General features: G+C 50.0%; 57 protein-coding genes (2 of these 57 running past the window's edge). 28 read left to right on the forward strand and 29 right to left on the reverse strand.

The annotated features are described in order from the left end of the window. Positions 1 to 314: the 3' portion of a bacterioferritin gene (bfr, locus tag ACWHYD_RS02960; RefSeq protein WP_447964437.1), read on the forward strand. Its footprint begins 163 nt before the window's first position; 314 of the gene's 477 nt are visible here — the last part of the coding sequence; its start codon lies beyond the left edge, outside the window; it ends in the stop codon at positions 312 to 314. A 612-nt stretch (positions 315 to 926) separates the two neighbouring features. Here bfr and ACWHYD_RS02965 read toward each other — a convergent pair. The 10 genes from ACWHYD_RS02965 to ACWHYD_RS03010 form a co-directional block, all read right to left on the reverse strand. Further along, positions 927 to 1,133: a hypothetical protein gene (locus tag ACWHYD_RS02965; protein WP_447964438.1), complete on the reverse strand. Its 207-nt coding sequence runs from the start codon at positions 1,131 to 1,133 to the stop codon at positions 927 to 929. A gap of 42 nt (positions 1,134 to 1,175) precedes the next feature. Next, a complete protein-coding gene (locus ACWHYD_RS02970) occupies positions 1,176 to 1,712 on the reverse strand; it encodes a redoxin domain-containing protein (protein ID WP_447964439.1) in 537 nt (178 codons plus the stop codon). A gap of 139 nt (positions 1,713 to 1,851) precedes the next feature. Continuing rightward, positions 1,852 to 2,520, reverse strand: a complete 669-nt coding sequence (locus tag ACWHYD_RS02975) for a helix-turn-helix transcriptional regulator (protein ID WP_447964440.1) — start codon at positions 2,518 to 2,520, stop codon at positions 1,852 to 1,854. A 517-nt stretch (positions 2,521 to 3,037) separates the two neighbouring features. Continuing rightward, positions 3,038 to 3,310, reverse strand: a complete 273-nt coding sequence (locus ACWHYD_RS02980; RefSeq protein WP_447964441.1) for a hypothetical protein — start codon at positions 3,308 to 3,310, stop codon at positions 3,038 to 3,040. A gap of 342 nt (positions 3,311 to 3,652) precedes the next feature. Then, positions 3,653 to 5,491, reverse strand: a complete 1,839-nt coding sequence (locus ACWHYD_RS02985) for a hypothetical protein (protein WP_447964442.1) — start codon at positions 5,489 to 5,491, stop codon at positions 3,653 to 3,655. Positions 5,492 to 5,960: 469 nt separating this feature from the next. Beyond that, positions 5,961 to 6,272 (reverse strand): hypothetical protein, encoded by a 312-nt coding sequence (locus tag ACWHYD_RS02990; RefSeq protein WP_447964443.1) that lies wholly within the window; start codon positions 6,270 to 6,272, stop codon positions 5,961 to 5,963. A 158-nt stretch (positions 6,273 to 6,430) separates the two neighbouring features. Continuing rightward, positions 6,431 to 6,943 carry a hypothetical protein gene (locus ACWHYD_RS02995; protein WP_447964444.1) on the reverse strand — a complete coding sequence of 171 codons (513 nt, stop codon included), beginning with the start codon at positions 6,941 to 6,943 and terminating at the stop codon, positions 6,431 to 6,433. A 17-nt stretch (positions 6,944 to 6,960) separates the two neighbouring features. Continuing rightward, the gene (locus ACWHYD_RS03000; RefSeq protein WP_447964445.1) at positions 6,961 to 7,650 is read right to left on the reverse strand and encodes an FMN-binding protein; all 690 of its coding nucleotides are present in this window, start codon (positions 7,648 to 7,650) and stop codon (positions 6,961 to 6,963) included. Continuing rightward, entirely contained in the window at positions 7,632 to 8,009 is a 378-nt protein-coding gene (locus tag ACWHYD_RS03005; protein WP_447964446.1) for a hypothetical protein, read from the reverse strand. The genes ACWHYD_RS03000 and ACWHYD_RS03005 overlap by 19 nt, the downstream gene beginning before the upstream one ends. 368 nt (positions 8,010 to 8,377) lie before the next feature. After that, positions 8,378 to 9,775 (reverse strand): hypothetical protein, encoded by a 1,398-nt coding sequence (locus tag ACWHYD_RS03010; protein ID WP_447964447.1) that lies wholly within the window; start codon positions 9,773 to 9,775, stop codon positions 8,378 to 8,380. A 485-nt stretch (positions 9,776 to 10,260) separates the two neighbouring features. Between ACWHYD_RS03010 and ACWHYD_RS03015 the strand changes: the two genes are divergently transcribed. Then, on the forward strand, positions 10,261 to 10,863 hold the full coding sequence (locus ACWHYD_RS03015; protein ID WP_447964448.1) for a hypothetical protein: 603 nt from the start codon (positions 10,261 to 10,263) through the stop codon (positions 10,861 to 10,863). A 63-nt stretch (positions 10,864 to 10,926) separates the two neighbouring features. Continuing rightward, the gene (locus tag ACWHYD_RS03020) at positions 10,927 to 11,931 is read left to right on the forward strand and encodes an FAD:protein FMN transferase (protein WP_447964449.1); all 1,005 of its coding nucleotides are present in this window, start codon (positions 10,927 to 10,929) and stop codon (positions 11,929 to 11,931) included. 87 nt (positions 11,932 to 12,018) lie between these two features. Here the strand turns inward: ACWHYD_RS03020 and ACWHYD_RS03025 are convergent, their stop codons facing one another. Both ACWHYD_RS03025 and ACWHYD_RS03030 read right to left on the reverse strand, forming a co-directional pair. Further along, positions 12,019 to 12,678, reverse strand: a complete 660-nt coding sequence (locus ACWHYD_RS03025) for a Spy/CpxP family protein refolding chaperone (protein ID WP_447964450.1) — start codon at positions 12,676 to 12,678, stop codon at positions 12,019 to 12,021. A 326-nt stretch (positions 12,679 to 13,004) separates the two neighbouring features. Beyond that, positions 13,005 to 13,439, reverse strand: a complete 435-nt coding sequence (locus ACWHYD_RS03030) for a Fur family transcriptional regulator (protein ID WP_447964451.1) — start codon at positions 13,437 to 13,439, stop codon at positions 13,005 to 13,007. A gap of 110 nt (positions 13,440 to 13,549) precedes the next feature. Here ACWHYD_RS03030 and ACWHYD_RS03035 point away from each other — a divergent pair, with 110 nt between their 5' ends. Then, a complete protein-coding gene (locus ACWHYD_RS03035; protein ID WP_447964452.1) occupies positions 13,550 to 14,110 on the forward strand; it encodes a hypothetical protein in 561 nt (186 codons plus the stop codon). A gap of 124 nt (positions 14,111 to 14,234) precedes the next feature. On the opposite strand, the gene ACWHYD_RS03040 is transcribed toward ACWHYD_RS03035, so the two are convergent. Both ACWHYD_RS03040 and ACWHYD_RS03045 read right to left on the reverse strand, forming a co-directional pair. After that, positions 14,235 to 14,558 carry a ComEA family DNA-binding protein gene (locus ACWHYD_RS03040; protein WP_447964453.1) on the reverse strand — a complete coding sequence of 108 codons (324 nt, stop codon included), beginning with the start codon at positions 14,556 to 14,558 and terminating at the stop codon, positions 14,235 to 14,237. 168 nt (positions 14,559 to 14,726) lie between these two features. Beyond that, positions 14,727 to 16,289: a carboxypeptidase M32 gene (locus tag ACWHYD_RS03045; protein ID WP_447964454.1), complete on the reverse strand. Its 1,563-nt coding sequence runs from the start codon at positions 16,287 to 16,289 to the stop codon at positions 14,727 to 14,729. A 483-nt stretch (positions 16,290 to 16,772) separates the two neighbouring features. Here ACWHYD_RS03045 and ACWHYD_RS03050 point away from each other — a divergent pair, with 483 nt between their 5' ends. After that, a complete protein-coding gene (locus ACWHYD_RS03050; protein ID WP_447964455.1) occupies positions 16,773 to 17,459 on the forward strand; it encodes an O-methyltransferase in 687 nt (228 codons plus the stop codon). A gap of 91 nt (positions 17,460 to 17,550) precedes the next feature. Next, positions 17,551 to 18,171, forward strand: coding sequence for a hypothetical protein (locus ACWHYD_RS03055; RefSeq protein ID WP_447964456.1), 621 nt, complete (start codon positions 17,551 to 17,553; stop codon positions 18,169 to 18,171). A 778-nt stretch (positions 18,172 to 18,949) separates the two neighbouring features. Here ACWHYD_RS03055 and ACWHYD_RS03060 read toward each other — a convergent pair. After that, a complete protein-coding gene (locus tag ACWHYD_RS03060) occupies positions 18,950 to 19,717 on the reverse strand; it encodes a lytic transglycosylase domain-containing protein (protein ID WP_447964457.1) in 768 nt (255 codons plus the stop codon). A 488-nt stretch (positions 19,718 to 20,205) separates the two neighbouring features. Here ACWHYD_RS03060 and ACWHYD_RS03065 point away from each other — a divergent pair, with 488 nt between their 5' ends. The 5 genes from ACWHYD_RS03065 to ACWHYD_RS03085 all read left to right on the forward strand — a co-directional run bounded on the left by ACWHYD_RS03065 (position 20,206) and on the right by ACWHYD_RS03085 (position 23,988). Continuing rightward, positions 20,206 to 20,799, forward strand: a complete 594-nt coding sequence (locus tag ACWHYD_RS03065; protein WP_447965814.1) for a 7-cyano-7-deazaguanine synthase — start codon at positions 20,206 to 20,208, stop codon at positions 20,797 to 20,799. A gap of 136 nt (positions 20,800 to 20,935) precedes the next feature. Then, positions 20,936 to 21,787, forward strand: a complete 852-nt coding sequence (locus ACWHYD_RS03070; RefSeq protein WP_447964458.1) for a hypothetical protein — start codon at positions 20,936 to 20,938, stop codon at positions 21,785 to 21,787. Then, a complete protein-coding gene (locus tag ACWHYD_RS03075; RefSeq protein WP_447964459.1) occupies positions 21,787 to 22,725 on the forward strand; it encodes a CBASS oligonucleotide cyclase in 939 nt (312 codons plus the stop codon). The genes ACWHYD_RS03070 and ACWHYD_RS03075 overlap by 1 nt, the downstream gene beginning before the upstream one ends. A gap of 174 nt (positions 22,726 to 22,899) precedes the next feature. After that, positions 22,900 to 23,301 carry a hypothetical protein gene (locus ACWHYD_RS03080; RefSeq protein ID WP_447964460.1) on the forward strand — a complete coding sequence of 134 codons (402 nt, stop codon included), beginning with the start codon at positions 22,900 to 22,902 and terminating at the stop codon, positions 23,299 to 23,301. 45 nt (positions 23,302 to 23,346) lie between these two features. Next, positions 23,347 to 23,988, forward strand: coding sequence for a hypothetical protein (locus tag ACWHYD_RS03085; protein WP_447964461.1), 642 nt, complete (start codon positions 23,347 to 23,349; stop codon positions 23,986 to 23,988). Between the two features lie 160 nt (positions 23,989 to 24,148). Here the strand turns inward: ACWHYD_RS03085 and ACWHYD_RS03090 are convergent, their stop codons facing one another. From ACWHYD_RS03090 to ACWHYD_RS03105, 4 genes are all read right to left on the reverse strand, one after another. Further along, complete coding sequence (locus tag ACWHYD_RS03090; RefSeq protein ID WP_447964462.1) at positions 24,149 to 24,325, reverse strand: helix-turn-helix domain-containing transcriptional regulator; 177 nt, start codon at positions 24,323 to 24,325, stop codon at positions 24,149 to 24,151. Between the two features lie 343 nt (positions 24,326 to 24,668). After that, on the reverse strand, positions 24,669 to 24,959 hold the full coding sequence (locus tag ACWHYD_RS03095) for a CocE/NonD family hydrolase C-terminal non-catalytic domain-containing protein (protein ID WP_447965815.1): 291 nt from the start codon (positions 24,957 to 24,959) through the stop codon (positions 24,669 to 24,671). A 9-nt stretch (positions 24,960 to 24,968) separates the two neighbouring features. Continuing rightward, complete coding sequence (locus ACWHYD_RS03100; protein WP_447965816.1) at positions 24,969 to 25,232, reverse strand: addiction module antidote protein; 264 nt, start codon at positions 25,230 to 25,232, stop codon at positions 24,969 to 24,971. Between the two features lie 514 nt (positions 25,233 to 25,746). Continuing rightward, positions 25,747 to 27,465 (reverse strand): CocE/NonD family hydrolase, encoded by a 1,719-nt coding sequence (locus ACWHYD_RS03105; RefSeq protein ID WP_447964463.1) that lies wholly within the window; start codon positions 27,463 to 27,465, stop codon positions 25,747 to 25,749. 709 nt (positions 27,466 to 28,174) lie between these two features. On the opposite strand from ACWHYD_RS03105, the gene ACWHYD_RS03110 reads away from it, so the two are divergent. From ACWHYD_RS03110 to ACWHYD_RS03125, 4 genes are all read left to right on the forward strand, one after another. Then, positions 28,175 to 28,714, forward strand: a complete 540-nt coding sequence (locus tag ACWHYD_RS03110) for a metal-dependent hydrolase (protein ID WP_447964464.1) — start codon at positions 28,175 to 28,177, stop codon at positions 28,712 to 28,714. Between the two features lie 583 nt (positions 28,715 to 29,297). Continuing rightward, on the forward strand, positions 29,298 to 29,549 hold the full coding sequence (locus ACWHYD_RS03115; protein WP_447965817.1) for a helix-turn-helix transcriptional regulator: 252 nt from the start codon (positions 29,298 to 29,300) through the stop codon (positions 29,547 to 29,549). Beyond that, entirely contained in the window at positions 29,549 to 30,874 is a 1,326-nt protein-coding gene (locus ACWHYD_RS03120; RefSeq protein ID WP_447964465.1) for a type II toxin-antitoxin system HipA family toxin, read from the forward strand. The genes ACWHYD_RS03115 and ACWHYD_RS03120 overlap by 1 nt, the downstream gene beginning before the upstream one ends. Before the next feature lie 187 nt (positions 30,875 to 31,061). Continuing rightward, the gene (locus ACWHYD_RS03125) at positions 31,062 to 31,985 is read left to right on the forward strand and encodes a cation diffusion facilitator family transporter (protein WP_447964466.1); all 924 of its coding nucleotides are present in this window, start codon (positions 31,062 to 31,064) and stop codon (positions 31,983 to 31,985) included. 85 nt (positions 31,986 to 32,070) lie between these two features. Here ACWHYD_RS03125 and ACWHYD_RS03130 read toward each other — a convergent pair whose 3' ends face one another. Then, positions 32,071 to 33,384, reverse strand: a complete 1,314-nt coding sequence (locus tag ACWHYD_RS03130; protein WP_447964467.1) for an endonuclease/exonuclease/phosphatase family protein — start codon at positions 33,382 to 33,384, stop codon at positions 32,071 to 32,073. Between the two features lie 324 nt (positions 33,385 to 33,708). Here ACWHYD_RS03130 and ACWHYD_RS03135 point away from each other — a divergent pair, with 324 nt between their 5' ends. After that, positions 33,709 to 35,391 carry a formate--tetrahydrofolate ligase gene (locus ACWHYD_RS03135; protein ID WP_447964468.1) on the forward strand — a complete coding sequence of 561 codons (1,683 nt, stop codon included), beginning with the start codon at positions 33,709 to 33,711 and terminating at the stop codon, positions 35,389 to 35,391. A 48-nt stretch (positions 35,392 to 35,439) separates the two neighbouring features. On the opposite strand, the gene ACWHYD_RS03140 is transcribed toward ACWHYD_RS03135, so the two are convergent. Then, on the reverse strand, positions 35,440 to 35,880 hold the full coding sequence (locus ACWHYD_RS03140; RefSeq protein WP_447964469.1) for a hemerythrin domain-containing protein: 441 nt from the start codon (positions 35,878 to 35,880) through the stop codon (positions 35,440 to 35,442). A 244-nt stretch (positions 35,881 to 36,124) separates the two neighbouring features. Here ACWHYD_RS03140 and uvrB point away from each other — a divergent pair, with 244 nt between their 5' ends. Further along, positions 36,125 to 38,131, forward strand: coding sequence for an excinuclease ABC subunit UvrB (gene uvrB / locus ACWHYD_RS03145; protein WP_447964470.1), 2,007 nt, complete (start codon positions 36,125 to 36,127; stop codon positions 38,129 to 38,131). 228 nt (positions 38,132 to 38,359) lie between these two features. On the opposite strand, the gene ACWHYD_RS03150 is transcribed toward uvrB, so the two are convergent. Together ACWHYD_RS03150 and ACWHYD_RS03155 are read right to left on the reverse strand one after the other, a co-directional pair. Continuing rightward, positions 38,360 to 38,623, reverse strand: a complete 264-nt coding sequence (locus ACWHYD_RS03150; RefSeq protein ID WP_447964471.1) for a DUF4321 domain-containing protein — start codon at positions 38,621 to 38,623, stop codon at positions 38,360 to 38,362. Positions 38,624 to 38,832: 209 nt separating this feature from the next. Continuing rightward, positions 38,833 to 39,555 (reverse strand): hypothetical protein, encoded by a 723-nt coding sequence (locus ACWHYD_RS03155; RefSeq protein WP_447964472.1) that lies wholly within the window; start codon positions 39,553 to 39,555, stop codon positions 38,833 to 38,835. Positions 39,556 to 39,746: 191 nt separating this feature from the next. Between ACWHYD_RS03155 and ACWHYD_RS03160 the strand changes: the two genes are divergently transcribed. From ACWHYD_RS03160 to ACWHYD_RS03175, 4 genes are all read left to right on the forward strand, one after another. Further along, complete coding sequence (locus ACWHYD_RS03160) at positions 39,747 to 41,183, forward strand: SAM-dependent methyltransferase (RefSeq protein ID WP_447964473.1); 1,437 nt, start codon at positions 39,747 to 39,749, stop codon at positions 41,181 to 41,183. 280 nt (positions 41,184 to 41,463) lie between these two features. Beyond that, positions 41,464 to 41,739 (forward strand): twin-arginine translocase TatA/TatE family subunit, encoded by a 276-nt coding sequence (locus ACWHYD_RS03165; RefSeq protein ID WP_447964474.1) that lies wholly within the window; start codon positions 41,464 to 41,466, stop codon positions 41,737 to 41,739. 118 nt (positions 41,740 to 41,857) lie between these two features. Next, positions 41,858 to 42,145 (forward strand): twin-arginine translocase TatA/TatE family subunit, encoded by a 288-nt coding sequence (tatA, locus tag ACWHYD_RS03170; protein WP_447964475.1) that lies wholly within the window; start codon positions 41,858 to 41,860, stop codon positions 42,143 to 42,145. A 492-nt stretch (positions 42,146 to 42,637) separates the two neighbouring features. Then, positions 42,638 to 44,140: an alginate export family protein gene (locus tag ACWHYD_RS03175; RefSeq protein ID WP_447964476.1), complete on the forward strand. Its 1,503-nt coding sequence runs from the start codon at positions 42,638 to 42,640 to the stop codon at positions 44,138 to 44,140. 935 nt (positions 44,141 to 45,075) lie between these two features. Here ACWHYD_RS03175 and ACWHYD_RS03180 read toward each other — a convergent pair. Next, positions 45,076 to 46,191 (reverse strand): hypothetical protein, encoded by a 1,116-nt coding sequence (locus tag ACWHYD_RS03180; protein WP_447964477.1) that lies wholly within the window; start codon positions 46,189 to 46,191, stop codon positions 45,076 to 45,078. A 376-nt stretch (positions 46,192 to 46,567) separates the two neighbouring features. Here ACWHYD_RS03180 and ACWHYD_RS03185 point away from each other — a divergent pair, with 376 nt between their 5' ends. Further along, positions 46,568 to 47,335 carry a hypothetical protein gene (locus tag ACWHYD_RS03185; protein ID WP_447964478.1) on the forward strand — a complete coding sequence of 256 codons (768 nt, stop codon included), beginning with the start codon at positions 46,568 to 46,570 and terminating at the stop codon, positions 47,333 to 47,335. Next, complete coding sequence (locus ACWHYD_RS03190; protein ID WP_447964479.1) at positions 47,308 to 48,075, forward strand: hypothetical protein; 768 nt, start codon at positions 47,308 to 47,310, stop codon at positions 48,073 to 48,075. Before ACWHYD_RS03185 ends, ACWHYD_RS03190 begins: the two co-directional genes overlap by 28 nt. On the opposite strand, the gene ACWHYD_RS03195 is transcribed toward ACWHYD_RS03190, so the two are convergent. The 3 genes from ACWHYD_RS03195 to ACWHYD_RS03205 form a co-directional block, all read right to left on the reverse strand. After that, positions 48,066 to 48,563, reverse strand: a complete 498-nt coding sequence (locus tag ACWHYD_RS03195) for a YajQ family cyclic di-GMP-binding protein (RefSeq protein ID WP_447964480.1) — start codon at positions 48,561 to 48,563, stop codon at positions 48,066 to 48,068. The genes ACWHYD_RS03190 and ACWHYD_RS03195 overlap by 10 nt on opposite strands. Positions 48,564 to 48,599: 36 nt before the next feature. Next, positions 48,600 to 50,549, reverse strand: coding sequence for a carbon starvation CstA family protein (locus tag ACWHYD_RS03200; RefSeq protein WP_447964481.1), 1,950 nt, complete (start codon positions 50,547 to 50,549; stop codon positions 48,600 to 48,602). 73 nt (positions 50,550 to 50,622) lie between these two features. Further along, positions 50,623 to 51,063 carry a PGPGW domain-containing protein gene (locus ACWHYD_RS03205; RefSeq protein WP_447964482.1) on the reverse strand — a complete coding sequence of 147 codons (441 nt, stop codon included), beginning with the start codon at positions 51,061 to 51,063 and terminating at the stop codon, positions 50,623 to 50,625. Between the two features lie 159 nt (positions 51,064 to 51,222). On the opposite strand from ACWHYD_RS03205, the gene ACWHYD_RS03210 reads away from it, so the two are divergent. Next, positions 51,223 to 51,708 (forward strand): EVE domain-containing protein, encoded by a 486-nt coding sequence (locus ACWHYD_RS03210; protein ID WP_447965818.1) that lies wholly within the window; start codon positions 51,223 to 51,225, stop codon positions 51,706 to 51,708. 40 nt (positions 51,709 to 51,748) lie between these two features. Here the strand turns inward: ACWHYD_RS03210 and ACWHYD_RS03215 are convergent, their stop codons facing one another. Both ACWHYD_RS03215 and ACWHYD_RS03220 read right to left on the reverse strand, forming a co-directional pair. Then, complete coding sequence (locus tag ACWHYD_RS03215) at positions 51,749 to 52,048, reverse strand: YciI family protein (RefSeq protein WP_447964483.1); 300 nt, start codon at positions 52,046 to 52,048, stop codon at positions 51,749 to 51,751. A gap of 172 nt (positions 52,049 to 52,220) precedes the next feature. Then, entirely contained in the window at positions 52,221 to 52,637 is a 417-nt protein-coding gene (locus tag ACWHYD_RS03220; protein WP_447964484.1) for a DUF2203 domain-containing protein, read from the reverse strand. 507 nt (positions 52,638 to 53,144) lie between these two features. Between ACWHYD_RS03220 and rho the strand changes: the two genes are divergently transcribed. From rho to prmC, 4 genes are all read left to right on the forward strand, one after another. Beyond that, entirely contained in the window at positions 53,145 to 54,395 is a 1,251-nt protein-coding gene (rho, locus tag ACWHYD_RS03225) for a transcription termination factor Rho (protein ID WP_342348406.1), read from the forward strand. Between the two features lie 76 nt (positions 54,396 to 54,471). Continuing rightward, entirely contained in the window at positions 54,472 to 54,693 is a 222-nt protein-coding gene (rpmE, locus tag ACWHYD_RS03230) for a 50S ribosomal protein L31 (protein WP_447964485.1), read from the forward strand. Between the two features lie 268 nt (positions 54,694 to 54,961). Next, positions 54,962 to 56,041 (forward strand): peptide chain release factor 1, encoded by a 1,080-nt coding sequence (gene prfA / locus ACWHYD_RS03235; protein ID WP_447964486.1) that lies wholly within the window; start codon positions 54,962 to 54,964, stop codon positions 56,039 to 56,041. 69 nt (positions 56,042 to 56,110) lie between these two features. Continuing rightward, positions 56,111 to 56,667 carry the 5' portion of a peptide chain release factor N(5)-glutamine methyltransferase gene (prmC, locus tag ACWHYD_RS03240; RefSeq protein WP_447964487.1) on the forward strand. Its footprint extends 322 nt past the window's final position, so 557 of the gene's 879 nt are visible here — the first part of the coding sequence; it begins with the start codon at positions 56,111 to 56,113; its stop codon lies off the right edge, out of view.

Here is a 56,667-nt window from a genome sequence, read left to right on the forward strand (position 1 = left end):
CCGACAAAATTATTGAACATATTCTGTATCTTGAAGGCGTCCCCAATGTCCAGCGATTGGGAACGGTGAAAATCGGCGAGTCCGTGCCCGAACAACTGAAGTCGGATTTAGCGAAAGAAAAAAAGATGGTCACCCTCCTGACTGAGGCCATCCAACATTGTACAAAGGTTGGAGACTTCACGACGCGGCATCTGCTCGAAGATATGGTGGCAGATGAAGACGAACATATCGATTGGATTGAAACTCAGCAGGAAACAATTAAGCAGATTGGCCTGGAGAATTATTTGAGCGAGCAAATCAAGAATGAGGGGTAAGACGTTAATTGTTTGGCGTCAGGCGAAAGAGGAGGATGGTAGTTTTTAGTCCGTCCGCGAGCTTTCCAATATATTTTGCATAAGGCGAGGTGCCTGTATTCAACAGGCGCCTCGCGCATCAGGGAGATGAACAGGCTTTTTGCTTGTCCCATACGTAGCCTGTCATTTTAGGCTGAGAGTGATGTCCCGTTGCCTCCAAAGAGGAACCCTTCTCTCTCCCTCCGTTGTTCGTGGAAATCCGCTGTTATGATTTGTGTGAGCCTACACCTGTTCTTTTGTCACATGAAACGAGGATACATTTTTTTTCGTAATGCTTCGGGACGTTACAGAAGAGGACATAACGGCTTGAATCCAGGAGTACCTTATTATTCCTGCTGTTGCCAGGTGACAGTTCCTTTATGATCCTTCTCCTCCATCCGCGCAAGGTTGGCCGGATTCAGGGCAGTACGGAGGATCACCAATTCATGTGGCATCGTTTCGGATTTCACTGCTTAAATTGGGATCCGGCACGCTTTGGCCATGGTTTGAGATGTTCCTTTGATTCGTCAACTAGGTGAAGAGGCATGACGGATGTTTTCCATGATCATACTTGATGGATGACGAACATTTTTTTCAATGGCAATTGGAGATTGCTGCGTCAACAAGATCGGGTGCCCTTCGTAACCCAGCGGTGTTTGATACCTGAGCTGCCATTCTCGTCATTTGCATGGCATAGGCGAGGAACTCTTCTTTCTTAAAATGAAGGGTGACTGACTTATAGGTGAGATGAATTCGACTACAATCGCAGACATTCAGTTTGGGTTGTTGACTTGGTGGCATAGGTGTCTCCTGAGTGGTATGAGGTTGATTTGTTAGTGAGTGTCAGCAGAGGCTTGGATTCAGGTCCTGTTCAGCAAATATGAAATTGTCGGTGGGAGGAAAGTCGATATGTTCTTGAGTGGCCTGAGGATGAAAAACTTGGCATTGCTTCAATATGCCCAAAAGGAGGGTCATGCAATGCCAGTTGAACGAATGAGTCAGTTTGTTTCTGACTACTCCCTCTGGATCGAAGATGAAGCTCTGGCATTGGTTTAAGTGAGCTTCACTCGATAAGCCCAAGGCTCGACCTATGCGTTGTGCGGAGTCAGTCAATAAAGGGATGGAAAGGATTTTGGCTTTGGGTAGGTGGACAGCGAGAAACGGGTGAGCTGGGTGTTGGATGCCCAAAAGGGCGGCGCCCTGTTTTTGAACGGCTCTGCGAAACTGATTGAGAAACACGGCATCGCAAAATTCTAGGCGGGGCAGGCAACATAGCATGCCCCATTGTCCCTCCAGACTGGCTAGGTCCACATCGATCATATTCCCCTTCAGTAGTGCAGGAACCCGGATACGTGGAATAGTGGAATGTCCTATGGTCATGGCAATGGCCTCCATTGTGTTTGTGTGTGTCCTCCAACCGAAAAGATGGGTTGGGCGCCCGGGAGGAGGGAAAGACGCCCAACCTTTTTGAGCAGGTACTGGGTAGCTCGCCCTGGAATATAGTTTGTATTGATGGCTTTTAGCGTTCATTGGCATTTTGTGTGGGCTGGACTTCAGATACATCCTCAAACAGAGCCTGGAAACTTGAGGGAGAACAACCCACCGCATTCTTGAAAAAATGACTAAAGGCAAACTGATCGCTAAACCCAAGGGCTGTCGCAATTTCCCTGAGGTTGGCATGACCTTCTTGTAACAGAAATTTAGCTCGTTCTATTCGCAGTCTTTTGAGATGGAAACGGAACGATTCACCGATAACCGTGTGAAAGAGCTGCGAACAGTACTTTTCCGAATACCCCAAGAAGAGGGAAATGTCTTTGAGGGTAAGCCCCTGATGCAGATGTGAGATCATGAAGGTGTGAATCTGTTGAGCTGTTGAATGTGAAAATGCCCGGGTATCCTTTAACCCGGAGAGGAGGTCTTGCAGGATTTTGCAAATAAATGAAGATCGTTCTTCGACTGGATGTGTCCCGATTTTCACATGAGTCCCTTCTCGCGCCAAACAGCGTAATTCCTCTATCAGCTTTTCCAGGTGATCGTGTGAATTTTGTTGTTCTCGTTGGCATGTCATGGTGCCTCGACCGCATTGGACTTCAGTGCCTTTTATTGTATGTTTGGCAATAGGCCCCCCACCGTGGCAGGTCCAATCAGATGGTTGAGGGTTAGTTGGTTTGGATATTGTCTTCTTCATTATTTCCTATGACGTCATTGGTCTGGAGAGGAATCTTAAGAGAATTTATATTGGAAATATCCGTCGTCTCTGTAATTCGTCATTTAATGATAATGAAAATCATTTATGTTTTCAATAATAGATAAAAATAAATACTTTGCCCATGTTCAAATAACAGAAAAAGCATGTTTTTTGTCTATAACCGAAATTGAGCGATTCCCTTTCAAGCAGGAGGTTTTTCTCTGTCGAGGGGATCCCCAGGCAGCCTGAGCCATTGGCCTGGAGATGCCAAATCCTGGAAAAAATTGGTGCTTTGGCGGTGATTAACGAGCGTGAGATGGGTTCTCCTGTTGCGCCCATGATTTGGAGACGGTTTGACTGGATGGACGGGGAGTCTATAAGGCTGATGACGTTGATAGAAAGAGAGAATCGGCAAGGATCATTGACTGGTAGTGGTCACAGGCAACACCTCGACAAAAACAACTTCTTTGAAAGTTCTCGAGAGAAAAAATGGGATAAAAACAACCGGGAGGATCAATCAGTGACCGTAAGCAGATATCATCGCACATGCCCGATGCGCACCTTCATCTAATCGTTGTACCCGTTGTACCCGTTGTACCACAAGGAATTCCTTTCCCGGATCTCTTAGCGCAATCCCTTCCATGAGCCTCACGCCGAGCCTGGGGCTCGACTTGGCCATGCTACTTTTGGCGCCATAGACAGCCGAGGAGGACATATAACAACTTTCTGTCGGCAACATCTCACGCTTCTGGTCAGGGGTAAAGCCCCTCAGAATCATCTTCTCTTCCATGCCGTTCCCTCCTTCTGAGAACGACTCACTTTGTACGGCATGTTGTCTCACTATAAAAACAGGCACTCTTAATGAGGAAAATCGGTCTGAATCGGAATGGGAGGTGCAACGAACCGGGATGAACCATCCTTCGAGGAAAGTTCCTCCCGTAGTATGGCTTCAGGTGATTTCTCAAATTCGCTGCTTTCGGAATCGTGGGAGGGAAGGAACCATCTTGCAAGAAAAGGCATTCAAAAAAACAAGCCCACGGTGAAAAATTCACCGTGGGCTTAAGGAAGTTCAGTTTCTTCCAGTTGTTAGGGATACATGTGTAAGATCTTGTCTCGACGATATTTTAGCCGTTTATTCGTAGTCTTCGTTTAAGGATCGTAAAAAAGCCGTTAAGGCCGGGATATCTTCTGGGAGTAAGACGATGTTTTTGAGCTGGGACGCGCCATTGCGTAGTTTCCCGTTTCGCATTAATTCCGAATTTGTCATATATCCTCGAATTACATCCTCCAGGGTGTCGGCGATCCCAGTATGACTATAGGGAGCTGAATGCCCTAAGTCGCGGAGGCCTGGAGTTTTGAAGGCTCCAATGGCTTTTGGGAGGAGTCGATCTGGTCGACAGGCCTGGAAACCACGAAACACCCCAAAGTGTTCATTGAGGGCGTCCTCGCAGAGGATGGACCAAATAGGTAGCTGAGAGCCGGGAAAGTCGGGATTCCAGAAAATGTTCCAAATGCCCAGGTCGGTCTGTTGGGGGTTGTCCGGCGAGGGGATAGCGCGGAATGGTTCTTGAGCATAAGGATGCTTTCCCGTGGCAGGCAGGTAGGCTTCGATATTTCCATTTCGTTCATCCAATCCTGGGATTTGAATCATGGAAAACGATTCGGGACCATGAATGCGTTCATACTCTGTTTGGGCAATTCCAGTATTGTGAAATCGAAAATCGGTGAAATTGGGTGGGGTATGACATGCCACACAATTCCCAATTCCTCCCTGGGCCTGGTCACTGGGGCGAATCTGGTGACCTTTATGACGACGATGTCTGTGTCGGTTCTGTTGAGCGAAAAAGATTTTCAACCCTTTTAGTTCCTCAGGCCCAAAGGTGAATGGTTGATTATGGAACTGAAACTTGCCATCTGCCGTATGGGGATTTTTCTCCACGAATTGCAGGGTCGGGCTATCGGAAGAAGAGGGTGAGGGCCATCGGGAATAATTTTGGGAATCGTATGATTCGAGGAATTGAATCTGTTGGAGCAACCGGCGAGTATATGAATCCGGAGACTCCCATTTATCCGGTTGGCGTGGCAAATCGTTGATCTCAAGAAAGGCATCATAGGGAGAGAGATTGTAGTTCCCTTCGTCATCCTGTGAGAAGAGGAGTTGATCCGTGTAGGCGGCGATGAGTTGTGTGACGGCTTGAACCAGTTGCAGGTCGGTGGCTTGAGAGACCTCTACGCGGAAATCTTCAGGGATCAGAAATTCTTGAGGAATTGATGGATCGGTTCCGGTGAACAGGACACGATAGGATAGTCCACCAAATTCTTGCGCAAGATCTCCGGTTCCAGAGTCTTGTCGTATAATCCTGGCAATATGGGAAATGGCGGCTGCCTCTTCGTTGGGAAGCCATCCATAGTTTCTTCCGGTGAGTGTGCCTTTGACCAAATCCACCATCGTTGGGAATTCAGCATCGGTATGAAGAAAAAACATTTGTCGCGGAAGAGCGGCATTGACCAATGGGGGCGCGTTTCGAACCGATGTGTGTTTTTCATCTTCACGGGCTGGGATAGGACTTCGTCGTGCAAAATCCGAATAGGTATTCATGCCGTATTTCGGAATGTCGAGTACTTCATCGACAAAATGGCAACTTCGGCAGTTCATCGATTGGCCGGCAAACGGGCCATCGGCATATTGATCTGGCGGGAGTTGCCAATTCGCCACTTTGTCGAGAGCGGGATCGCCTTGCGTCAAGGGATCATTCACATCGCCCCCGTCATCCAGAAAAATTTTAAATAATTGAGCAAATCGGGTTTCCAGAAACAACCGTTCTCCGTTGGTGACTTCCGGTGGATCGGCTTCTTCGGCTTCCTGCGCTAACACCGCAGGTGCATTGACGAGAAAGGATAGAGTTGATGTGAGTAAGGAAATACAAAAGACCTGCGCGCAAGAGAAAATAATAACTCTACGGATGTTCATGGGGGCACCTCGCTTTAAAATGAATCCTTTTTCGGAGAAATCCTCTTTGATTTCTCTCTTATGGATGAATGGTGAATGTATCCTCACACGTCATGTGTAGAGGAGGATCAAGGCGAGGGGGACAGGAGGAGGCCAACCCCCTCACCCTCATGAGGATGAATGCACGAGTAGTCATCCTCGGAGTAAATTAAGAATCAGAACATGGCACTCTCTGACCACAAAAAAGCCCATGAGCGTAGAATGGCAGCTCATGGGCTCTGGACTCCAAAAGTCTCGGGCCGTAAGAATGTGGCGAGACGTACTTAGTCGTCAGACATTGGCATCCTCAACGCGGCCTTTTGTGACCGTATTTCATTTATGGGTACGTCAAACATCATGAAAAATCCAATGCCGAATTGAAAGATCTCCGGCCAACTGTGATGGCCAACACAGGGAGATCTGGGTAAAGAGTCAGGGCACAGATTGGAATTTATGGCTTTTGAGCCAAAAACCAGCCCTTGCTGTTCATGCATTGTGCCAAGGCATCATCGGTTAGTCCTTTGCTGAAGGGGTTAAATGAGGACTCGGAATGAGCGTCATTGATCAGGATTTCCCGACATGAGCGCAGATCCTGTTCGAATTCACCCTCGCCTGCGTCTGGTTTTGCCCAATACAACTCCGGGGAGCAGGCAGAAAGAAATACAGAAAAGAGGCTGATGCCAATCCACATTCCATAGCTATGGTGAAAAAACCCTGACCAGGCTGATGCACGATGTGGACAAAGCGTCTGTTCCTTTCTCATGAAAATTTTTCCGGCTGATTCGATTGAGTGAGAAGGTTTTTGTCGCAGCCCATCATAAAGTCCATTAGCCTTTTCAAGCCACCTGGATAGTTGAAGTGACCCGCGTGTAGGCATGGGTCCAGGTAAAGAATATTTTTCTAATCGGGGAAAGGACATAATCAGTCATCCGACTCCGGCATCATAAAGGCGGATTTTTGCCACCACATTTCGTACATGGGTATGACGAACATGATGACAAATCCAATAACCATCAGGATGTCTCCGGTCAACATGGCGATGGTAAAGATTGGGGACACATAGGCAATCAGCCACGGTGAAACCAGATCCAGGGTGACCCCGACAAAGGCCATCCATGTCGTAACCACTTTTATTGTGGGGCTGACCATCGTGAGATAGAGGACATGGACCAAAATCATGAATGTGACCGGCATGGTGAACAGATGAAAGTGGGTGGTCTCGGCCAGTTGGCCAAAGGGCATTGGTTCACCAAAGGTCGCATCAGACCCTCGATAATGTTCGGCAAGGCCTTTAAGGGTTAACTCGGTCATGCTATGAGCCCAGAAGAAGGTGAAAATAAATCCTGCGAGCATGAGCAGGAGAAACCAGGTATAGACTAGGCGGATATGGCGGTCGGTATCACGAAGCCGGAAACGGGCATTAAAATTTCGCATTCCATTCTTGCAGGAGGTTAGAACCCCAGCAGGGACTCCAAAAAACCTTTGTTCCCTCGACTGGCGGTATTGATGGAGGGGTTTTGACTTTTGGATTGCAGATAAAGTTCATGGGCCAGGACGAGAGCGCGTTTAACGCCGGCACTCATGGACCGCACGGACATGGTGGCGCCGGAAATATTGATGACATCCCGGTTAATCCGAATGGGGTCGTCAATCGTTTTTCCTTGGTATTGGTAATTAAAGCGTTTCTTTCCAACTTCGCTCCCCCGTGATTCTCGGTATACCAATACTTCAACGTTGGTGACTTCCCCATCGGGGTCAACGCCTACCATGTAGGTCATCGCCTTATGCTTACCGATGGTATGCTGGACAAAAGCCCATCCATCGATTTTTCCATTCGTTTCTCCAATAAAGCAATCAAAGTTCGATTCCGGAAATTGCCATCCAATTCGTTCCTCAATGAGTTGTTTCTGGTCTTTGGTGAGATTGATGACCTCCATGCGGATGGAATCGGATTCAGGAAATGTCAATTTTGCGGCTTCTTCAGGAGTCAGGTAGACATCTTCCTGCACCATTTCTTGGGGCGTGAGGTATCGGTTTAGGTCCTGATCCCAAATTTGTTCGTCTTGGGCCTGGCCCAATGAGGTCAGGCCAAGAGAAAGGAGCGTGTTGAGAAAGAGGATAATCAGGATTCGATGAAACATCCTTCAGCCTCAAGTTTTTCGGTTAAGTTGTTTAAAATGTTATTCACGGCTTGTTGTGATGGTTCGACCGGGTACCAATCATAAAGCCTGGCGCCCCCACGGAATCCCCAATGTTGCCGCCTTTCTGCAATTTGTAGCCGTACGGCATTGGAATCGAGGGGCTTCAAAGTCAGTGTCAGTTGCGATCGTTCCTTGTCCCCCATGCCTTCCCGTTGAAAAAGGCCATACTTGGCGCCTTCCACATATTCCACCCGCCACCCGGTTTCGATTACTCCGTTGGGCTTGTCTTTCTTCGTTACCGGGTAGGCCCTGAGGGTTTCCAGGGAGGAATCCCATACGGAATCAATTGGACAGGCCATGTATCGATCGACAACCAAGTCTTGACCGGTAAGGAAAGCGCAGCTCAGAAAAAACATTGGGCATATAAAAATTGAGATTCCACGAATCAGGGAAGAAACAGAAAGAGTCAACATAAAAACCAGTTCGAAAGAAAGATCGAGGTGGATGAATTAAAAAACGAGAATTATTTTCGATTTATTTGAATATGATTCTCATTATGAAAAATAGAAACAAATTGTATCACCCGGCGTTCAGGGCGGTCAACCGGTTTGGCTTGAACTCTGGTCTGATGTGAGTCATTTATTTCGAGACTGGTTGAAAATAAAAAAACAGAGAGAAAAGGCTTAGCCTTTTCTCTCTGTTTTCCTGTCCCCCTTAAAGATAATTCTTAAAAATACGTGGCCATGGATGCCACAAACGCGGTGTCGTGTATACGTTCATTCCCATTTCGACCGACCGGAGTGTATTGGAAGTCGGCTTTAAAGACCGTATCTTCGGTGGGACGGAAGTTTAGGCCGAAGGTCCAGCGTTGCCATTCCCCCAATTTTCCGGCTTCAGTGTTATCATTTAAGTCCTGTCCCAGATTCATTTGTTCCCAGCGGACCACAGCAGTGAATGTAGAGACTTCCTGTTTGAAGAAGGTGGGGGCCATTCTGGTTAGCCATTCGGGAAGGAAATGGTAGTTTCCTTGTAAGTAATACCCTTGCATTCTGCGTGGATTGCCGTTCCGGGTTCCGTCCTGATTGATGTCATTGTCCTTGATGTAAGCCCAGGCACTTTCCCCGATGAATTCAAATGGGCCTCGTTGGAAGGTCCAATCCAAAGCCCAAATGGCCAATTGATCATCCTTATTCGTGCCATAATTCCCATAAAATCCCGAACCACCGACTTCCATCCCCAAAACGGGACTGAACGCGACACGTCCCATGATGGATTTACCGTTATTATTGTCAAAGCCCGTATTATCTGATCTCGCACTGCGTATTCCGTTTGTTTGGTTGATATTCGACGCGTTATTGGGATTTCCATTTCCTCCAAAGGCATTGGTGAATCCGCTGGTGACGTAGAATTCGTAATCCAGCTTTGAGAGAGACGTGGGATAGAATGTGCCGTAGGCTCCAACACCAGGTTGGTGAAGCGTTGTTGGGATAATCCGTTGGTTGACGAGTGGACGTTCGGTGAGATCACGGAGTGGGGCGTCATGTAGGAGATTGAATTTTCCAAGAGGAACCAGGATGATGCCCGCCCGCACATTAAAGGGTTCTTGTACGAGATAGTCGATGGTGGCAAATTCCACCTTTATGTCGTTGGTTCCATGCTCGAATTCAATTTCAGCCGCGAATTTCACACGCTCGCTGATGTCCCCGTATATGAAGGGCACCAATCGGTGTTGATCAAAATAGCTGTTTCCTTGATTGGCCCGGTTAAAGTATTCGATGTCCATGTAACCGCCGACGATGGCCTTGGGAGAAGAGACAAAGGGACGGGCATAGATCAGACCTCCTGACCCTTGCATGGAGGAATCGGCTTTTTGACGCTTCCCTTTAAGGGCGCCAAGGTCCTGAAGGTTTCTCCCTGAATCGGGTGGGTCCGGTGCGGTTCCTGGTTGGGCCATCGGTGGCCTGCCTGCTTGTGGGGCTCCCTGCCCTTGCAGATAGTCCTGGACGGCTTGTCGAACCGCTTCCTGTTGAGCCGACGTCAGTGCTTCTTCACCTGAGGCGGAGAAGGCCGGAGAAATTGAAAACACAGAGAGGCCCATAAGGACCCCGATTGTGAACTTCTTCATGAATGATACCTCCTAATAATATAGGATTGGGACGCGGAGGTCCTCAGGAAAGGGGTCGGGGACTCAGGGTCCTCAATGGAGGGAACTATATGATAATCAATGAATCGACATGCCACGCATTTTCAGGAGGACACTCAATTGATGGGTCAGCCTCGTCATGAGTCGCTTAAAACGGTAAATGGAATGAAAACAAGACGCTTGCAGCGTTTGCATTTCAATTCCACGCCATCTTTTTTCAGGATGGCCATCAGCTGCCCGCAATGACAGCGCGCCTCTGTGGCGGTTGTACATGGGGAAGCTATTATTGTTTCTTGAGTCATGTTTGATGTTGAATGTAATTATTATTAATTTTGAAATTGATAACTGTTCTTAATAGCGATCTTAATACCGCACGCGAGTGGCGTGTGTCAAGGAGATGCCATTTTTTTTCGTATATTTTAATGTGTGCAACCTTGCGGCAATTAAAGGCGGTATATAATGACGGGATGGCTATACGGACTGTTCTGGCTTACAGCCTAGGGCTTTTTGTTGGAATGAGTATGGGATGCGCGCATCAGCTTCCGCCTCATCCCTCTCAAGAAGACCTCACGGAGCCACTGGTTTTCGGACGCATTCACGTGTGGCAGAAAGAGCCGTCAGGAAGGGTTTACCTGCCTGAATTAGCTTCACTTGAATTCAGCTCCAGGGATGGTCAACAGCGGTATCGAGTGGAAATCGAGGCTGCTTCCTCCTATTTTTTTCTGTCATTGAAGCCAGGGCAGTATCAGGTGAACCGAGTAGTCATTCAGGAAGGCGAGTTTCGGTCCAGCGCGGAAGTTCCGTTAACCTTTGAGGTTCCCGACCGAGGAGTGGTGTATCTTGGCGGTTGGCGAATACAGGTTGATCCTCCGAATTACACAAGAGAGTTAGAGGTAACAATAGTCTCCGAATCCGTCGAAGCTATCGTGGAAATGATGGTTCGTTATCCATCTCTTTCCTCACATGTGGTCCTGACCTCCCTGGCGGAGCCTCCCTTATTACGGGCACGATTGTTTGAAGTCACACCCTACCCCAGATTCCGATATTTCAATCGTCATAATTCCACATAAATTTTTTCAAGCGGAACTTTAGCTGTTCTGAATCTACGTTTGTGTTGAGATGGGAGATTAATCATGGGGCGAATACAGAATATTCTTGGACTGTGCTTGTTAATTCTCTTTCTGGCGGGATGCCAGGGCACGCCTCATCTGGTGAAGCGCAGTCAGATGTTGATGGGCACGGTGGTATTTGTGACGGCGGTTGGAGAAGATGAGAGGAGTGCGAAGAGGGCGGTCAAGGCGGGGCTCGATGAGATCCGGCGATTGGAAGAGTTGCTGAGCACCTGGATTCCAACCAGTGAATTATCGAAGGTCAATGCGGCAGCGGGACGTGAAACAATTCAGGTGAGCCAGGAAACGTTTGAGGTCTTAACGCGATCGCTGGAAATGGCTCAACTCACGCAGGGAGGGTTCAATGTCACCGTTGGTCCAGCGGTCAAGGCATGGGATGCCAGCGGGGAAGGGCAGGTTCCGTCCCAGGAAGATCTGGAAGCGCTCCGCCCGCAGATGGACTTATCAAACATGCAGTTAGATGAAAAAACGCAAAGCGTGAAGTTGCGCCGTCCCGGGATGTCTATTGATGTTGGGGGGATCGGAAAAGGGTATGCAGCTGACCTCGCTGCCAGGGTAATGCAGGCTTCAGGGGCGACAGCAGGCGTGGTTGCCCTGTCCGGGGATATTAAAACCTTCGGACGCATGCCGGATCATCAGCGGTTTGTCTTTGGCATTCAGCATCCCCGTAAAGAACAGGGCGAGGTCTTAGGGCGAATCGAACTGGAAAATGAAGCCGTCTCCACGGCGGGAGACTATCAGCGCTATTTTATGAAGGATGGCGTTCGGTATCATCATATCTTGGATCCGGCCACTCTTCTGCCGGCTCGCGGATGTCAAAGCGTCACGGTCATAGCCAAAGATGGGGTGATGGCCGATGGGTTGGACACCGGCATATTTGTCATGGGTCCCGACAAAGGCATGGCCCTCATTGAGTCACTGCCGGATGTGGAAGGGGTGATTGTTGATCAGGAAGGAACGGTATTGGTCTCCTCCGGTCTGAAGAATCGCTTGGACCTTGAGCCGTAATAGGGTTCTCAATCAACATTCATCAATCAAAAAAAAAGGAGGCATGCAGCCTCCTTTTTTATTGAGCCTGTTTGGCCAGAGGATTGCTTAGCTTGGTTTGTCCTTGGAATGGTGGGAATACCCGCCTGGATGACCTTTCGTCATCCCGCCTTCTTTATGCGAGTCGAGCCGATCATGGACCGCTTTCATGCGAGAGCGTTGCTCATCCGTTAACACGGCCTTGGCGTCCCGCCCGGCTTTTACTGACGCCATGTAAAGCCCGGCACGAATCTCATAAAGACTTTTGAGTTTTGATTCAACAGCGCCCAAGTCACCTTGGTCGTCCCGCAACAACTCGTGTAAATCCAAGCTGGTCAGTTGCATGTCGGCTTTCATTTTAATTTTTGATTTTTCAAAATCGGTTTTAATCGCTTGAAGTTTGGCCACCTGATCATCCGTAATGGCCATGCCTTCTTTGAATTTCAAAATGTGCTCAATAAATTCAGAGGCGCTTTGATGAGGACCATGTCCTGTTGCATGGGAGCTTCCTCCCGTGCCATGGACACCGGACATGCTTGTGCCATGTGGAGACTGGGCATGGCCATAGGTTCCGGTCCCGTGGGGGGAGGAGCTGTATCCGGATGAATGGTGCACATCTCCTCCATACCCTGTGGCCAAACCCATCGCGGGGAATCCCAGAATGAGGGACAAAACACCGGACCAGAGTGGAATCATTCGTTTGCGGTTGGTTCTACCTTTAATTGTCATGTGAACAGCCTCCTTTCGCTATGAGGAAAAAGCTAGGGTTGAAAAAATAAGCTGACAGGTCATGATCTGTAAGTTCCCTGAACCAGCTCTTATTATACACGGGAATGGGGAAATGTGGTGCGTGAATCACTGACATATCTTAAAAAAAAGCCCTGAAGCCAAGCAATGCCATTGATGTAAGGCTGCGCTCCGGCTGGAGAAAAGCAGTTGGGAGCGTGGGTGATTCAGCTTTTGCGCCGATAGGTTTGAGTAACAGTCTAGAGGAGAAGTATTCGTTATCAATAGGAAAAGGCTGTGGACGAAGGGAACGGGAAAGGACGGCTCAATTAGGCGGATTGGCAGGTATGGCAGAGACCGTAAAGTTCGAGCTTGTGTGTTTGAATGGTAAAGCCGTTAACTCTTGCAACCTCTTCTTGTAAATTTTCGATTTGGCAGTTTTGAAATTCGACAATTTTTCCGCAGGAAGTACAAATGAGGTGATCATGATGACCCTTGTGGGACACATTATCAAATTGCGTTTGTGAGCCGAAATGGCGTTCCTGCGCCAGGTCGGTTTCACAGAATAATTTGAGTGTGCGATAGATGGTGGCGAGGCCAATATGCGGGTCTTTTTTGGCGAGGATATGATATAACTGCTCGGCAGTGACATGCTCCATTTTCAGGAAGGTCGTCAGAATTAACTCGCGTTGACGAGTCAGTTTGAGACTGTTTTTTTGGAGATGATGTTTGAGAGTTTCGAGTTCTTTGACTGGTTTAGCCATAGTAAAAACTTTCTGAATGAAAGAAGAAAGATATTAAACCCCAATCAGGCTAAGGGGTCAAGAATTATTTTGTCTGTTTTGGCATTAATGAGGAAATTTAGGGAGAACGTATGAGAAAACCCTCAGAAGTGACCGGTGACCGCGCCTTGCTGATTTATACGTTGCATTTGACCGAATCCATGGGTCTGATGAGTGACGTCAAACTTCAGCAATTATTATTCCTTTGTGAATTGCAAATGTTGGGGAAAGGATTGAAAGGGTTACATTTTGAATTCGTACGATTTCCCTATGGGGCTTTTAGCAAGGATGTGGATAATGATTTACTTTTCTTGCGTAGGAAGGAACGGATAGAGAATTTTGATATTCCGGAAGAGGCCCAGGGGGTGGTGACCTTGGTTGATCAGATAATGAAGGAACCCGAAGCCAATCAACAGGTCATGGAAATTATTCACACGGTGGTCGAGAAATATGGCCCCATGGATACCAGCGCTATTATGAGTGCTGTGGAGGCAGTGGAATTAGGTCCAGCCGATAATCCTGAGCAAAAACTTGCCATCCGGGATATTTCCTTCCATACCATCATGCTGGTGCCTTCGCGGATAGAAGTGACCGCGGCCATCACGCTGTCACCCGCACAAGTCAAAACCTTGAATGCGGCGATGGGGTATTAACGCCCAATCGGCTTTTGGATGACGGTGTATCCCTGCGGTATGGTTGTGATCGGTGAAGAGAGGCAACGAAATTACGAGGCCGAACCGGGTTCGGCCTCGGGCTTGTGCATCAAAGATTCTAAAATTACTTGGTAGGTGATGTCTCGACAGGAGAGGCTGTTGAGCCAACGGTAAAGGTTTCCCGCAGCGCTTCCAGCCTGACTTTCCCCACGCCTTTGACTTTCCCCAGATCATCCAACGACTTAAAGTCTCCATGGTCTTTTTTGTAGGCGAGAATGTTGTGGGCGATATCCTGTCCCACGCCTTTGACGGCCTCGAGTTGTTCCAGACTGGCAGCGTTAATGTCGATTTTGTTCACGTTGGCTTCTGCCCAGGGCAAGGGGAATAACAGGCCAACTGAAAGAACGAGAGAAAACAGGAAGGCCGAAACCTGTTGTGAATTTAGCATCACGGGACACGCTCCTTGGAAAAGGTTTGAAACGCGTCGTTGCACGTGGTACCCCCATGGGCACAGGCAACGAATGAATGAGTGCCAGGTTAGGGACGTGCACAAATTAGCGGCAACCTGTCGAAAAGGTTGCCTCGGAAATTCAAAACGCCGATTAAATCTGATGGATTATTCGTGTTTGGAGGCAGGGGGTGTTGTCGGAAATTGATACAGGGTCCCGAATTTCTGTCTGAGGTCCTGAATAAAGGGTTCAGGTGTCAGGGCTTGCCCTGTCACGCGTGTGATTAAGTCGGCTGCCGTATACTGTCGTCCCCAACGATGCACCCGGTCATTCAGCCAGCTTTTCAAAGGAAGCAGGTTGCCTTGACTGATAGTCCGGTCGAGGTCTGGAAGATCCGTTCGTGCCTGCCGAAAGAGCATGGCCGCATACAGATTCCCAAGCGTGTACGTGGGAAAATAGCCAAAGGCACCAAAGGACCAGTGCACGTCTTGCAGCACGCCCTCCGCATCGGAGGAAGGAACGATTCCCAAATATTCCTGAATTTTGGCGTTCCAGATTTCCGGCAGATCTTCAACGTGCATGCGGCCTTCGATGATGTCCAGCTCAATTTCAAATCGCACCATAATATGCAGATTGTAGGTCAGCTCATCGGCTTCGACCCGGACAAACGACGGGGCAACTCGATTAATGGCCAGGTAGAAATCCTCTGCACTGGTCTCCCCCAACTGCGTCGGAAAGGTCTCTTGAAGTTTCGGGTAAAAATATTGCCAAAACGCGCGGGACCGTCCCACGCAATTTTCCCATAAACGGGATTGGCTCTCATGAATACCCAAGGAAACGGCTTCGCCTAATGGTGTGCCATAGTGTTTGGCGGGTAACCCTTGTTCATACAGGCCATGTCCGCCTTCGTGAATACAACTAAAGAGACAGGAGGGGAGATCGGTTTCGAAGATGCGCGTAGTGACTCGCACATCGGTTGGATGGAATGCCGTCGTAAAGGGATGCTCCGACAAGTCCAGGCGTCCGCGTTGAAAATCGTAGCCCATGTGTTTGAGCACGAGTCGTCCAAAGTCCATCTGTGGGGTTTGTCCATAGGATTGTGTCAGGATTTGGGTGTTGGGTTGAACAGGGGACTGGCGAATGGAATCCAGCAGTCGGATCAGCTCCGTCCGCAAGGTGGCAAAGAGAGGACGTAATTGGGCCACGGTCGAGCCCGGCTCGTAGGTGTCGAGTAGCGCATTATAGGGAGAATCCGTGTACCCCAGATACTCCGCCTCCTGTTGCTTGAGTTTCACGATCCGTTGCAAATTCGGCAGAAACCGTTGGAAGTCATTCGTCTTCCTGGCTTCGGCCCACACCTGCTGAGCTAAAGAGCATTCCCGCTCAAGCTGGTTGACGAACGCCGAGGGTAATTTTTTCGCACGGGAAAAGTCCCGCCAGGTCTCGCGAAGGAGAGCCTGTGAGGGTTCATCCAAGGCAGACGCATGCTGAGAGTGAAGCGCGCCGGTTGAGAGATCCACAAATGTTCCAAGCCGGGATTCCATCTCCTGCGAAACAAATTGATCATGGGCCAACGTTTGAAGAGTGGCCAGTTGTTCCGCGCGAACCGCACCGCCACCAGGAGGCATATAAGTTTCCTGATCCCAGGAGAGCACGGCTGCGGCATCATGCAGGTGATGGATCTGTCGCAAGGTCTGTTTCAGCGGATCAAGAGCAGCGTCAGCGGACATGAGCGGTTCCTTCAATGAGTGGTAAATAGTTCAGCAGATAACCGGCTCACTGTAAGGCAGCCTTTGAGAAATTGGCAAGAAGGTTTCTGCTAATGATGAGTGAGCAGAATGGCCCAGGTGTTGAAATCTGTGATCATTTGGCCAGACACAGAAAGAAGGACCAAACCTGGAAGAGAAAAAATAAAGGGAGTGTTGAATAATACTAATTTTCAAGGGCATATTGACCCACAGGCATGGTGCCGATCAGCGGCATCGGGGCGGTTCAAAAAAGTTCGTTCAGCAAGGCCGCAGTCATTTTTGCGCGCAGAGCGTACTTCCAGTACGTGAGCACGGAAACATGACGAGAACGCCGCTGGCGGCATTTTTCAACAGCCCCAAAAAAGAACGGGCGAGATGACTTGCCGGAGGAGGATGGAGCGAAGGACAATGTGGGTCATTCAAGATTTATAGTGAGGCGATGATTGATTGCAAAGGGGGAACAACATGAAGTCCTTGGTATTGCCGGACATTGAAGCCTATGCCGAAGCGCACTCCATGCCGGAATCAGACGTGTGTCGGAAAATTCGGGAGGAAACGAATCGAACTATGGATTGCCCACAGATGGTGGTCGGTCCATTGGAAGGCGCCTTCTTAAAGGTCATGGCGTTGAGTGTGGGTGCCAAACGGGTCTTGGAAATCGGGACGTTTACCGGCTATAGCGCCCTATCTATGGCGGAATGTCTCCCTGAGGATGGCATGCTTATCACGTGCGATATCGATCCTGAGTCGACGGCCATGGCCAAACGGTATTGGGCTCAGAGCCCTCATGGGACCAAGATCCATCTCCGCCTCGCCCCCGCCCTGGAAACAATGGCGACATTGACTGGAACGTTTGACCTGATCTTCATCGATGCCGACAAAGCCAACTATGTGAATTATTTTCGTCAGGCATTAGAGTTGATATCGGATCATGGCGTCATTCTCATTGATAATGTTTTGTGGAATGGGGATGTGCTGACACATCCTGCTCCGGATACCAATACGGCGGCCATTCAAGAACTCAATCGGGTGGTGCATGCCGAGCCGCGGGTCTCAGCAGTTCTGTTGACCATTCGCGATGGGATATTCCTGGTTAAGCCACAATCCCTCCCAAAAGGTAACGGTCAAGCACAACAGCAAGTTCAACAATAAAACATTTCTCAGAAATGCTTCTCGCACTGACAGGTTTCTCAGCGAACCCGATCCAGCGGCAATCACACAGGACAAGGTAAATCAGACAAACATGGGGAAAACAAACCTTGAACCCGCAAGACACCGGATTGTGGAGCCTGAAGATCACTGGCAACCCCGGCAGGTTTTGCTCTTTAGCGGTCATATGATCGATGCCCCGGGTAGACAGCCTCCGCGTTTTCCAAGGGATAAAGAAGCCGTGGCGGCACAGAAAATTGTCGAGGTCTTAGATCAACTTGGCGTAGGCCCTGATGATCTTGCGCTCACGCAAGGCGCCTGTGGGGGTGACCTTTTGTTCACGGAGGCCTGTCAGCAACGCAAGGTAATCATTCAGTGGATGCAACCGTTTCACGAGCCGGAGTTTATTCAAAAGTCTGTCATCTGTAGGGGCGAAGCCTGGCGCGATCGGTATGTAGCCGCCAAAGCCAAGCTCAGGACCGCAATCCGCTCGGCCCCTGAGCACCTTGGCTCACTACCCGAAGGTGTCGATCCGTATGAACGGTGTAATCTATGGCTGCTTCACACCGCATTGGGGTACGGGGTGGAGAAGGTGCACTTCATCTGTTTGTGGGATGGAGGCGGAGGTGATGGAAAGGGCGGTACGGCGCACATGTACGAAGAAGTGAAACGCCGATCAGGAAGCGTCACATGGATCGACACCAGGACTCTTTAACCGAGGTTCCTCATGTGATCGTGTCGGAACACAGTGAGGCTGAAAAAACGCTGGTTTAATTGTACGAATACGCCGGAGGCGACATGAATGGGAAATGGCGAACACGAAGGGAATCTCACAGTCCTAAGAATCTCCTGCCCTTTACAGGAGTAGAATTCCCGGGATGATCACCCAATACGTGGGGGAAATAAAACGAATTACAGAAACAACGAAAGACGGGATATGTGGGCAAGTTCAGAATGATGAAGAGGGCGTACCTCCAAAATCCAATACATTTCCGCTTTACACGAACCCAAATATTCAGGGTCGTGCTCACTTTTCACTAACCGTGGGTTCGTTGATTAACCGAGACATGCCGGGTTTTTGGCCCGGCAGCCGAGCCACTTTTCTTTCGGGAAAAGTGGCCAAAACCATTGACGCCCCGTCCGGCCTTAGGAGAGAACGGACGCCAGTCTTAAGAGGGCGGTCCAACTCGCAGGGCTCAAACAAGGCCCGCCCGCTGAGGAGAGCGTCCCTTCCTTGGGCCAGCCGGTAGGCGTTATTCAGGAACGAAAGCCGTGTGTGTCACGATCAGATCAAGGTATAAAAAAATTGGCATCCTGAGTCTTTCGCGAAAGCTCAGGACAAGTTCGACGAAGGATCTAGCAGAACAGTGGGATTTTCGATTTGGGCACCAAGCCTTCTTTATGGACTGTAGATTGAGGACCGGGTGTCCTCTTCCAATACCTTTCGCCAATGTCTGAATGGTGATGTGTAGATTGTTCTTCAATAACCACTTCTAACGCCCCTGCCGGATTGCTTTGTCTCCTGCCGCCGGCTTGGCAAACTCGAACTTCAATTCATTGATCTTTGCCAGATATTTGCTCACGTCGTGATCGCCGCACCGTTGATTTCTGGTCAGCTTGAGTCCGCGTGCGGCATAGGCCCGGCCGGCTCCCGCTCCACAGAGATGAATCACGGCAGCCAGATCCTGCTTCCGCTGGAGCGTGACCTTGCCGATCCGCTTCGGTCCCAACGTCTCATTGACTTGGCGATCGAGCAAGGCTGCAGTCAACTCAATAGCATGGCTCGGCAGGATCCGGGTATAGAGGCTGTTGAACCAGCACGATTTCCAATCGTGCCACGGGCCTTCTTCGACCACCACGTGGTCGTGGATGCAATACCGCATCGCCTCGCGGAAGGTCCCGTCGGTAATCTGGTACATGCCAACCGCGCTCGACGCGGGTCGGTACAGTGCCAAGGGATTCCACGTCAGTTGCCATTCCCAGTAGGTCCGCGCCACAGGATTGCCGCCGCCCTCCACCTGCGCCAGCGCAGCAAGAAACTCAGGTGTGATGACCGCGGTCGCATGCTCGCGGAAAAGCGATTCGTATTCTTTCCAGGTCTGGACCGGGTGTTTGTTGAGTGATTGGTCTAAGGGAAAGAAAATCTCGGTGGGTTTATTGAACGTATGAAACGCCCAGTTGACGCCGAGCCATAGCACAAAAAAGAGGGTAGGAATCACGACGATTCGAACGATCGGGTGGGAGGCCAGCACCCCCCTCATGATCGCACGGAGTACACGCCACCCCTGGCGCACGAAACCCCAGAGCAGAGTGAATGTTAGTCCACGCTTGCGCCTCGTTCGTGGGTGAGGTTGTTTGGAAGTCGGTCGTTTTGGCCTCAACGCCATAATTTCACTATAACCGATACAAGGGGAGGGAAGGACTGGTAGATGCCTCTGCTCGCGGAACTCCCACGATCAGAAGGATGCTAGAGAGTATGTACCATCCTTCTGCTCGCAGAGCTGCCACGATAAAGCGGTGGTGGTCGCTTGTTGCGCGCAATCAGGGGTAGATTCAGACCAATCCTCGCGGGGAAGTAGGCGAAAGCTTAGAAGGACTGAAGGAGTATTGGTATTTTGATTTACACCAGCCGCCTATAAGAATCGTATTTCGTTGATTAGTGAGTTGACACAAATTTTAGCAAAACGTAGTCTATGCAAAATTTTCCTATATTGAAACTGAAAATACCCACACGCTCTTTGGTTTTGTTATTCAAAGACAAGCTAAAAAAAGGGAAGGGACTAACGTCCTTGTTCTTGTTAGCGGCGGAATTGACTCAGCTGCCTGTGTGGATTTTTATTGCTCTCGAGGCGTGAAAGTTCGAGGGCTGTTTATTGATTATGGACAACTTTCGGCGAAAAGAGAGCTAAGGGCTGCCAGGCAAATATGTACTCACTATGGCATACAAATAAGAGAGCTAGCATGTAGCGGATGCTCTGATAAGACTGAAGGAATTGTTCAAGGACGGAACGCGTTTCTTTTGTTCGCCGCACTAATGGAATTCGGTAAATCGAGCGGGATTATAGCCCTGGGTATTCATGCCTGCACGCCCTATATTGATTGTTCTTCAGAATTCATTAAAGCTATTCAGGCGACTTTTGATGACTACACTGACGGTCGAATAAGACTTAGTGCTCCATTTGTAGAGTGGGAAAAACAAGATATATGGCTCTATTGTCAAGAAAAGCAAGTGCCGGTAAAGCTTACCTATAGTTGTGAAAAAGGATGCAAACCGCCGTGCGGGCGATGTCTGTCTTGTCTTGATAGAAAGGCCTTGTATGCTTTACCGAAGCACGACGATTAGACACCCCTCTGGTGTCAGCTTAAAAACCCCCCTTCTCGTCCCCTCATTTTCGAGCAGAGGTTTTCGTTTTGATAAGAAGGATAGGTCCGAAATACGCGATGTGTTTATCAATACTGCGGAGATACTCACTGATTCGATGTTAGTTAGCGCCTATGATATTGCGCACGGGCACCTGCCAAAACCAGAAAGATTTCCATGCACTCCTTTTCTGACTATTGTTGATAGTGGAGGCTATGAGACCGGTGCCGATCACGATTTTTCTTCAATATATAAGCATGCCCATAAAGCGGAAGCGTGGAGCCTGAAGCAACTCCAAAAAGTCTTGGATACCTGGCCAGCTCGGATCCCTGCGGTCTTTGTTAATTATGATAGAGACAGTGTAGGCCAAACCTTGAGCAGGCAATTGACTAATGCGACCAAACTTTTCTCTCGGTATCCCAACCAGATGCATAATTTTCTGCTCAAGCCTACGTCCCGATGCAAAGGCCTGCTGCGTAATACCGTAAAGCTGTTGGAGCCTGTAGTTAAGGAGCTCGGTGCCTTTTCAATAATCGGCATAACTGAAAAAGAGCTGGGACATACGATGCTAGATCGAATGGAAACTGTAGCATCGCTCCGAGGCATACTGGATAAGGTTGGGATTAAATCTCCAATCCAGGTTTTTGGTGCCCTTGATCCCCTATCATCGTGCCTATACTTTCTGGCTGGCGCAGAAATCTTTGATGGCCTTACATGGTTACGATTCGCTTATGCTGGAGGGCAATGTGTTTATCCACACAATTATGGGGTTCTCTCTGCCGGAGTTGAAGGTCACGACGATTTCATTCAGTCCAAAATGTTCTCTGATAACTATAGTGAGCTGAGAAAACTGCAGCTTGCGATGCGAGACTTTGCTAGCACTAACAATTTCGCAAAGCTGAAACCTCATGAGAATTTCCTACATGAAGCTTACGATTCATTAGTTGGACGAATCGGAGGAGGTGCTTAATGGGTGGTTCTGGTGGGGGAGGAATTTTTTCTGGGAGAAGCAGTCCGAGAGATTTGCGTCGACAGGTCCGTGATTCAGAAAATCGTGCGACCAATGACGAATTCGCTACACAAGTTGCTCAACTCATAGATGCTGAGTTGGGTACTATAAATCAACGAGACAAAGAGGCCATTGGAGGCCATGTCGAAGAGATAAAGAGGGCTTTTGGCCATGAGATCGAAGGATCTCTAAGTCTCTTATTTGGGGGGTCGATTGCCAAGCGGACCTATGTCAATGGTCTAAGTGACGTGGACTCAATCGTTATCTTAAACAAATCTGAGTTAGTAGATATGAGCCCAATAGAGGTGAAGAATTACTTTGCTAGGCAATTACAAAGACGGTTCCCAAAAACACCAGTTGAGATAGGCAACTTAGCTGTCACGATTAAGTTCAGCGACATCGAAATACAATTGTTGCCAGGCGTGAAGGCTGGTCAAGGTGTCCGAATATCTGCTCCAGATGGATCCAAATGGTCCTCGGTTATCAGGCCAGACAAGTTTGCTACTAAACTGACTGATTTAAACAGAAGCATGAATGGTAAATTAGTTCCCACCATTAAGCTTACGAAAAAAATTCTTTCGAAGCTTCCTGAAGATCAACAACTGAGCGGTTACCATGTTGAGTCACTGGCAATAAAAGCCTTTGAGGCATATGGGGGGAGCAAGACAACGAAAGAAATGCTGAGACATTTTTTTGCTAATGCCTCTGAACACATCAAGCTGCCTATAAAAGATTCTTCAGGGCAGTCCATTCATGTGGATGACTACCTTGGGGGCGCAGGGAATTTGAAGCGTCGAATCATAGGGGATTCTATTGGAAGGATTTCGCGTAGCATGCAAAATGCAGACGGAGCGCAATCGACGGATCAATGGGCGGATATTTTAAACACTGAACTGTAGACAATGAAACCAGAGGAAATAGAGCGACGGTTTCGCGTTGCAGATCAGATGGTCACCATGTACACAGTATTGCGCGATCGATATTTGGCAAGAGCAACATGGCTAACTCTAAGCATAATGGGATCTTCTGTTATCCTATGCGCGTGTACCTTTCTGCAAGATAATGCGCTCGTAATGGTTGGTCTGTCTCCACTGGGAAAAAAGGTTGTTCTTGGTGTCTTCTCAAGCTTAATTCTCTTTCTTTCAATCGCCGAGCTTAAGGTGGATTGGAAACAGCGCTCCAGTCTTTACAGAGAAGCCGCTAAAAATGTGGCTGGCTTAAAGGCAAAGTACCGAAATGTGAGAAATTCAAGCGAGCATCCGTCATCCGAGATGATTCATGAATTGGCTAATCAATACGATTCTATTATGGCTAATTTGCCAGGCGTGTCTGACTTGCAGTTTGCAAAGCTGAAGGCGTATCACCTGAAAAAGATAAAGTTGAGCAAGATGATAGACCTGAATCCAGGATGCCCGCTATGGTTTCTAAGAATAAAGTTGATGTGGGAGGGAAGTTGTGGGAAGAGGAAGGACTAGCTAACCTCAAGGTTCTTGTATGAGGACCAAATATAAGTATACCCCATGACTGAAACCTTCCCAATAAAGCTGGCTAGTGCATACTTGACCGCGAAAGAAAAAGTAATTGAATTAGGCTTTGCTCCTGAAATTGATTGGCAACATAATCTTTCCTTCAAAGACCTGACCGAAACTCTTTTTCTGGGAGAAGCTGCTTGGGTAATTCTGTCTTCCGGCATGAGAGAAACAGTAATTAGAGCAAAGTTTCCTGCTGTTTCAGGAGCTTTTTGTGGGTGGGAAAGCGCACGGATGATTGTTACTCGCAAAGCTAAATGTAGGCAGAAGGCCCTCTGTGCATTTGCTCATGCAGGAAAAATTGAATCAATTTTTCAGGTGGCAGAAGAGGTGCATCAGAAGGGCTTTTCGGAGGTTAAAAGGCTGTTGGCAGTATATGGGGTTGAGTATATACACAGGTTTCCATACATGGGCCCAGCAACTTCTCTACACCTTGCCAAGAACATTGGTCTCCCTGTGGTAAAGCCTGATCGACATCTTTTGCGCGTTACAAGGGTGGCTGGCTATAACACCCCCGAAGATATGTGCAATGCGATAGCTGGAGTTATTGGAGATAAAATATCGGTTATTGATCTCGTTATCTGGCGATACGCAACCCTAAACAGAAATTATCTCTCCCTTTTTTCCATTTGAATCCAGAGGTAGTTTTTCTGGCTCGATCGTGTGATGTTGAGAGAAAACCCATGTATAAATTGCATCTCGCATAACGGAATTGGATCATGTCTTACAACTTCATATCAAGCCATTTTGTCTCGGGCTGTGGCGATCCTTGTCGGCGTATTCTGCGTCAAGCCTAGCGGTTTGCGGTTACGGCGAGGCGGAATCCTAACGTGTGGAGGAGTGCATCGAGGCTTTTGAGTTCAGGATTGCCCCGTTCGGAGAGTATCTTGTACAAGCTTTCGCGGTTGAGCTTGGCCTTTTCGGCAAGTTGTGCCACACCGCCCTGAGCTTCTGCCACTTTTTGGGTCATTGGCTCTGCTCCTACGCCTGCCGTCTGGCCCAAGGAAGGGACGCTCTTTTCAGTGGGCGGGCCTTGTTTGAGCGGAGCGAGTTGGTCCGCCCTCTGCAGGCTGGCGTCCGTTCGCTCTCCTAAGGCCAGACGGGGCGTCCATGGTTTTGCCTATTTTTGCCAAAACAAAAGTAGGTCGTCTGCCGGGGCGAAACCCGGCAACTTGGAACATCACGAGGACACGAGAGTGGGGTCGCACGTGGAATGCGTGCACCTGCCAACATGATTTATGGGCACCACCCAGGAGGGATCCTCGATGCTGTAAAACGCGAGTGTGATGTTGGCTGGGCTCAGATCTTTCGTTTCACTCAAGATGACAACTTTTCCCGGATACGCTTTTCCAACAGTTAGGGTTGGTAACTCTCAGCGAACTACGGGTAGTTGGATGTGGGATGGCCGATCGGGTGTGTGCCGGGCCATCCAAGTTTTGGAAGTGATCCTTGTCGGCACCGGTCAAGGCGATCCGGATGCGATGCCCTTTTTTGAATTGATAGGACGTGGGAAGTAACTTGAGTAGTGGCTTGAGGGGCAGGTTTCCCGAACCAATATCTAGAAGTTTCGTTGCAAGCGGTGGAGATTCCCTTGCGCGGTAAATCCGTCAGGCCTAGCGGTTTGCCGTTACGGCGAGGCGGAATCCTAACGCGTGGAGGATTGCATCGAGGTTTTTGAGTTCAGGAATGCCCCGTTGGGAGAGAATCTTGTACAAGCTTTCGCGGTTGAGCTTGGCCTTTTCGGCGAGTTGTGCCACACCGCCCTGAGCTTCGGCCACATTCCTTAACGCCGGAAGGAACAATTCGGGATCGTCCTCTTCCAGCGCCGCGTTCAAATATTCTTCGGCCTCACCGGCATCTTTCAGGCTTTCAATCAGGTCTGGTTGATAGGCTTTGCTCTTTTCATAGCCTCAGTATGTACTCGTTCCCATATCTTTTCCCGCTTTCGATATCTTTAATTTCCTTAGGGTTGATTGGTCATTGGTTCTGCTCCGACGCCTTCCGTCTGGCCCACCGGAGGGACGCTCTCTTCATCTGGCGGGCCTTATTTGAGTCCTGCGAGGTGGACCGCCCTCCTAAAGCTGGCGTCCCTCCGCTCTGAATGAAGCCAGACGGGGCGTCCATGGTTTTGGGTCCTTTTGCCGAAACAAAAGGGCCTCGTCTGCCGGGGCGAAACCCGGCCATACAGAACATCATGTTGACACGAAAGTTAAGCACACAAGTACTATGCGTGCACCTGCCAACACGCTTTACGGGCAACACTTTAGAGGGATTCTCGACGATGAAAAAAACGCGAGTGTGGTGTTGGCTGGGGTCAGATTTTTCGTTTCACTCAAGATGACAACTTTTCTTGGATACGCTTTCCCCGCAAATTGTTAGGGCCCGGTAATTTTAATGAACCACCGGCAGTTCAATGTGGGATGGGCGATCGGGTGTGTGCCAGACTTCCCAGGTAGGTGCCGGTCCATCCAAGGCCTGGAAATGATCTGTGTCGGCTCCTGCCATGGCGATCCGGATGCGATGCCCTTTTTTGAATTGATAGGACGTGGGGAGCAACGCGACGGTTAGGGGCATCACTTCACCTGGAATGAGGGGAGCGGCATCAGCGCGGCGAAACGTGTGGACGGGGAGTGGACCTGTGGGGGTAAAGATGGTGTCGCTCGGTTGCCATTTCCGATGAATGGCCCGCAACTCGCCTTCGGTGACGTGATGCACGTCTCCTTCCGGTGTGACATCTTCCAGGTAGACAAAGAGGTTCGTATCTTGGGTGGTGGCGGAGAGGTAAACGGTGGCCACCGGATGGCCGGTGACTTCGAGCGCCTCTGAAAGCGGCTCAGACGTATAGACCAACAAATCTTTGTCTCGTTCCTTACGATCGGGATAAGGATCAATCAGCGAAATACCCACCAGGGTATTCCACCGGGTATGCTTGCCGGTTCCCGTGGTGAGATCCACCTGATATTGATCCGGATTGTCTGTTGCCGGAGGAGCATTCCTCGAAAGCCCGCCTTCTTGTTGGAAATACATTGACATGGGAGAGGACTCAGGCGGCCAGCTTGTGGATGTTTTCCATCGTTCCTCGCCTATGGTGTAGTAGCGGATCGGTGGATCATTTGCGTTTTCCGTGGCCATCCCCTTCAGGTGAACGTCGAAAAATCTAATGAGTTCCGCCGCATGGTCAAACTGCGCGGGTCCCAGCGCGTAGGGGCTGATCCGGCGTTTCCCACCGTGGTCCCATGGCCCGATGATGAGCCGATGCGATGGTTTTTTGTAGTGGAGATACCGTTTGATGGCGGCCAGTTGATATCCCCCGTCAAACCACCCGCTGTAGCTATAGATGGCTGCACCTGACCTGGCAATGTCGTAGGCATAAGTTTGTGTGCTGAGGGCATCGATGTTGACGACCTGCCGTGATGGTGGAGGATCATCCCGAAAAACAATTCCCGAGGCTTCCCGGTAAGGACTCCAATTGGACGTGTGGTCTTGTAAGGCAAGAGATAAGAGATCCTGGTCAGCATCCCCATCGACCGGCCGCACTCCACGCACGAAGAGTTTGGCGGTCCATCCGGCGTGGGGTAATCGGTTGCGGTCAAGACGATGAGTAATCGCACTCCAGGTTTCGGTAAACCAGTCGAGATGGATGCCACCTGGAAAGATAATTTCGGAATAGAGATCGAATCCTGAATACATCGGGGCAATCGCTTTCACGGCCGGATGTTGATTGACGAGTAACATTTCAGCGGTCCCGCCACTATAGGAAATACCCATGGCCCCGACCTTTCCGTTCGACCAGGGTTGGGCGATGATCCAGTCCACAATTTCCGCGCCGTCTTTGATTTCCTCAGGGGAATAGGCAATCGGTCTGCTCCCGAATGACGCGCCGGAGCCGCGCACATCCACATCCACCCAGGCATAGCCCTGTTGCAGGAATCGTTTGGCATAGGACCCGATGAGCCCCCGGGGACCATCCTCTTTGAAGACGGAGACCAGCCATCGATATGTGATCGCCCGCCAATAGCGGGTTTGGTGTAAGAGGGTGGGAATGGTGTGACCTGGCTTAAGGTCGGCGGGGAGATAGACATCCACCGCAATTTTGACCCCGTCCTGCATCGTGAGATACTGCGAAGTACGGTGAAACTTCCCGTCATGTTCTTCAACGTTTAAAGGTGAAGATAGCGGGCTGGCTGCCGCCGGGTCAGAGTGCTCTACAGTATTTGGCGCACACCCTGTAAAGACAGGGAGTGCCAGCCCGAGAAGTATGAGAAAAGCCCATAAGCGGAAGAGTCCGGGGGTGGGGAGAGAGGAGAAACGGCTGGCAGATCGGAATCGGAGATGGGTTCTTCTGAACATATGGAGTGGACGAGTATTGGTTCTGGTCTTACAGCTTGACGGCTTGTATCAGGGATCCAACTTGGAGTTTACCAGTAAAAACGCGTCCTGAGGAGAAGGCCTCGTGTGAGCTTTTACAACCCTGGTGTCAATGTGATTTTCCGTGTTGCCGGGTTTCGCCACGGCAGGCGAGGCCCTTTTGTTTCGGCAAGAGGACCCAAAACCATTGACGCCCCGTCCGGCTTAATTCATAGAGAAAGAACGCCGACTATGGGAAGGGCGGTCCAACTCGCAGGGCTCACACAAGGCCCGCCGGGAGATAAGGGCGTCCCTTTTTGAGGGCCAGACGGCAGGCGTCGATACATTGCCGAACACTGGTGGCCACTGCCAATTGATTGGGTGAGACTTACACGAAAGAGCGACATGAATGTTCTATTCTAAATATCAATGAGCTTTATGATAGCAAGAGCGTGAAGAGAAGGAGAAGGTAATGGCTTCAGCATTTGCACATGTCGCAGTAGCGTTTGCCATGGGCAAAAGTCTTTCCTCACAATTCCACACCTCTAGGTTTTGGTGGTTCACCATGGCCTGTTGCCTCTTGCCGGATGCGGATGTGCTGGGATTAATGTTCGGGATTCCGTATGAGCATATGTTGGGGCATCGTGGCCTGACACATTCCATTGCGTTTGCGATGCTGCTGGGATTGGTGGTGCCCAGGTTGGCTGCCCCCACCATCCGGTATGGAACCAGGCGGTATTGGCTGTTTGCCATGTACTTCTTTCTCGTCACCCTGTCCCATGGATTCCTGGATGCTCTGACCGATGGTGGATTTGGCATTGCCTTTTTCGCGCCATTCGATTCGACCAGATATTTTTTCCCCTGGAGACCCGTATCCGTCTCGCCAATTGGAATCTCAGCCTTTGTCTCCTATGAGGGAATGCGAGTGCTCCTCAGTGAACTGGTGTGGATTGGCATACCCGTGGTTCTCTGGTTGATTGTGTTAAAAGTCACCGGGAGAACGGCAAAATAGAGCGCGCAGGGGTAGCCTTAGGAGAGGAAGGAAATAAGGAAAAGGGAGGAGAGCAGTCTATAGAGTCATTCCCATAAGCTTCCGCATTGTTAGATCAAAAAAAACGAAATTTCCGGGTTTCGGCCCGGCAGCCGAAGTCCTTTTCTTTCGGGAAAAGGACTCAAAACCAATGACGCCCTGCCCGGTCACATCAGATTGATCGGACGCAAGGCATAGGAGGGCGGACCAACTCGCAGGGCTCAAACAAGGCCCGCCAGAGATGAGAGCGTCCGACCATAGGGCCGGGCAGCAGGCGTCGGATCATGGGAGAAATAGAGACGACAAAAAAAATCATATGACAATGCCACCTCTACTGGCTTAACCCCAAGACAGGAATGCCTGGAAATTATTTGCATTCACGATAGACCTCTGGTTTTAAAAACAGCGTTTTCCCACTTTCCCGATTCCAAGGCAGGATGAGCTTTATGTGTCAATTCCGATAATTTGTTTTTATCGGCTTTGTCACATAAAATTTGAATATGCGCCAATTCCGATATTGTAATTTTATCGGTTTTGTCGCATAATCATGGTTAAGGAAGTGATGATGACCGACCTCGCACGCAATCCAAAACAGATCGGCAACCTGATTCGCCGGACCCGCAAGAATCTCGGCCTAAGCCAGAGTCAACTTGGCGAGAAGACCGGCCTGCGGCAGGAGACGATTTCCCTGATCGAGACGGGCAATCCGGCTGCGAAGCTGGAGACGATTCTTGCGGTCCTGGCCGCCCTCGATCTGGAGTTCCGGATCGTGCCACGGTCGAAAGGAGGCTCCGCCGAGATCGAGGATATTTTCTGATGCCCCGTCCGCGCCGACCGCCGCTTCATGTGCTTCTGAATAACCGTCTTGTCGGTCAACTTCATAAGGCTGTGAGCGGTGCCATCGGTTTTCAGTATGATCACAGCTGGTTGGAATGGGAACATGCGCTCCCGATCTCTCTGTCCCTCCCTTTGCGGGAGGACGCATTTAGAGGAGAGCCCGTGGTTGCCGTGTTTGAAAACCTGTTGCCCGACTCGGACATGCTTCGCCGACGTGTGGCGGAAAAAGTGGGAGCTGCCGGGACGGATGCCTATAGCCTGCTTGCGGCCATTGGCCGCGACTGTGTCGGGGCTTTGCAGTTTGTGAGCGCCGATGATGTTGGCCACGAAAGTGGCGATGCCGCCGTCATGAGGGGTAATGCACTTAATGATGCCGCCATTGAAACACTGCTCAACGGACTGGCTCAGGCTCCATTAGGTTTAACCCATGATGATGCATTCCGGATATCGATTGCCGGGGCACAGGAAAAGACGGCGCTGCTCCGTCATAAAGGTCAATGGCACAAACCGCAGGGGACGACACCGACCACTCATATCTTTAAAAAGCCGATTGGCCGGTTACCGAACGGCCTCGATCTTTCAAACAGTGTCGAAAATGAATTTTACTGCCTTCAACTGGCTGCCGCCTTCGGGTTGCCGGTCGCACGGGCCGACATGTCCATGTTCGGGAGCACGCGCGCCCTGGTCATTGAGCGGTTCGACCGGCTCTGGACGAAAGACAACCGTCTGCTGCGACTGCCGCAGGAGGATTGTTGCCAGGCCCTGTCGGTACCGCCCACCCGGAAATATCAAAGTCACGGGGGGCCGGGAATGGTGCAGATTCTCAATCTGCTGAAGGGGAGTGATACCCCGGCTGGCGATCAGAAAATTGTGTTGAAGGCCCAAATCCTGTTCTGGATGATTGGCGCGACGGACGGGCATGCCAAGAATTTCAGTATCTTTCTCAGTCCCGGTGGCAGTTTTCACCTGACCCCGCTATATGACGTGCTGACCGCTCAGCCGAGTCTTGATGCGCACCAGATCGAACGCAAGCAGATGAAGCTGGCCATGTCGGTCGGTACGAGCTGTCATTATCGAATTGACGAAATACTCTGGCGGCATTTTATTCAAACCGGAGAAGCGGCAGGGCTCCCGAAAAACCTTGTACGCGAGGCGATCGAGGAAATGGCTGATACGGCTCCAAAGGCGATTGAAACAATTGAAAGCGAATTGCCGGTGGAATTTCCCGCGGCCATTCACACATCAGTCAAAAATGCGATCACCGATCGTCTGAGCAAGCTGCCGGTGGGTAAGGCAAAAGGATAAGCATGCGTGAAGAACGATGGATGCTCCCGGGCATTCCCATATGTACAGACCTTTTGTCGGGAAATTGAAAATACGTCCATGTCATGTTCATCCGTCGACTTGACCAAAGACCGGATTTTTATTTGGCATATCGGGTACAGTTCCCAATTCTCACGTTGAAGATTTTCACCAATGGCTTGCATGTCTGATGGCCTCATCCAATAAAAAAGTTATCTATGCGGCGTTGATCGGCAATAGCCTTATTGCGATCACCAAATTTGCGGCCTCGGCGATGACGGGCAGTTCGGTGATGTTGGCCGAGGGCATCCATTCCCTGGTGGATACGGGCAATCAGGGTCTTTTGCTCTATGGTCTCCATCGTGCGAAACGTCCGGCTGATGAGCGCTACCCGTTCGGGTATGGGAAGGAAATCTATTTTTGGAGTTTTGCGGTAGCCATTATGGTCTTTGCGCTAGGGGCGGGGATCTCTCTGTATGAGGGTGTGTTGCACATTCTGTATCCCGAACCGATTATCAACCCCATGGTCAACTATATCGTGTTGAGTCTCTCCCTCCTGTTTGAGGGTGCCGCCTGGTACATGGCATTCCGTGAATTTTCCCGTGCCAAGGGAAAGTGGTCGTATTTGGAAGCGGTTCAACGGGGAAAAGATCCGACGATCTTTATGGTCCTCTTTGAAGATTCGGCGGCGGTGCTGGGTCTGGCTGTGGCCTTTGTCGGTATCTGGTTGGGACAGGTCACCGGTATTGTCTATATTGACGGCATCGCGACCTGTATCATCGGGTTGATTCTGGCCGGGATCGCCATGTGGCTTGCGTATGAAACGAAAGGATTGTTGATTGGCGAAAGCGCCAATAAGGAAGTGGTTCAGAGTATTCGTGACATGGCGAAACAGCTCCCAGGCGTTGAGCATGTGAATGAAGTCTTGACCATGCACATGGGCCCCAATTTTATTTTGGTGAATCTGAGTGTGGACTTTCGAGACGGGGTCACGTCCGAAGAGGTGGAGCGCGGCGTGGCCACATTGGATAAGGATATTAAAGTGAAGCACCCTCTTGTGAAACGGGTGTTTGTGGAGGCCGAGGCCCGGCGGATTCTGAAAGTTTTGGAGTAATCCATGACGCCTTGTTGTGCGTGAGGTTGCGCAAGTATGGGGCATGTGCTCCGTGGATGCCGATTTGCCCCTTCACTCCCACCGCTTAATCTTTATCTGTATTCTCGATTTCCAACACCACGGGGCAATGATCCGAGAGATGACGGTAGGCAAGCGGATAGTTTCCTCGAATTCGTTCACAGCCTGCCACGGCGCAATAGCCGGTGACCTGGACTGTGGTGACGGTGACTTCTTGCATCTCTTGTGGAACCAGCACATGATCCAACCAGCCTCCGCGTCCGCGAAAATAGTGGGAACATTGCGGATGTAAGGTCAGGTCAGTAAAACCGGGTTTTTCCTTGGCAACTTTCCTGCGCAAGTTTTTCAGTTCGGAGTTCCTTGATTGCCAATCGCCGGCACCCATCGTATTGAAGTCCCCGAGTATGACCACATCCCGATCGCGAGCGAGGAGGGGACCTATCGCTTCATCAATCCCGTTCAACGCGTTATGGCGATCTTCCACGGCAAATACGGTGGGACCTGATTTTAAGTGGAGCCCGATCAGATGAAAATCGACTCCCTCGGGTTCTCTGGCTTTCACCCATGCATATTGCCCTGGGCGTAATCCGAAGGTGCAGGCTTGGGTTGCCGATCGAGCTTTCGCATTGAATTGCCATAAGCTTTCAAATTGCGACAAGGATACGCGGGTGTCGTTCCATAAGAGACCGACATGATGGTCCTCGGGCCGGCCGCACGGTTGGCGGTACCACCGCCATGTATCCCCGGTTTGTTGATTCAGCGAAGCGATGATCGTGTCCCATGCCTTGTTAGCCTCCGGGGTGGCTAAGCTTTCCTGGACTGCGAGAATATCGATTTGCATCCAACGGATCGCACAGATCAGCCATTCGAGATCAGTCGGCTCGGCATGATCCTCACTTTGATCAGTGGGCTGGCCGATGGGAAACCATCGTATATTCCATGTGGCAAGCCGGATCTTGGAAGAAGATTCCGCAGCCATACGATTGCCTTGCTTGACGACCGCCTCGCACTGATCCCGGCTGGCCCAGACGGCATGCTCGCCGCCCTCCGCAGTCCGGGGAATTTCGGGATTGGCTGGTGGTCTCGACTGTGGTGAACCGGCTTTGAGATATTTTTTATGGACCCAGGCCTTGTCATCATTAGGGAACCGAAGGTAGACCCATTGTCCATTCTGTGCGGTCTCTTCAATGGTGGCCGAAGTTCCCGACGGAACATGCTTCAAATAGCTCGGTGACGGGTTGCGATGGAGAGGGACTCCAATAGGCTTCATGGCTTCAAGCATCACCGATTGTCCTACCTGAAAATCCTGGGCGAAGGTGATGGACCAGCCACACAGGGTGAACCACGTGAAGAGAAAGACTGTACTGAAAAGTTTACGCATGCCTTCTACTTAACAAAACTTGAGGGAGAATACCAAGCGGGACCTGGAGTCTCCGTCATAGTCCTTGAGCTGATATCCCTTCTTCTTTCCTCTGTGCGAGACCCCATCGCAGTTACCGGGAATTGATCGGTTGTATTTCCTGTGTTGTCCGGGAATTCCAGAGCCAATCCACCGGGCTGGCAACACAGCATGTCGATACGAGGTCATGGTTTCATGCAAGAAGGCGCCAGGGCAGGAGAAGGTCGGATGTCCGCTTCGAGTATGCCATAATGCATGAAATATTGAGACCGTATTCCCATCACGTTTATTTGAGGAGTCAGCCTGATGAGTCATTCTTCCATTAATCTCGACGTCGCCAACCGTATACCATTGCAACCCATCGCCGAAGTCGCCTGGGAAAAACTTCAACTGGATGCGAGTCAAATCGAATTGTTCGGGCGGTATAAGGCTAAAATTCCTTTAGCGTCACTCCCACCATTTCCGAGCAAGCCGGAGAGCAAGCTCATTCTGGTCACCGCCATGAGCCCAACGACGGCGGGAGAAGGCAAAACCACCACGCTCATCGGTCTGGTGGATGGATTGAATAAGATCGGCGAACGGGCGGTTGCGGCAATTCGGGAGCCAAGTCTGGGTCCCTGCTTCGGGATGAAGGGCGGTGGATGTGGGGGAGGGTATGCCCAAGTGGTTCCCATGACTGAGATCAATTTGCATTTCACGGGGGATTTCCATGCGATCACGTCTGCCCACAATATGTTGGCGGCTCTGGTAGACAATCATGTGCATTGGGGGCACAAACCCCAGATTGATCCCCGTCGGGTCACGTGGGGGCGGGTGCTGGATGTGAATGATCGGTCACTGCGATCCGTGGTCACCGGGCTTGGCGGAAAATCCAACGGATTTACGAGGGAAGGACGGTTTGACATCACTGCGGCCTCAGAGGTCATGGCCATTCTCTGTTTGGCGACGGACCTCCAGGATCTTCAACAGCGCTTGGGCAATATCAAAGTGGGGCGGACGGTGAACAACGAGATGATCTTTGCGAAAGATATCCAGGCGGAGGGTGCCATGACGGTTTTACTCAAGGAGGCGCTCAATCCCAACCTTGTCCAGACCTTGGAACATAATCCGGCTCTGGTGCATGGCGGACCGTTCGGGAACATTGCCCATGGGTGTAGTTCCGTCGTGGCGACCAAGGCGGCTCTCACCCTCGCGGATTATGTGGTGACCGAAGGAGGGTTTGGCGCCGATCTCGGAGCCGAGAAGTTTTTTAATATTAAATGTCGACGATCCGGCCTCAAGCCGGCATGTGCCGTGGTGGTCGGGACGATCAAGGCTTTAAAACTTCATGGCGGGGCGAAAGAAAAAGAACTCGAACAGGAAGATCTGGATGCCCTCCGGCAGGGGTTGCCGAATTTATTGCGCCATTTGGAAAATGTGAAAAAATTCGGTGTCCCGGCGGTCGTGGCCATCAACCAATTCACGAGTGATACCAAGCGGGAGTTGGAACTGGTGGAACAGGCTTGTGCGGATCTTGGGGTCAAAATGGCCCTGGCGAATCATTGGGCTGAGGGTGGAGCCGGTGCGCTGTGCTTGGCCGAAACGGTTCGTGAGGTGATCGAACAAGAACCCGCCGACTTTCGCGTCCTCTATCCTGATACGATTCCGTTGGCAGAAAAAGTGCGCATCATTGCCAGAGAGATTTATCGGGCTGAGGATGTCGAGATTCCGCCGGCTGTCCACGCCCGTTTTGCCGAACTCGAAAAACACGGATTTGGTCATTTCCCCATCTGCATGGCGAAGACGCAGTACAGCTTTTCCACCGACCCCACCAAAAAAGGAGCCCCAACCGGATTTACGCTTCCCGTTCGCGAGGTTCGCCTCGCGATGGGCGCAGGATTTGTGGTGGTCCTTACCGGGGATATGATGACGATGCCCGGCTTGCCGCGTGTTCCGGCGGCTCAATCGATCGGGGTTGACCCAAAGGGAGACATTGTCGGGTTGTTTTGAAAAGGAGCACGTGAACGTGGGCGGCAGAAGGGGAACCGGCCGCGGGAATTAATTTCCCATCCGGGCGAGCAGGGAAGCCCGCTCTTCGTCGCTGACGCAATTATCAATCCACGGATAAAGAATTCTTTCCTCTTTCACATTGTGGGCGGTAAGAACCTGGAGTAAGCCTTCTTCCCCCTCCTCGGTGCGAAGATCTCCTTCTGCGACTTTTGTCTGAATCTGTTCCAGAAAGTACTTGATCTGCCGATGTTCATTTCGCATGACTTCCGTGGGCCCATGTTCTCTGACCATGTCCGCTTGAGCTTCAAAGACCGGAAAAAGGATCTCCTCCTCCCACGTGATATGGCGGTGCAGTCCGTTGAACAATTCTTGAAACAGTGTACGGGCTTTTTGAGCATCCTGCTTCTTGATTCTGTGAAACTCGTTAAATATCTCATCCAGACGGTCATGGTCATGTTCCATAAACTTCGCGATAGTGGTTGTGGCCATAGGTTCTCCTCTCATATAGGCTGGGGGCACCCGGTGGTCTCGAATTATCCTGGACTGATCAGCATAAAAGCGTCAAGAGAATCCACGGCATTACTCCTCGGTTGCCGCGCAAACCTTCTTTACTTCTATCCTCAGGGGGGCACCCTCAACAGGGCATTCTCTCCAGCAAGCACTCTTCAGCTATCGATCACACCGTGTGCATACATACCTGCCCCTCCTGCTTGCCTTGTGATACATTGGCACGATGCAAGCAATCAATACCTTTTCTCTCAAGTCGGACTACACACCCAAAGGTGATCAAGGGAATGCGATTGCCGCGTTGACTGCTGGCTTAGAGCAAGGGCTTAAGCATCAAGTGTTGTTGGGGGTCACGGGTTCGGGGAAGACCTTCACCATGGCCAATGTGATCGTCAACGTGCAAAAACCCACATTGGTCGTTGTCCACAATAAGACGTTGGCTGCCCAGCTCTATCAAGAGTTTAAATCCTATTTCCCCGACAATGCGGTCGAATATTTTGTGAGCTATTACGACTATTATCAGCCGGAAGCCTATATTCCGACCACGGATACCTATATCGCCAAAGATTCCGCTATTAACGACACTATCGACCAGATGCGCCATTCGGCCACGACGGCGCTCCTGCAACGCAATGACATTATTATTGTGGCGTCCGTATCGTGTATTTATGGTCTCGGATCGCCTGAGGTCTATCACGATATGTTGTTGTATCTGGAACCCGGCATGGAAATTCGCCGTGAGCGCATTCTGGCCAAGCTGGTGGACATTCAATATTCCCGGAATGACCTGGAGTTGCAGCGTGGAATGTTTCGGGCGCGGGGGGATGTCATTGAGATTTATCCGGCTTCGTCCGATTCGAATACGGTCCGGGTGGAATTGTTCGGCGACGAAGTGGAAGCCCTGTATGAAATCGATCCGTTGACCGGCAACGCCTTGCGGAAGCTTCCGAAAATCGCGATCTATCCCAAGAGCCACTATGTGATTGCGCCCGATCGCTATGAACAGGCCATTGCCGGCATTGAATCAGAGCTGGAGGAACGTCTTGCTTATTTTCGCCGGACGAATCAATTGCTTGAAGCCCAACGGATTGAACAACGGACAAGATTTGACCTGGAGATGATTCGAACCATGGGGTATTGCCACGGGATTGAGAACTATTCCCGTCACCTGAGCGGACGGGCGCCGGGTGAGCCGCCACCGACACTGTTGGATTATTTCCCCAAAGACTTTTTGCTGATAGCGGATGAATCGCATGCCACCATTCCACAGTTCGGGGGCATGTACGAAGGAGACCGGTCACGCAAAAACACCTTGGTCGAATACGGGTTTCGCTTGCCCTCGGCGATGGATAACCGGCCCTTGAAATTTCCGGAGTTTGAGGGATGCATGAATCAGGTAGTGTATGTCTCCGCGACTCCGGGACCTTATGAACTGAAGCACGCCGGAAAGGCGCTGGTTGAGCAAATCATTCGACCTACCGGTCTGATTGATCCGGTGATGGAGGTAAAGCCTGCAAAGGGCCAGGTCGAACAGTTGCTCGGGGAAATCCGGCTGCGAGTGGCCAAGGGACATCGGGTCCTGGTGACGACCCTGACCAAGCGCATGGCGGAAGATCTGACCGAGTATTATCACGATCAGGGATTAAAGGTGCGCTATCTGCATTCGGATATCAAAACGCTTGAGCGGGCGGACATCATCCGGGATCTGCGCCGTGGTGTCTTTGATGTCCTGGTCGGTATTAATCTCTTGCGGGAAGGGTTGGATTTGCCCGAGGTCAGTTTAGTGGCGGTGTTGGATGCGGATAAGGAAGGTTTTCTGCGGGGGTATCGTGCCCTGGTGCAGACGGCCGGACGCGCTGCCCGTCATCGCGATGGCACCGTGATTCTCTATGGAGATGTGATCACCGATTCGATGCGTAGAACGTTAGACGAAACCGGCCGTAGACGAACGATTCAATTGGCATACAATGCTGAGCATGGGATTACCCCTGAGACGATCATTAAACGTATCCATGATTTGGAGTACCAATTGGCAGAGGCGGATTATGTGGATGTGTCTGTGGCGGCAGAAGCTATCGCGGCTTATGGAGGGGAGAAAGATTTGGAACAGAGCATCACGGCATTGGAGAAAGATATGAAGGCGGCAGCCAAGGCCTTGGAATTTGAACGAGCCGCTCAGTTACGGGATACCATTCGGGTTCTCCGACAAAAGCAGATCCAGGTCGGTATCTAATTCGAAAATTCTACACCTGCCCTTGGGTCTTTCGACGGGAAGGCCGCAGGCACTTTGGTGGGTGGAGCGTAGGAGTGAGTACGTGAGTCCGACAAAGAGCCGGCCTTCTTGCGCCCTTGCGCAGCGAAGCGCATGGACATGAAGCCGCTTTCAGCCTGCGTAGCTACTTCGGCGAAGGAGGACCAACGAAGGCCGGGAACGCTGCTGGCGGACTTTCTTAACTACCTGCTAGATGTGTTTATACACGTAGGCGCCGAGGAACATACCCAGGACGGTGAGGAGGTTCATTTTCAGGAGGAACCCGAGGGTGAATTTTATCAAGACCAAATTGACGGTTACCGGTGGATCTAACCCCAAGTTCAACGCCTGAACAAAAACATTTTGTACGGTTCCCTGAGGAGCCACGACCTGAAGAATTTCCCCTAAAATACTGCCTAATAGTCCGCCAATAAAAATAAATAAGAGTAAATAGCTCCCACTCTTTTTTAACACCCATTGCCTCCTGGCGGATTGTTAGAGATCAGGGAATTGCCTGTGCATGAACGCTTGGAATGTTCAATGTTCAAGGTATGGTCGGACAACGCGATGGTTGGAATTGACCAAAAATATGCTTAGGGTAAACTCCTGAATACATTACAAGAAGGCTGAAGTTGAGTCAAGAAATAGCCTGGTGCGAAAGGCCTGTGGCTACACGGGTGCGTTTAGGGTGAGGGGGGTGCCAAAGGGGGAGGAGTAATTGTAAATCGCATGGTGCCCATTTTGCTGACGTCATTGGCAATGAACCCCACGAAGATTTCGACGCGATACCGGCCTGGTTGCCAGATTCCGTCTGGTGGAAAAAACTTCAAAAATCCGCTCTCGTCTTCCGTGGCAAGATCGACGATGTCTTCGTCGAGCCATTGAGGAGAGTCCATCACGGTTTCCGATTCAGAGAACAGGCGGCCAATGATTTGATAGGACGACAAATGTTCATGGACAGAAAACACCAGGTACACGGAGGGAACGTGTGGCAAGAACCTCTCGGTAGGGTTGACGGGAATGTGTGTATAGCCGCCACGCGTGGTGGGTTTGACCTCGAAGCTTTCTGCGAAATCTAAACTGAGAAACACGCCGGCGGGTTTTTGATCCAATGAAGGAATGAGCGGCGATTGCGAGTAACTATCATAAGGGGCCGGACCATCTGAGAAATGATCGGGCGGAGTATCGTATTGGAAAAACCCGTGTTGTGTGTTTTTTGGCTGCAACATGGATGGGGAGTTGGCCGGGAGGGGAGGATCATCGCAAAAAGCGGTGCCGGGCATTGAAACGTGAACGATCGCGATCACGGTGCCCAAGAGGAAGGTCCACCGCATGAGGGGCAAAGGATGGATCATGTTGGTCCTGGTGTAGAGGTTGTCTGACTCCACATTCGTAATTTCCAACATTCTTTTTATGCTGTTCCTGATGAGTCCACGTTCTCTACCTTTGATGGCGACATCGAGTCAAGGACTTTCGTTCTTACCTTGCGGCACCAGGAGGTGTTTGCTAAGATTCCGGGCGATTCTACGCATTTTCATCTACTTCGTTGCCACAGGCATTATCATTCATTCTGTCTAAGGAATAATAGGTTAGAACTATGGGTGCTTCACCAAGTATTGATCCCGATGCATTGCCGCAACTTGTAGGAGATTTTCAACCCGTGGATATGTGGCAAGCCCACATTAATCGAATATTTTACGGGTTAAGGGGAAGTCGTGTTCGAGAGTATTACCAAACGGTGGCCGCAGCCGATTTCCGGTTAGGGTTTGCTCTAGCCGAAGACTATTGGCGTCGGTGTGGACAACGAGCGAAAACGCAAGCTGCCGATCAAGCGACCGTACCATTGATCGTGATGGAATGGGGTGTCGGAAATGGGAACCTGGCAGCCTGTTTCCTGGATCGCCTTCAGGAACTCGATCAAGAACAGCTGATATTCCCTAGAATTACCTATCGATGCATTGAGCGCGAGCCGGTCTTGTTGGAACAGGCCAAAGCCAATCCTGATTTGGCCAAGCATCGTGACCGGGTCACGTTTGAACCTGTTTCGATTGAGGATTTGTCTGCCTGTCCGGATGGAAGTATTGATCGGATTATCTGCAATGAACTGTGGAGCGAGTTGCCAACTAAGCTCATTCTTCGAAAAGGTGGTGAAATTCATGAAGAGCAGCTTCGCCCCAATCTGAACGAAAAGCGGTTAGCGGATTTCCCTGATTGGGCAAAGTTTATTGAGGCATTTGATCAGCAGGACATCGAATCTCTCCATACGTTACCTTCGTTTCTCGAGGACCTTGTCTGGGAGCGGGAATATCGCCCCATCGAGACAAAAACCTTTCCGTTTCGCCGAACGGTTGCGGATTTTCTCAAGCACATCGACGAAGAAGTCCTCGTGCCTTACAACGTGGGGGCATGTCAGAGTATTAAGGAAGCCAAGCGATTATTGGCCACGAATGCAATCGGATTTAGCAGTTTTGATGCAGGGACGGTCGATCCTCGTGTGCTGAATGACCCGGAAAAGCCCTGCTATACCGTACAGGGTGGCCAATTCAGCTTCATGGTGAACTTTCAGCTGATGCTAGACGTGGCCAGGCATTTGGGTATTCACACCGGTATGATCGAATCGCAACGGGACTTTGTGGGACGGAGCTTGTCGACCAATGTGCTCAGTGTCATGGATCTGCTGGCATCACATCCTTCGCCGCCGGAAGGCCAGGACTGGAAAGTGGAGGCGTTAATTCTTCGTACCCTGGAGGCACTGAACCGCACCTACGTGAGCCCATACCAACGCCATATCGATTTTCCACTTTCTGAAAGTACCCCGGCCCAGGAACGCGCGGCATTAGAGAATCTGGTGCGTTCATTACCGCCACATGGTGTGCCGGATACCATCGCCTATCTCACGGAATCAGAAATTTTGAAGGCCATGCCCGATTTGCAAAAATTAGGATACGATTCAGAAGGCATCAAAGACATGTTGCAACTTCCGCCACAACCGGTGGATTACACCCACATGTTTTTCTCCTCTAACGGTTCCTAATTATTTTTCACTGTCGCGATATACTTCTCGTCGAGTTGGAATGATGAAGGCAGAACGCGGTTAATGATGGTGGAGTTGAAAGACTGTCCGCGCGGGAGTGGATACTGTGAAGGCATATCCCCAATCGGAAAAAAAATAATGGCGGATGCAGGAAATTTGCAATCAGGTAGATTTTTTTAAATGTGTTGTGTATACTGCGGCGGATTTTTCTAATAACGTAGACACTCTTTTACCATAAGACGAGGTTGCTGTGTTTGGATCGTTTGGATGGATGGAGCTTATGCTCATCCTCATCATTGTGCTCATTATTTTCGGTGCAGGAAAAATACCGCAGCTTGGTGAGGGCTTAGGCAAAGCGATAAAGGGCTTTAAAAAGTCTGTGGCCGAAGCGGATGCCATGGACGTGACGCCTAATGAGCAAGGCGAAGGTGGACAGGTCCCACCACCCCAACCTGAACAACTGCCGAGCCAACACCAGACAGCAGAGGTTCCCCCTCCGCCACAGGCGCAAGGGGTGCCGCAGCCAACGGAATCTACGCAATCCAAACAGAGTTAATTCTCGGGTGAGACTGATACGGTGAAGACCGCCCACCGACGGGACAGACAACAGGAACCAAATCCTGATCAACGCTCAAGGTATACATTTAGCGGGCAGACCATAGAGGAGTGGGAAGATGTTTGGCTTAGGAGCGATGGAGGTTTTGATCATCCTGGTCATCGCGTTCATGCTATTTGGTCCCAAGGAATTACCCGAAATTGGCAAGCAGATCGGGAAAGCGGTCAAAGGGTTTAAAGAAACCACTGAAGATCTTCGGCAATCTGTTGAGCCGGAGATCAATATGATTACGCAGGAATTCAAATCGGTCGAACAAGATTTAGAATCGTCAATCAAAGAAGCCGAAGAAGAGATCAAAGGGGCGACAGAACAAGCCACAGAGCCCGGTGGGTCTAAAATGGGATAGCCCGGTTAGGTGCGGCTCCATGAAGGAGTTGATTGCTAAGTCGTTGGTTGGTACTCAGGCATTATTGCAGCTATTAGAATTTCTCTCGTGTCATCACGAATTCCTTCCGGACGGTCATCAGACTGTTCATCGTACGTACTGCGGGCGGGTCTACAGCTATCTTCTGTCGTGTTGTGCTTTTGCAACTATCGTAGCATTCAAGCGATAGGGCAAAGAAATAAAATCATGAAGAAAGTTATGTAAAAGACATTGCTTTTTAATGATTTACAACAAATAAGGAGACTTGGCATCTAAATGGCAAACAGGAACAAAATCGAGGAGTCCTAGAATAGGGAACTGTTTGATTGCAGAAGGCATCCTAGTGCTTGAGACGGCAAATATTACGCAGTCAAGAAGGAAGCGGATGAGAGAGTCCAACAGTTCTGAAAAAAATCTGGGGTACAGAATGTTGGCGCTTGAGTCCAGGGGTTTTTCACCAACAGGAGGAGTGCAATGAGGACTTTTTACCAAACCTTTACCAGGTTGACAGCAGCGGCGTTGATTGTGGCAATGTCTGCAGCGCCAGGGTTGGCCGCCAAGACGACTCCGGCGACCGACAAAAGCACCGATGTCGCGGCAATCCCGCGGGCCATTCCCGATTTAGTGCCCTACACCGCATTTGATCCACCTAAGGGCGTATTCGATGCCAGCAAGTTAACACTTTCCGGTGACATGCGTGTGAGACCAGAGTTCAGAACAAACGGAAATTTTAGTAACAATGGGGATAGCAACGCATTTTTCTCCAGTCAATTAATCCGCTTAGGATTCAACTATGATGTCTCTCCCGATGTCGTATTCTTCCTGCAGCCCCAGGTTTCAAATAATTGGGGGAGTGATAGCCCATCTGGCAACAATCCCGCCGGAAATATAACCGGTGCAGGTAATCCAGGTAGTACCGCAACCGATCTGTTTCTCCGTCAAGGATATATGATGGTCAGAAACTTCGTGCTTCCGAATTTAACATTGAAGGCCGGTCGACAGTTACTGGCCTGGGGCGATCATCGGATCTTCGGTACATTCGATTGGAACAACGTCGGGTTTGCATTTGACGGGGTGACCATGCGGTATAACCATGCGCAATTCCCTGTGGAATTGGGTTGGTTGCGCGTGGCGGAAGGCAACTGCGTTCCGAATGCCGGTGGATGCACGAATGGCAAGGCCTCGAAGGGTGATGGGGATATCTTATTTGTGAGAATGCCGATGAAATTTGGTTCGGTAGCCATAGAGCCTGCCTATATTTATGAAGATGGTGGTTCGACCACTGGTGGGCCGGGGACATCCGTTGGAGGAACGGCCACGGGCCCAGTGGGTGGTCAGCAATCCAATCAACAACGAAGCACGGTCGGTGGTCGTGTCGCGTTCAAGCAGGGCATGTTTGATGCCACCGGTGAAGGGTATTGGCAGTTCGGAGAGTTAGGGGTCCCAGGACAGGCCAGCCAAACGCGAATTAATGCGTTGGCGGGGCATTTGGATGGTGGTATTACCTTACCGGTTCCCATGCAACCCCGTATCGGAGCGGAAATCAACTATGCGACCGGTAGCGATCCTAAGAATGGTGGACATACGTTCAGCCAATTGTTCCCGACGAACCACATTCACTTCGGGTACATGGACTTAATGTCCTGGCAGAATATGTTGACCTATGGCGGAAATTTGCAATTGCGTCCGACTGCAGAAAGCCATTTCGAAATTGCCGGGCATATCATGCGATTGGCGAACGAGAAGGACAACTGGTACACGGCTTCTCAGGCCACCTTCTTTAACACTCCTGCCAACAACAAAGAAAAGTCTCTCGGTGGTGAAATTGACGTGGTGTACACCTTGTTCTTCCAAAACAATAAAGTGGGATGGCAAGTGGGTTACGGCCACTTCTTTACCGGCGATTACTTGAAGAAGAATGGATTTGGCACCGCCGATCAGAACTGGGGCTACACTCAGCTCTGGATCAATTTCTAATCATCCTTATCTTAGGGGACTTAACCCTCCCCGTTATCCTGAAAAGCCCGGCTGGATTAATCCAGCCGGGCTTTTTTCTGTCGGGGCTATTTGCTTCGGATGGCCTTTTTTTCTGCTTTTCCAATGAATCTCCGGCCTGAATTCATCATCCCTGATTCGGTTTCTACTTTGGTTAATCCTCCTTAAATGTATGTCTGGGGGGTGTAGGAAAAACTTGGTTGCATTTTCTACGGGAATAGATTCGCCAATACGGGCAACGACAATGTGGCCTGCAAATATACGGACAAGGAATTGGATGAAAGCATGGGACTCTACTTTTATGAAGCTCGCAACTACGACGCACCCTCGTTCGGTTTATCTCAGCGGATGTGTTCATACCAAATCCAGGCAACCCCCAGGACTTCAATCGATACATCTATGCAAACAATAATTCGATTTTATTCAATGATCCCTCTGTTCATTTCGGAGTTAAATCGGCGGATTCAAGTTCCAAGTGCAGCGACTGATTGATGGCGCAGTTGTATAAACACCTCCAATGGGCTCCCCCAGTCCTGACATGTTCTCCTCCAGTTTTCAAGCGATGCGCAATAGCATTGAGCTTAGGCCGGGTATTGGCCAGACCAATTCATCCCCCTCGACAGATACCGCCAGCGTAAGTCAGGGATGTTTTCGTTCTGGTTGAGTTGCCAAATGGTATGCCGAGCGCCGAACAACATTTGTGTTGGCAGTTGCCTCGCCAGTCACTGGCATTCAGCCCTCTCCCTGACTATCTTTAGGGGCGAATGCTGTTGATCCAGACCCAAGGCTGAAGTTTCAGGTTTTTTGATACCCATGTGTGTAGGATTTTTATGCAAAAGGTTTCCCTCGTCTCTGTACCACCTTTCCCAATAAGCTTCTGCGTTATAGTGGAATGCTATTTATAGGGGTGAGGGATCTTACCGGGTAGGTCTTTTTAATAAAGACCTTGGTTGGATCTCAGTCAGAATGGTATGGGTTCCGGGTGGCAGGCCTTCGGATAGAATAATCCCGATGATCAGCTCTCCTTTAAGGGATTCCTTGACTTCCCCGATGCGCCCTCGAATTTCAGCTGTTCGTTTCTCGCCGGCTTTCAATTCCCCGATCGGCATAGGAATAGGAGCCACACGTTTGAAGGCTTCGACGAGCATGGGTGTGCCGCGCAGCTCCACGTAGGCGGAAGGAATCGTTGATCCGCTGACATTCGTGGTTTCGATTAACAGGATCACCGCCTCGCCTCCTTCCAAAATGAGATTCCGGTTGGCATCGACCAGTTTGGTTCGGAATTGGACGGAAGGGCTTATGGCAGGTTTGGGAGGCGTAGCTGTTTGGGCAGGATTCTGCATAGGAAGGGGAGAAGATGGTGTGGTACCTGACGGTTCGGCATTGGGGTATGGATTGGTGGAAACCGGGGACAATACCTGCCCCAAGCGAGGCATTACGCTTACCATTTCCTTGGCTAGCGCTTCGGTGGCATCTTCCACTGTTCCATCAATTTGCTGTGTGGCGCATGAGCTGGCTGAGCTGGAGAGGGCGGGAACCCACATGCTGACCTTCTCGTGGTAGGACAAGGGAGTTTGAGCCAGGGCGGTGCCTTTGGGATCTTCATAGACAACAAGAAGTTTCAGATCCACAAAGGCATCGTACCGGGGTTCTGTTGCCATTAAGGTTACTGGATCAAAAAGAAATTGATTGAGATCTACGATTACTCGATAGCCATCGGGAGGAGCGCCTTGGGCATCCCCAACCGGAGGTTCGGCCCTGACTCCGTTGAAGCGCTCTTGGCCAACTTTGAGAAAGGTTCTGGTGATGATCTCACCTACCGGAATCGTATAGGGCAACCCGCACGCATCCACCGTCTGGGTATGGTTCACGAGGTCGGGCGAGAATGCATAGGTAATCGGGAAAGGAATTCTTGGTTCTGCACGATCGTCGAAAGTCAAACGGGGAATGGAAACTTTGTCGCAGGCGAAAAGGAGGGACAATAAAACAGCTAATAGGCTGTATTGAAAGATTTTATTTATGATTGGGCACACAGATCTACCCTACCCCAAGATCTTGAAAGATGGCAACAAGATCCTGAATTTTACTCGTAGGCGGTCTTTCCCGTTGATTGAAATCCGAGACGGGTTTTAATTGAAAAGAACCAACTAATATAATTTCCGGATAACAGGCTTTGGGAAAGACGGAGAAACAAAGAGACCGTGGGCAATGGACTTCTCTCCGCCTAACAGAAATGATCCAGAGAGGGACCGATGAATTCTGGAATCCGCCTTGCGTCTCGCTCTCTTTGTTGTTCTTCGAAACAACACCTATTGGGTTTCTCACTTTCTTGTTCTTGACGATTCCTGATCCGGGAGAAGACAATTAATAGTTATTACAAATGTTACCTTAACCGTTGGAGGCTTCACCATGTGGCGTCACATCTGGTTGATTGTCGGGTTGCTGTGTTCGGTTTCTTCTTTTGGATGTTCGTTGGACAATACCCCAAAGCGTCTGGGGGCTTATCTCCCTCAATCCTCCGCTCAGGAAGGAAGCGTGACAAAAACGGCGATTCCAGCCGAAGGCGTGACCAGTATCTTGGTGGTTCTGAACGATTCGGGATTTGAAAAATCGGCTCCCGTGCTTCGCCGTGGGACGCTGGAGAATCTCGGGGAACATCTGAAAACGGAAATTCAAAAACAAGTGCCGATTCAAATCACTTCCGTCGTATATCCTGAGGATTCAAAGCCCAATGGCTCTGTTGACCAATTCATTCAATTGGCAAAGGAGCAGAACGCTCCTTACCTTCTCTTGGCGGTGTTGTCCAGTTCAGAGTGGGAAGTATTTGCCCATCTTCCGTTGCAGGGCAACCAAGGTGGGGGGCTGCGAAGTATGGGGCTCCCAGGCTATCGGGCCGAAAATTACGCCCGGGTGGAATTAGCCTTGCTTGATGGCCAAACCGGCCGATCGTTGGTCTCTACGGACGGTCAAGCTTGGGCCTCCCTTGAACGATTAAATGTTCCGCTTGAATCTAATGTCTATCCCGTTGTCCGTAGGTATCAGAATCAACCACCTATTTACCCCAATTCAGAGAGTGAGGAGTATGAGACTCTTCGCTGGGTTTCCGGGCAGGATGCCATTGCCCAGGCCGTGATGCACTTAGAAATCTTATGGAAAAAGGATCAGGCGAATTCCTGATCACGATGATTCTTGTCAGAATAGGGTTCATTTGTCTGGTGACTTCTATTCTGGTGGGATGTGGGTCAGGTCCCCCACCCCGGATGATTGATCTTCTCGGAGAAGATGCCTTTGCGCACGGGGAGCGTCCATTTCAGAATAATGAGTGGAGGCAACAGTCAAGAATCGGGTTGGTAGTGTATTCCGATGCCACGGGGCAGAACGCCGCTCCGGCGATCATTTCTGAGTATCTTGAAATTCTCACCCGACGCACGGAGAAATTTCTTAAGCAGCAATGTGTTTTTCATGAGATAGTGGTCGTTCCACCCTTATCCAATCCGGTTAACCTTGCTCAAGAACTGAAAGTCCAAGGACAACGCTTACACGTTCCCTATGAAATCGTAGTCGTGTTTTCAAGTCGGGAGCAGGCCGGCCCTGAAAAAATTGGGCAAGCCACGATGATGACACTCATGAGTGGAACTGTCGTAGAAAATTTATCGCTGGCTGAGGTAGGAATCCTCCATGTATCGGATTTCCACATGGTCTTCCGGACAGTGGGGCGGGGGACCGACAGCTTGGAACAATTGGATGTGCCAATTGGGTCAAATCGTCCTACCCCAATAGACGCCCGTGACATTTTGAGGGCTCAAGCGGCTCAACATGCTCTGGACCGGGCACTTGCTTCATTGGGGTCGGCTTGTCAGATCGAAAAGAAAGCGCGGACAGGTTTTACCGAAAGCGCGGACAGGTTTTACCGATAGTTTTCGAATTGCAAATCGAGTCCGAAATCCTGCTCTTTCAGATGCTTCATAACCGCTTGCAGCTCGTCTTTGCTTTTGCTTTGCACCCTGACCTGTTCCCCTTGAATTTGTCCCTGAGCCTTGAATTTGGCTTCTTTGATCGATTTGGTGATGGCTTTGGCTTTTTCTTCGGGAAGCCCGCTTTGAATGGTAATGGTTTGGCGGACGGTTCCCCCTAGCGCTTCTTCCACTTTCCCATACGTCAGGCCTTTCAACGAGACATTGCGTTTGACGCATTTGCCTTTGAGGATATCCAAGACCGCGTTGAGTTTGTAGTCATCATCGGAGATCACTACCAATTGGTTATCTTTCTCTTTTAACGTGAGCTCGGTTTTTGATCCTTTGAAATCAAAGCGTTGCCCGACTTCTTTTTCGGTTTGATCTACCACATTTTTCATTTCCTGCATGTCGATTCGGGAAATGACGTCGAAGGAATAGTTGTCTGCCATAAGCCTCCTTACAAGTTATGGTTGCAGGTCCTTGGTTTAACAGCACCGTCCTGCGGGAAGTTGAATGCCTTCGCCTTCAATGACTTCAGTGCTATTCAATGGCTGTTTGTGCACAAGATAGCCATACCATTTTCTGGCGCTGTCCGTGAGAACAATGAGTGCAAGTATGGCCACTAAGCCGACGAGTGAGGCATTGATGGACATGGTCAGGCTTTGCGACCCATCGGCTGAGAGCGCCCGACTGATAAAGATCACCAGGAGTTCATAGCATCCGGCCAGCGTGATCACTCCAACAAACACCATCGGGATCACGGTCACCCACAGATAGGATGTTTTGTTCATCTTGATGAGGACGGTTGTGGCAATACAAAGCGCAAGCATGCCGAGTAATTGATTGGCCGCCCCGAACATGGGCCAGATGGTCGCAATGGATCCGGTGCCAATGAGATATCCCCACGCTCCAACGACGAATAGACTGGCGCCCAATACCCCTGGCCACCAATTGATCTGTTTGAGCGGAGCATAGACTCGTCCCCCTAATTCTTGAACCAGGTATCGTGCGACTCGGGTGCCAGCATCAATCGTGGTCAAAATGAACAGGGCTTCGAATAAGAGGGCAAATTGATACCAGTAAGCCATGAGCCCGGACATTCCCGGCAAGCTGGAAAAAATCGAGGCCATGCCAACAGCTAAGGACACGGCACCTCCGGGACGGCCAGATACATCGACTTCAACAAGGGTGGAGAGTTCCTTAATGTGGGCGGTCGGAAATCCCATGGTCTCCAGGGTTTCAGCTGAAAGGTTGGTGTTGATGGCGAGATAGTCGCCGGGAATCAGGAGACAGGCGGCAATGAGCGCAATCACGCCGACAAAGCTTTCCAGGAGCATGGCGCCATACCCGACAACTGCCTGAGATTCCAGACTAATCAGCTTGGGCGTGGTCCCTGAAGAGACCAGGGAATGAAATCCGGAAATAGCCCCACAGGCAATGGTGATAAAGAGAAAAGGAAATAAGGTTCCAGGAATGATTGGTCCATTGCCGGCCACAAAAATGGTGGTGCGAGGCATCTCAATGGTGGGGGCGAGCACAATGACGCCGACGGCCAAAAGGGCGATCACACCTAATTTCATAAATGTTGAGAGATAATCTCGCGGGACTAATAAAATCCAGACGGGGAGGACTGATGCAAGAAACCCATAAGCCGCGAGACTCCAGGTGAGCGTCGTGCGATCCCAGAGGAACCATTCTGCCCAATCTGATTGGGCCACGGTTCGGCCGACGATAATGGCCAGCACTAACAGCCCTAATCCGATGAGGGTCATTTCCCCCACCTGCCCCTGGCGAAACTTTTGAAGGTACAGTCCCATGAACACGGCAATGGGAATGGTCATGATGATGGTAAAGGTGCCCCAGGCATTGTGGTAAAGCGCGTTCACCACAGCCAGTCCTAACCCGGCCAGGGCGACGACCACGATGAAAAGCACGGCAATGGCTGTGGCCAGGCCGGTAATGGGACCCAATTCAGCATGGGCGATTTCCGGAAGTGAACGACCATTTCGCCGCATGGAGGCCACGAGAATAATAAAATCCTGGACCGCGCCTGCCAGAACCGCACCGATGACAATCCATAAAAACCCCGGGAGAAAGCCAAATTGTGCTGCCAAGACCGGACCGAGTAACGGGCCCGCTCCGGCGATGGCCGCAAAATGATGGCCGAAGAGAATGTATTTGTTGGCAGGATAAAAGTTGGTGCCGTCTTCCAGTCTGTGCGCAGGTGTCCGGCGACGGTCATCCAGGTTCATGACTCGCTGCGCTAAAAACCGGCCATAGAACCGATAGGCCAACACATAAAAACATGAGGCAGCGACCACGAGCCACAACCCGTTAACTTTTTCGTGAGGATTGATAATGCCCACCACATGGCCGAATCCCACGGCACAAAGTCCGGCGATTCCTAGCCATCCGATCTTATTCCACAATGACATGCGGGGCATCCTAGCAATGGGAGAAAAGGGTGTAAACGGGTGGCGACGGAGAGGTGTTCAGGTCGACATGTGATTAGGTCGGTGATTTTTCATGAAACACAAACGGGAGTTTGCCTGCTTTTTTTCGCAGGGAGTTGATGGCGTTGAGAATCTGTGGTTGCCGAATGAGTTTTTGTTCGACCCGGTGTTTTCCTGGAAAATCCAGAAACAAGATTCCCAGGACCATTGTGAGGATTCCTTGTCCTGGTAAAACCAGCATGGCGATTCCAGCTACCAGAAAAATGAGTCCCAGGCCGTTTTTCACCATCAACCCAAGGGTGCGAATTATGGGATGATGATTGGCAAACCACTTGCGATGGCCATGATTATCGAAGTAATCCGGTGGAAGGCGAATTAATATGGCAGGGATTGCAATGAGGGTTCCTACAAAGGCAATGAAAGAAAAGGTGATCATGCCGATCCAGATTTCACGGGGAACCCAAGTTTCGGCATACTGAATTATTTGATCAATCATTGTTGGAACCATTTTTCATACATATTAAGCAATCCTACGGTAGATGCATCAGATAAGAGTCGGTTGTACTCGGAAAAATATACACTTTATAATTGCTCAATGGTATTTGTATTAATTCAATTGGGTGTTTGTGGTTTTCAAAACCATGAGTGAGACATGATGTCACAGTATTGGTTGTTCAAATCAGAGCCGACAACATTTTCCATTGATGATCTTGTTAAATCTCCACGGCAGACCACATGTTGGGAAGGTGTACGTAATTACCAGGCTAGAAATTTCCTGAAATCCATGAATGTTGGAGATTTAGGATTTTTTTACCATAGCAATACGGACCCACCAGCCATAGTCGGAATCATTGAAGTGGTTAAGGCCGCTTATCCAGATTCATTTGCATTCGATTCAAGGAGCCGATATTTCGATCCGCGCAGTACCCTGGAATCACCCCGTTGGTTTCTTGTGGATGTGCGGTTCGTGAAAAAGTTTCCTCAGGCCTTGCCTTTGGATCAGTTGCGAGCCATTAAAGGACTAGGGAACATGGAACTTCTTCGTAAAGGTTCCAGGCTCTCGGTTCAACCAGTGCGTCCGGATGAATGGCAACGAGTATTGGATTTTGTTTCGAAAAAGACCGAGCCTACCAAAAGGTAGCTACTCAGGGTTTTTACAAGGTTTTTTCTGAATTCTTCCTCTATTTTCCTGGTTTTGGTGAATGATTCGCTGTGGGAAATACCTGTAAAAAAGGGTGAACGGTGACTTCCTGAAAAACACCAAAAAGGGTATAGGGGTCATTCTTAGCAAACTCTTGGACTTCTTCGAGTGATTCTGACTCAACGACGATTAGGCTTCCCATTTTATCGGTCAGAGGACCAGCCAAAATAATTTTGCCTTGTTGTGCCCATGCTTCAAGCCGTTTGAGGTGGGCGTCTCGATAAAGTGGGCGTTTTTGGGACCCCTCGGGACCATCTTTTCCTAGAATCACGAATTTCATTCTTTTTCCTCGTTTCTTTACCGAAGCCGCATGAATTGCCTCCCCTTTACAAGGCAAGGGCCATGAGGGTTTCATCATTTTCAGAAGGCAATCGTATGGTTATTTTTCGTCGGAAGAAGATCTGGTGGTCTGGATAATGGACTTGAAACGAATAGGCGAATGCGGGGCAGGTCTATGGATTTTGGTCTTCAATGGGTTGTCTGTTTCCATATCCGCTGTCGATGTCGTGCCACCAGCGAACCTGTTCTTCTCCGGATTTCCAACATAAAAATACCAGGCGGTCATTAAGGAGAAACGGGAAATCACATAATCCAATTTCGACGTCTTTGATCACTACCCCGAGTTCTTGAATGGCATGCAGGCTGCCATTGATGTCTTGTAACCCTTTGATATATTGGACACCCACGACGGTTCCTCCCCCCAATGACGCTTTTGCGCTTGCTTTTTTGACTTCTTCCCTCGTGTCCACAAGTATTTGTCGCCCCGCTTTAATGTTGCCCCAAAATTGTTCCAGCTCGGGGATCAATCCATTGGCTTCAGAGAGGGTGAAAATCCGTTCACTGGAAAAGGGAAAACCTGAATCAGACATGGGAGAGGACCCTTCCTTGTTGACTTTCAATTACCATCATGATGGTTTACCATAATAAGAAGAAGGGTGCCAACCATGAGAGAAGATGGTGAATTTTCCATAAGTGGTCCGGGTAAAAATTTGAGTTTCTTGTCGTAACTTCCGAAAGGAACCTATTGACAAGACATTCAAGAGTGAGATAAATAATTACTTAAGACCTGCCCAATTGATAGCAACATCCATTTCCGCCAATTAACTTCTCGGACTTCACGTAATATTTCAAATCGTAGATAGGACAACACGGGTGGTTTTGACAAGTGTGGTTCTTCAGTTTCTCTAAACATTCTTCCTAAACACACAACAGCGGTCTAAATCTTTTATTTTAATTAAGTCAGGAGTGGTTCCCTTTTCGGGGATCGCCAAAATTTGCAGCGCACAACCATTATGAGAATGTTCGTATTCTTTCCACCCCTCGTAACAGGCTAAGCCCACGAGAAAACCCTTCCGGCCAATGAATGGAGTAACCTAATGTATCTTGCCGAATTGAAGCAAAAGTCCATTGGAGAATTAAATGAAATCGCGCGCGACTTAAAAATAGATGGTGCGCCAAATTTGCGTAAGCAAGAGCTGATTTTCTCTATTCTTCAGGGGCAAAGCGACAAGAACGGAGTCATATTCGGGGAGGGAGTCCTAGAGACTCTATCCGATGGATTTGGATTTCTCAGAGCACCGGATTCCAACTACCTGCCAGGACCCGATGATATTTATATTTCCCCTTCTCAAATTCGACGATTTAATTTGCGAACGGGTGATATTGTCTCAGGCCAGATTCGTCCGCCGAAGGACGGAGAACGGTATTTTGCGCTCTTGAAAGTCGAAAAAATTAATTATGACGAGCCTGAGGTGCAGCGGGATAAAATTTTGTTCGATAATCTCACGCCGCTCTATCCTGAAGAACGGATTAACCTGGAATTTGATCCTGAAGAATATTGCACCAGAGTGATGGAGCTCACGACGCCAATTGGCAAAGGACAACGAGGATTAATCGTGGCGGCTCCCCGGACGGGAAAGACCATGCTCTTACAGGCTGTGGCGCGTTCCATTATTGCGAATCATCCGGAAATTGTTTTAATTGTTCTCCTGATCGATGAACGACCTGAAGAAGTCACTGACTGGCAGCGCCAGGTCAAGGCCGCCGAAGTGATTAGCTCCACGTTTGATGAGCCGCCCCAGCGCCATGCCCAAGTGGCAGAAATTGTCATGGAAAAAGCCAAGAGGTTGGTTGAACATAAACGGGATGTGGTCATTCTATTAGATAGTGTGACTCGATTGGCACGTGCTTACAATACGATTTCTCCTCCCAGTGGAAAGGTGTTATCAGGTGGTTTGGATTCCAATGCCCTTCAACGGCCTAAACGGTTTTTTGGTGCCGCCAGAAATATCGAATTTGGTGGAAGTTTGACGATTCTGGCCACAGCATTGGTTGATACCGGAAGTCGAATGGACGATGTCATTTTTGAAGAGTTTAAGGGCACGGGCAATATGGAAGTGCATTTGGATCGTCGTTTGGCGGATAAACGGCTTTTCCCTGCCATCGATATCAGTCAATCCGGCACGAGGAAAGAAGAGTTACTGGTTGATCGCGACCGCCTGAACAAAATGTGGATTCTTAGAAAGGTATTAAGTCCTCTCGGGACCATGGAGGCGATGGAGTTTCTCATGGACAAAATCGGGGGAACCAAGAGCAATAATGAGTTCTTGCAATCTATGAATCGATAATTCACAATAGGGGCCTCGTGTTGAGGCTTTTGAAGATTGAGATTTTGAATCGAGGGATGGCGTTGAAGGAGGTAGTATGAAAAAGGGCATTCATCCGGCTTATGAGTTTGCAAATGTGAGTTGTGCATGTGGTATGACCTATCAAACTCGGACGACCGTGGGAGACTTGAAGGTCGATATCTGTTCCAGTTGTCATCCGTTTTTCACGGGCACCCAAAAAATTGTGGATGCTGAAGGACGGGTAGAACGTTTCAATAAAAAATACGCCAAATTGACGAAGCCCAAAGCCAAAGCATAAAGCCTTTTTCCTCTTCTCCATTGTCCTGCCTTTACAATCCTGGAGGGGATAACGTCCGTGCAGGGTATTGAAGGAGCCCTGTCTGCCCTTATTTCTCCATCTGCGGTCGACAAGACGGGGTATTTCAGCATGGGTGCACCAAAATGCTGACAAGGGTTCCTCGATATAATCCCACCATTGACAGGAAAATGTTCGCATGAGGATGGCGGTCACGGTTGTTCAGGAAAGAGACCTGTTGGGTAATCTGATTTCCTGTTAAGCTACGTATATGTCAGCAGTTACTAAAGCAGAGCTGAAAGAGGGCGGATTATTTAGCAAATGGGAGGCCATTGCGAATAAGTATGACACCCTCAACGATCAGTTATCGGATCCGGCTATCCTGTCTCAATCGACCCTTCTGGTTGCGCTCAATAAAGAGCGGGCGGAGCTTGAGCCCATTGCGCAGTTATTCGGTGGATACAGACGGGTTGTCGAGGAGATTGCTCAGGCTCGGCTGATGACGGAAGATCTGCAATTGGATCCCGACATGCGTCGCTTGGCGGGCGAAGAATTGCAGAGTCTGGAAAGTCAACGCGAAGCCATGGAGGCTCAGGTCATTGAGTTACTTTGCCCGGCGGATGAAGGGGATAATAAAAATTCGTTCATTGAAATTCGCGCTGGAACTGGGGGGAGTGAGGCGGCACTTTTTGCCGGCGATCTTCTTCGTATGTACACGAAGTTTGCCGAAGCAAAGGGGTTACGAGTTGAATTGATGGAATTTCAGGAAACGGGTCTTGGAGGGGTCAAAGAGGCGGTATTGCTGGTTGAAGGCAAGGGAGCCTTTGGGAATTTCAAGTATGAAAGTGGGGTGCATCGAGTGCAGCGGGTTCCCACGACAGAGGCGAATGGACGAATTCATACGTCCACGGCCACGGTAGCGGTGATGCCAGAGGTTGAAGAAGTGGAAGTGCACATTGATCCGAAGGATTTACGGATTGACACCTACTGTTCATCAGGGGCTGGTGGACAGAGTGTCAATACGACCTATTCCGCGATCCGGATCACTCATATCCCGACGGGGGTCGTGGTAACTTGTCAGGACGAGCGATCACAGCTAAAAAATCGTACAAAGGCCATGAGAACCCTTCGGACGCGAATTGGCGATGCCGAGCGAGAAAAACAAGAAGCCTCCATTGCGGAACAACGCCGTTCCCAAGTCGGGACAGGGGAGCGGAGCGAGAAAATCCGCACGTATAATTTTCCACAAAATCGCGTGACCGACCATCGAATTGGGCTGACGTTGCACAAATTGGATCGGGTAATGGAAGGCGATCTTGATGGGTTAATCGCGGGCCTCAAAGCCCAATGATGCCTTTCGTGTAACCACCCGATCCCTCTCCTTCACCTGTTCAACGCATGTGCGCTTTTTGAGGCTCAGATGCCCACCTTCACTTCCTACTCCCAGTTATATCGTGGTGCGGTTGAGACGCTGACTCAAGCGGGGATTGCCAATGCCCGCCATGAAGCCCTGTGGATTCTTGAGGATGCCCTTGGCATTACGCGACTGCAACTGCATGCGAATCCAGATACTCCCGTAGAGGCGGATGTTTGTCAGCGGGCTGTGGCCTTATTTCAGCGCCGTGCGTTACATGAGCCACTTCAATATGTATTGGGAACCCAAGATTTTTGTGGGTTGGATTTTCTCGTACAACCAGGGGTGCTCATTCCAAGACCGGAGACAGAATTGCTGGTGGAGGAGGCTCTTGGGCTTCTGGGTGGTGACGCGCGGCCGGTGATTCTTGATGTCGGGACGGGTTCCGGATGTTTGGCGATCAGTCTGGCGATCCACCTTCCTGGCGCAATGATTATTGCATCAGACAGGTCAGTCACGGCGCTGCATCTTGCGCAGATAAATGCCGCGCGCCATGGGGTTTCGCAACGAATCCTGTGGGTGGCCGGTGACCTCCTTTCCCACTTGTTATCCAGAAATTTAGC

Source organism: Nitrospira sp. Ecomares 2.1 (assembly GCF_965152585.1).

Coding starts and splice junctions, on each gene's coding strand:
- ACWHYD_RS02970 (WP_447964439.1), bottom strand. CDS start 1,712: ATGACCATAGGACATTCCACTATTCCACGTATCCGGGTTCCTGCACTA.
- ACWHYD_RS03210 (WP_447965818.1), top strand. CDS start 51,223: ATGTCACAGTATTGGTTGTTCAAATCAGAGCCGACAACATTTTCCATT.
- ACWHYD_RS03200 (WP_447964481.1), bottom strand. CDS start 50,549: ATGTCATTGTGGAATAAGATCGGATGGCTAGGAATCGCCGGACTTTGT.
- ACWHYD_RS03220 (WP_447964484.1), bottom strand. CDS start 52,637: ATGTCTGATTCAGGTTTTCCCTTTTCCAGTGAACGGATTTTCACCCTC.
- ACWHYD_RS03105 (WP_447964463.1), bottom strand. CDS start 27,465: ATGCAGGACGGGGTCAAAATTGCGGTGGATGTCTATCTCCCCGCCGAC.
- ACWHYD_RS03070 (WP_447964458.1), top strand. CDS start 20,936: ATGTTAGTTAGCGCCTATGATATTGCGCACGGGCACCTGCCAAAACCA.
- ACWHYD_RS03165 (WP_447964474.1), top strand. CDS start 41,464: ATGCTCATCCTCATCATTGTGCTCATTATTTTCGGTGCAGGAAAAATA.
- ACWHYD_RS03020 (WP_447964449.1), top strand. CDS start 10,927: ATGGGGCGAATACAGAATATTCTTGGACTGTGCTTGTTAATTCTCTTT.
- ACWHYD_RS03000 (WP_447964445.1), bottom strand. CDS start 7,650: ATGTTTCATCGAATCCTGATTATCCTCTTTCTCAACACGCTCCTTTCT.
- rho (WP_342348406.1), top strand. CDS start 53,145: ATGTATCTTGCCGAATTGAAGCAAAAGTCCATTGGAGAATTAAATGAA.
- ACWHYD_RS03060 (WP_447964457.1), bottom strand. CDS start 19,717: ATGAGGGGGGTGCTGGCCTCCCACCCGATCGTTCGAATCGTCGTGATT.
- uvrB (WP_447964470.1), top strand. CDS start 36,125: ATGCAAGCAATCAATACCTTTTCTCTCAAGTCGGACTACACACCCAAA.
- ACWHYD_RS03030 (WP_447964451.1), bottom strand. CDS start 13,439: ATGGCTAAACCAGTCAAAGAACTCGAAACTCTCAAACATCATCTCCAA.
- ACWHYD_RS03090 (WP_447964462.1), bottom strand. CDS start 24,325: ATGACCCAAAAAGTGGCAGAAGCTCAGGGCGGTGTGGCACAACTTGCC.
- ACWHYD_RS03005 (WP_447964446.1), bottom strand. CDS start 8,009: ATGGCCTGTCCAATTGATTCCGTATGGGATTCCTCCCTGGAAACCCTC.
- tatA (WP_447964475.1), top strand. CDS start 41,858: ATGTTTGGCTTAGGAGCGATGGAGGTTTTGATCATCCTGGTCATCGCG.
- ACWHYD_RS03035 (WP_447964452.1), top strand. CDS start 13,550: ATGAGAAAACCCTCAGAAGTGACCGGTGACCGCGCCTTGCTGATTTAT.
- ACWHYD_RS03055 (WP_447964456.1), top strand. CDS start 17,551: ATGGGGAAAACAAACCTTGAACCCGCAAGACACCGGATTGTGGAGCCT.
- ACWHYD_RS03075 (WP_447964459.1), top strand. CDS start 21,787: ATGGGTGGTTCTGGTGGGGGAGGAATTTTTTCTGGGAGAAGCAGTCCG.
- ACWHYD_RS03135 (WP_447964468.1), top strand. CDS start 33,709: ATGAGTCATTCTTCCATTAATCTCGACGTCGCCAACCGTATACCATTG.
- ACWHYD_RS02985 (WP_447964442.1), bottom strand. CDS start 5,491: ATGAACATCCGTAGAGTTATTATTTTCTCTTGCGCGCAGGTCTTTTGT.
- ACWHYD_RS03025 (WP_447964450.1), bottom strand. CDS start 12,678: ATGACAATTAAAGGTAGAACCAACCGCAAACGAATGATTCCACTCTGG.
- ACWHYD_RS03160 (WP_447964473.1), top strand. CDS start 39,747: ATGGGTGCTTCACCAAGTATTGATCCCGATGCATTGCCGCAACTTGTA.
- ACWHYD_RS03190 (WP_447964479.1), top strand. CDS start 47,308: ATGGAAAAAGGATCAGGCGAATTCCTGATCACGATGATTCTTGTCAGA.
- ACWHYD_RS03115 (WP_447965817.1), top strand. CDS start 29,298: ATGACCGACCTCGCACGCAATCCAAAACAGATCGGCAACCTGATTCGC.
- ACWHYD_RS03050 (WP_447964455.1), top strand. CDS start 16,773: ATGAAGTCCTTGGTATTGCCGGACATTGAAGCCTATGCCGAAGCGCAC.
- ACWHYD_RS03205 (WP_447964482.1), bottom strand. CDS start 51,063: ATGATTGATCAAATAATTCAGTATGCCGAAACTTGGGTTCCCCGTGAA.
- ACWHYD_RS02995 (WP_447964444.1), bottom strand. CDS start 6,943: ATGCGAAATTTTAATGCCCGTTTCCGGCTTCGTGATACCGACCGCCAT.
- ACWHYD_RS03195 (WP_447964480.1), bottom strand. CDS start 48,563: ATGGCAGACAACTATTCCTTCGACGTCATTTCCCGAATCGACATGCAG.
- ACWHYD_RS03140 (WP_447964469.1), bottom strand. CDS start 35,880: ATGGCCACAACCACTATCGCGAAGTTTATGGAACATGACCATGACCGT.
- ACWHYD_RS03175 (WP_447964476.1), top strand. CDS start 42,638: ATGAGGACTTTTTACCAAACCTTTACCAGGTTGACAGCAGCGGCGTTG.
- ACWHYD_RS02990 (WP_447964443.1), bottom strand. CDS start 6,272: ATGAGAAAGGAACAGACGCTTTGTCCACATCGTGCATCAGCCTGGTCA.
- ACWHYD_RS03130 (WP_447964467.1), bottom strand. CDS start 33,384: ATGCGTAAACTTTTCAGTACAGTCTTTCTCTTCACGTGGTTCACCCTG.
- ACWHYD_RS03040 (WP_447964453.1), bottom strand. CDS start 14,558: ATGCTAAATTCACAACAGGTTTCGGCCTTCCTGTTTTCTCTCGTTCTT.
- ACWHYD_RS03015 (WP_447964448.1), top strand. CDS start 10,261: ATGGCTATACGGACTGTTCTGGCTTACAGCCTAGGGCTTTTTGTTGGA.
- prfA (WP_447964486.1), top strand. CDS start 54,962: ATGTCAGCAGTTACTAAAGCAGAGCTGAAAGAGGGCGGATTATTTAGC.
- rpmE (WP_447964485.1), top strand. CDS start 54,472: ATGAAAAAGGGCATTCATCCGGCTTATGAGTTTGCAAATGTGAGTTGT.
- ACWHYD_RS03155 (WP_447964472.1), bottom strand. CDS start 39,555: ATGTTGGAAATTACGAATGTGGAGTCAGACAACCTCTACACCAGGACC.
- ACWHYD_RS03045 (WP_447964454.1), bottom strand. CDS start 16,289: ATGTCCGCTGACGCTGCTCTTGATCCGCTGAAACAGACCTTGCGACAG.
- ACWHYD_RS02965 (WP_447964438.1), bottom strand. CDS start 1,133: ATGCCACCAAGTCAACAACCCAAACTGAATGTCTGCGATTGTAGTCGA.
- ACWHYD_RS03185 (WP_447964478.1), top strand. CDS start 46,568: ATGTGGCGTCACATCTGGTTGATTGTCGGGTTGCTGTGTTCGGTTTCT.
- ACWHYD_RS03080 (WP_447964460.1), top strand. CDS start 22,900: ATGGTTGGTCTGTCTCCACTGGGAAAAAAGGTTGTTCTTGGTGTCTTC.
- ACWHYD_RS03085 (WP_447964461.1), top strand. CDS start 23,347: ATGACTGAAACCTTCCCAATAAAGCTGGCTAGTGCATACTTGACCGCG.
- ACWHYD_RS02975 (WP_447964440.1), bottom strand. CDS start 2,520: ATGAAGAAGACAATATCCAAACCAACTAACCCTCAACCATCTGATTGG.
- ACWHYD_RS03125 (WP_447964466.1), top strand. CDS start 31,062: ATGGCCTCATCCAATAAAAAAGTTATCTATGCGGCGTTGATCGGCAAT.
- ACWHYD_RS02980 (WP_447964441.1), bottom strand. CDS start 3,310: ATGGAAGAGAAGATGATTCTGAGGGGCTTTACCCCTGACCAGAAGCGT.
- ACWHYD_RS03110 (WP_447964464.1), top strand. CDS start 28,175: ATGGCTTCAGCATTTGCACATGTCGCAGTAGCGTTTGCCATGGGCAAA.
- ACWHYD_RS03215 (WP_447964483.1), bottom strand. CDS start 52,048: ATGAAATTCGTGATTCTAGGAAAAGATGGTCCCGAGGGGTCCCAAAAA.
- ACWHYD_RS03120 (WP_447964465.1), top strand. CDS start 29,549: ATGCCCCGTCCGCGCCGACCGCCGCTTCATGTGCTTCTGAATAACCGT.
- ACWHYD_RS03010 (WP_447964447.1), bottom strand. CDS start 9,775: ATGAAGAAGTTCACAATCGGGGTCCTTATGGGCCTCTCTGTGTTTTCA.